We start from the raw sequence: 57,671 nt of genomic DNA, 5'->3' as shown, positions 1-57,671 counted from the left end.
CGCGGCGCTGCTGCGGCCCCGGGCCGCGCTGTTGCTGCCGGCGCGGCTGGACATGCGTCCGCTGCGCTCCCAGGCGTCCGCCGGACTGCTGCCGGCGATCTTGAGCGAGGTCGTGCGGGTCCCCGTCCGGCGGGCGCACGCGGACAGCGGGCCCGCGCTGGCCCAGCGGCTCGCGGGGCTGACCGAGGAGGAGCAGCACCGTCTGGTGCTGGAGACGGTGCGCGGTCATATCGCCGCCGTCCTGGGCCACGGCTCGCCCGAGAGCATCGAGAGTGAACGGGCCTTCCAGGAGCTGGGCTTCGACTCGCTGACCGCCGTCGAGCTGCGCAACCGGCTGGGCGCGGCGACGGGCCTCACGCTGCGGGCGACGCTGGTCTTCGACTATCCGACGGCCGAGGCGCTCGCCGCCTACCTGCGCGCCCAGTTGGCGCCCGCCCCGGCCGATGCCTCGGACTCGGTGCTGCGCGATCTCGACCGGCTGGAGGAGGCGCTGACCGCGCTGCCGCGCGCCGGTGAGGGCAGCGAGGCGGTGGGGCGGCGCCTGCGGGTCCTGATGGCGAAGTGGCACGAGGCGCGCACCACCGCGCCCGGCGGCCCGCTCCCCGAAGGCGCCGCGGCCGGGGAGCGCGCCGGGGACGGCGCGCAAGACGGCGCCGTGGGCCAGGAGAGCGTGACGGACCGGATCCGGGCGGCTTCGGCCGAAGAGGTCCTGGACTTCATCGACAAGGAGCTGAAGGGGGCCTGACATGACGGACCGAGACAAGATCGTCGAGTATCTGAAGTGGGTCACGGCCGATCTGCACGAGACCCGGCAACGGCTGGATGAGACCCGGCAGCGGCTGGTGGAGGCCGAGTCGGGGCGGCCGGAGCCGGTCGCGATCGTCGCGATGAGCTGCCGCTATCCGGGCGGGGTGCGCGGCCCGGAGGACCTGTGGCGGCTGGTGCGGGACGGCACCGACGCGGTGGCGGGCTTCCCCACGGGCCGGGGCTGGGACCTGGAGGGGCTCTACGACCCCGACCCGGAGCGGCCCGGCACCTCGTACGCCAAGGAGGGCGGATTCCTCTACGACGCGGACCGCTTCGATGCCGCGTTCTTCGGCATCAGCCCCCGCGAGGCCCTGGCCATCGACCCGCAGCAGCGGCTGCTGCTGGAGACGGCGTGGGAGGCGGTCGAACGCGCGGGCGTCGTACCGGAGTCGCTGCGCGGCAGCCGGACCGGGGTGTTCGCGGGGGTGATGTACGACGACTACGCGGCGCGCCTGTACCCGAACCCGCCGGAGGGCTTCGAGGGGTACCTGGGCAACGGGAGTGCCACGAGTGTCGCTTCGGGCCGGGTCGCCTACACGCTGGGCCTGGAGGGCCCGGCCGTCACCGTGGACACGGCGTGCTCGTCCTCGCTGGTGACGCTGCACCTGGCGGCGCACGCGCTGCGGCGCGGCGAGTGCTCGCTGGCGCTGGCGGGCGGCGTGACGGTGATGGCGACGCCCAGCGTCTTCGTCGAGTTCAGCAGGCAGCGCGGGCTGGCGCCCGACGGGCGGTGCAAGTCGTTCGCCGCGGCGGCCGACGGCACCGGCTGGGGCGAGGGCGTGGGCCTCGTGCTGCTGGAGAAGCTGTCGGACGCGCGGGCCAACGGGCACCCCGTGCTTGCCGTCATCCGGGGCAGCGCCATCAACCAGGACGGCGCCAGCAACGGGCTGACCGCGCCCAACGGGCCCTCCCAGGAGCGGCTCATCCACCAGGCCCTCGACAGCGCCGCGCTGGCGCCCGCCGACATCGACGCCGTCGAGGCGCACGGCACCGGCACCACGTTGGGCGACCCCATCGAGGCGCAGGCGCTGCTGTCCGCCTACGGTTCCCGGCGCCCGGCCGAACGGCCGCTGTGGCTGGGCTCGGTCAAGTCGAATCTGGGCCACACCCAGGCGGCGGCCGGGGTCGCGGGCGTCATCAAGATGGTGCAGGCCATGCGGTACGGCGTGCTGCCCAGGACGCTGCACGTGGACGAGCCGTCCCCGCACGTGGACTGGTCGGCCGGGCACGTCCGGCTGCTCACCGAGAACACGCCCTGGCCCGAGACGGGGCGCCCGCGCCGGGCCGGCGTCTCCTCGTTCGGCATCAGCGGCACCAACGCGCACCTGCTGCTGGAGGCGGCCCCGCAGCCGTCCCCGGCCCAGGCGCTGCCCGGTACGCCCGGGAAGGTGGGCGAGCCGGGTGAACCGGGTGCGTCGGAGGCGTCGGATGCGGCCGTGACGGTCCGGGGGCCGCTGCCGTGGCTGCTCTCGGCGCGGACCGGGCCCGCGCTGCGCGCGCAGGCCGCCCGGCTGCGCGCCCACGTGAGCGAGCGCCCCGGCACGGACGCCGCCGGGATCGCCCGTGCGCTGGCCACCACCCGCTCGCACTTCCCCCACCGCGCGGCGGTCATCGGCGCGGACACCTCCGCGCTGCTGTCCGGGCTGGACGCGCTGGCCGACGGCGCGCCCAGCGCCTCAGTCGTCCGCGACACGGCGGGCGGCGCGAGCGGACGGCTGGCGTTCCTCTTCTCCGGCCAGGGCAGCCAACGGCCGGGCATGGGGCGGGAGTTGTACGAGACGTTCCCGGTGTACGCCGAGGCGTTCGACGCGGCGTGCGCCCACCTGGACCCGCACCTGGACCAGCCGTTGCGTGAGGCCGTCTTCGCGGACAGGGGCACGCCCGGCAGCGCCGTGCTGGACCAGACCCGCTATACGCAGCCCGCGCTGTTCGCGCTGGAGACCGCGCTGTTCCGGCTGGTCACCTCCTGGGGGCTGCGGCCCGATGTGCTCGGCGGCCACTCGGTCGGCGAACTGACGGCCGCGCACGCCGCCGGAGTCCTCTCCCTGCCCGACGCCTGCACCCTGGTCGCGGCCCGCGCCCGGCTGATGCAGCGGGCCGAGGGGCCGGGCGCGATGGTGTCCGTACGCGCGAGCGAGGAGGAGATCCTGGCGTCCCTGGCGGGCGGGGACGGCCGGGTGGCCGTCGCGGCGGTCAACGGCCCGAACTCCTGTGTCCTGTCCGGTGACGAGGACGCCGTACGCGAGCTGGCCGCCGAGTGGAAGGAGCGCGGGCGCCGCACCCGGCAACTCCAGGTCAGCCACGCCTTCCACTCCCCGCACATGGACCCGGTGCTGGCGGAGTTCCGTCAGGTCGCGGCCACGCTCACCTACGAGCCGGCCCGGATCCCGCTGGTCTCCAACCTGACGGGGCGGGCGGCCACCGACGAGGAGCTGACCTCGCCCGACTACTGGACGGCGCACATCCGCCGCACCGTCCGCTTCCTCGACGGCATCCGCACCCTCCAGGGCCAGGGCGTCACCCGCTACCTGGAACTGGGCCCCGACCCCGTACTGACAGCCATGGCCCAGGAGTGCCTTGCCGAGCCCGGCGACGGCGACAGCGACCGCGAGGCCGTCGGCAAGGGGGGTGGCAAGGGGCCCGGTGGGGCGACGCTGGTGCCGCTGCTGCGCGCCCGCCGTCCCGAGGCGCGTACGGCCCTGACGGCGCTGGCCCAACTGCACGTCTCCGGGCACCCCGTGGCCTGGCCGGACTGGTTCGGCGCCTCGGTGCCGCAACCGGCCGGAGCTCCGGGGGCGGCGGGGCCGCCCCCGGAGCTTCCGGTGTACGCGTTCGAGCACAAGAGCTACTGGCTGGAGCGCACCTCGGGCTCCGCTGAATCCGGCCCCGCGGCCGGGGCCGGGGCCCCGGCGGACGCCGCGTTCTGGCAGGCCGTGGACGGCGCCGACCCGGGCGGCCTGGCCGAACTGCTCCAACTCCCCGACGAACAGCGCCAGGCGCTGGGTGCCGTACTGCCCCGCCTCAAGGCGTGGCGCCGACGCGAGACGTGGGGCTACCGCACCTCGTGGGAGCACCTGGGCGAGGCCCCGGCGCAGCCGTTGAAGGGCACCTGGCTGGTGTTCGTCCGCGAAGGGCTCGTACAGGACCGGTTCACGGAGGAGACGTCCGAGGCGCTGGAGAAGCGCGGCGCGCGAGTGCTGCGCGTCCCCGTCCCCGTTCCGGTGGACGCGGCGGCGCCTCCGGAGACGGCCGAACCGGAACCCGGGGCCGGAGCGGGAGCCGCCCGGGAGGCAGGAGCCCAGGCAGGCGCCGGGGCGAGGGCCCATCAGGCTCTGCTGGCGTCGCTGGCACGGGAGTTGGGCAGCGGCGCGAGCACAGTCGGCGGCGTGCTCTCGTTGCTGGCGCTCGGGGCCGACGGGCAGCCGGAACCCTCGGCCGAGGGCACGGACACGCTCTCCCTCACGCTGACCTCGGCGCTGCCCGCCGCGCTGGCGGCGGCCTCGGTACGGGCTCCGGTGTGGGCCGTGACGCGGGGCGCCGTGCAGACCGGGGACAGCGATCCGGTGAGCTGCCCGGCGCACGCACCGCTGTGGGGCCTGGGCCAGGTACTCGCCCGCGCCCACCCGGACACCTGGGGCGGCCTGGTGGACCTGCCGCCGGAGGTGGACCCCCGCGTCATGGAACGTACGGCCCAGCTGCTGGCCGAATCGGGCGGCGAGGACCAACTGGCCCTCCGCGCCGCGTACACAGCGGCCCGCAGGCTGGTGCGCACACCGCTGGCGGGCGCTTCGGATGACCGGCGCGGGCAGCCGCACGGCGCCGTCCTGGTGACCGGTGCGCACACCGCGACCGGCGCGCACGCGGCGCGCAGGCTGGCCCGGGAGAGCGCCCGGGTCCTGCTCCTCGCGGGCACCGCCCCGGCCGGGTCCCCCGCCGTCACCGCGCTGCGCGAGGAACTGGCCGCGCTGGGATGCCGTACCCGGTACGCGATGGCCGACCCCGCCGAGAAGGACGACCGTCCGGCGCTGGCCCGGCTGTTGGGCGAGGCAGCGGACGGGCCGCCGCCGGACCGGGCCCCCCTGGACGGGGCGCCGTTGGACCGAGCACGGGACGCGACGCCGGGCGGCGCCTCGGCGGACGCGGAGGAAGCCGGGGCGGGTGTCGCGCTGACGGGCGTCGTACACGTCGCGGCGCCGGACGAGGGCCCGGCGTACGGAGCGGAGGCGGAGACCGAAGCGGCGGCGGAAGCGCAGGCCGTGGCGCGTCAGGTCGCGGCCGTACGGGCCCTGGAAGAGCTGACCCGGGCCGCCGGGGTCACCGCGTTCGTCACGCTGGCGTGCTCGGCCGACCCCTTCGGCGGGCCCGTACCGGCTGCGCTGGAGGGCCTGGCCCGGAAGCGGCGCGCGGCGGGGCTGCCCGCGCTCGCCGTCACCTGGGGGCCGAGCGACGACGGGAGCGGGGAGCCGTACCCGGGCGGGGAGCCGCACGCGGGCGGCGAGTCCGGGGCCGCCGACGCCGGCGGCCCGCCCGCACCCGGCCGCCCCGGCGCCGAGCCGACGCTCCCCGGGGTCGGGTATACCGCGCCCGCGCTGGCCATGGGTGTGCTCGCCCGGACCGGGGCGCCGGGCGGTGACGCGGCCGTCACCGTGGCCTCCGTCGCATGGGAGCCCTTCCTCGCCGGGCTGCCCGCCGGACGGCAGCACCCCCTGTTCCGGGCGCTGCCCGAGGCACGGGCCACAGTCGAGGGCGCCCAGGGCGACTCGGCAGCCGAAGCGCGGGACGCGCGGCTGCGCGCGCTGCTGCGGGAGGCGTCCGAGGCCGAGCGGCTGCCGCTCCTCCAGGAGGCGGTGCGCGAGCACGCAGCGGCCGTCCTGGGGCTGACGGGCCCCGGGGAGGTCGAGCCCGACCGGGACTTCTTCGAGCTGGGACTGACCTCGTTCGCCGCGCTCGAACTCAGCTCCCGGCTGCGCCCCCTGGGGGTGGAACTGGCGCCGGCGGCGGTCTTCGACCACCCCAGCGCCGCGGCCCTCGCCGAGCACCTGCGCCCCGGACTCCAGCCATGACCGTGCCGCACACCGAAGGAGCCGCTTCATGAACACCCAGGTCGCCATCGCGGGGGCGGGACCCGCCGGGCTGATGCTCGCCTGCGAACTGCGCACGGCGGGCGTGCCCACCGTCGTCTTCGACCCGCTTCCCGAGCCGCGCCGCACCGCGCCGGGCGTGGCCATCAACCCGACCGTCGTCGAACTGCTAGGCCAGCGCGGGGTGATGGAGGCGCTGCGCGCGGACGGCATGGAATTCCGGCAGGCGTTCTTCGCCCACCTCGCGCTCGATCCGGGCAAGCTGCCCGAGGAGCGGGCCTACAACTTCGCCGTGCCGCAGCAGCAGGTCGAGCGGCGCCTGGAGGAGCACGCGGCCAAGCTGGGCGCCGACATCCGGCGCGGCTACCGGATCACGGACCTGGAGCAGGACGAGGAGGGCGTCACGCTCACCGTGGCGGGCCCCGACGGCGCCCGCCACACCGAGCGGTGCGGCTACCTGGCCGGGTGCGACGGGGCGGGCAGCACCGTGCGCGAGCTGCTGGATGTGGGCTTCACCGGCCAGGACTCGCCGTTCTACGGGATCATCGCCGACCTGGACATGACCGAGGAGCTGTTCCCGCACCTGGGCGCCCGCCAGTACGACGAGGGCCTGTTCACCGTGACGCCCACGGGCCCGACGACGCTGCGGGTGCTCACGGGCGAGCTGGGCCGCACACCGCCGGACCCGGAGGCCGAACCGAGCCCGGCGGAACTGCGGGAGCGCGCACGGCACATCACCGGCGCCGATCTCGCACTGGAGAGCCCGCACTGGCTCGGCCGCTGGTTCCACGTCACCCGGCTCGCGGACCGCTACCGGGTGGGCCGGGTCTTCCTGGTGGGCGAGGCGGCGCACGTGCACTTCCCGCTCGGCGGGCAGGCGTTGAGCACCACCGTCGAGGACGCGGTCAACCTGGGCTGGAAGCTGGCGGCGGCCGTCCACGGCCGGGCACCCGAGGGGCTGCTGGACACCTACCACGCCGAGCGGCACCCGGTCGGCGCCCGCGCCTGCCGCACCACGCTCGCGCAGACGGCGCTGATGCACCCCATGGACCGGATCGCGCCGGTGCGCGAACTGCTGGCCGAGCTGATCGGCTATGACGACGTCAACGCGCATCTGGTGCGGCTGGCGGGCGCCTTGGACGTCACCTACCCCGCGGGCTCCGAAGAGGGCGGCACGGCACACCCGTTGACCGGCCGACGTCCGGGGGACGTGCCGCTGGAGACGTCGGAGGGCGCGCGCGGCCTGGCCGAACTGCTGCGACCGGGGCGCGGCGTGGTGGTGGACCTGTCGGGCGGGCTGCTGGGCCTGCGGGGCACCGAGGGCTGGCGGGGCCGCGTGGATGTGGTGATGGCGGAGCCCAGTGCGCACATCGCCGCGACGGGGCTGCTGCTGCGGCCCGACGGGCGGGTGGCGTGGGCGACCGATGACAGCGACGACGAGGGCCTGCGCGCCGCGCTGGAGCGGTGGTTCGGGCAGCCCGCGGACCCGGCCCGGGACGCGGGGCGTTCCAAGGGCGGCGAAGGCCGGGTCTAGGGCGGCTTCAGAGCGCTGCCCGAATCTGGAGATCACACCCTCGGAAGGAACCGGCATGGACGAGCCCGACATCCATATCCTCTCGGTCGGCACCGCGCTGCCCGGCGCGCCCGTCGACAACGCGACCCTGGCCGACCGCTTCAACATGCCCTCGGTATGGGAGTTGTGGATCGACTCCTTCATCGGCACCCGCACCCGGCACTTCGCCCTCGACCTGGAGACGGGCACCATCCGCTATTCGCTGGCCGACCTGGGTGAGACGGCGGCGGCCAAGGCGCTCCAGGGGGCGGGGCTGCGCGCTGCGGACGTGGATGTGATGGTGCTGGGCACCGCGTCCCCCGACATGCTGATGCCCGCGACGGTCAACCTCATCGCCGACCGGCTGGGCATCGACGATGTGCCGACCTTCCAGCTCCAGTCAGGTTGCAGCGGCGCGGTGCAGGCTTTGGACGTGGCACACAAAATGCTGCTGTCGGGCCGGTACCGCAACGCGCTGGTGCTGGGCGCGGAGAACTGCGCCAAGCACATCGACCTCTCCACCGACGCCGCGTCGCTCCCCACCTCCGAGCAGGTCAACGGGGTGCTGTTCGGGGACGGCGCCGGCGCCGTGGTGCTCAGCACCGAGCCCCGGCCCGGCACGGCCGTCCTGCGGCACGTGTTCTTGCGGCTGGTGGGGCTGGGCCGGGCGCCGGGACAGACCGTGGAGTGGTTCGGGCGCGGGGACCGCGACTCGGACCGGCAGCCGATCAGTGAGGACTACAAGGCCATCGAGCAGTCGGTGCCCTCGATGGCGGCCGAGACGCTGGAGGAGATGCTGGAGGCGCTGGACTGGAAGGAGACCGACATCGACTATCTCCTGCCGCCGCAGCTCTCGGGCACCATGACCGAGAAGATCACCGAGCGGCTGGATGTGCCCAGCGCCCAGGAGATCAGCTGTGTGGTCGATATCGGCAACACCGGCAACGCGCTGCCCTTCTTCCAGCTGGAGCGGGCGCTGCCCCGGATGACCACCGGGGACCGCACGGTCGGCATCGCCATCGAGTCCAGCAAGTGGATCAAAGCGGGCTTCGCACTGGAGGTGTGCTGAGCGGCATGGCCACCACAGCATCCACCCCCGGGGCGGGCGCCGGAGCGAGCGCGGGGACGGACACCGGCGCGGGCACCGGAGCCGAGGCCGGAGCCGGGGCCGCTATCGCCCCGGTCCCGCCCGCCGCCGCGCTCCGGGCGCTTCAGGCCGCCGGGCGGCTGGCCGGGGAGTATCCGCGCGTCAAAGAGCTGCTCGCCACCGCGACCGGGCCTGAACTGAGCGCGGCCGGGCAGCTGTTGACCCGCCTGGACCCGGACGCGGTCACCGCGGCGCACCCCCGGGTGCCCGCGCTGACCGTGGCCGTCACCGGGCACGGCACCCTCTCGGGCCTGCTGCCGGCGCTCACCGGGGAGCTGGCCCGGCACGGCATCCTGCTGCGGCCCCGCGTGACGGACTTCGACAGCTACGTCTTCGAGCTGGGCGACCCGGCCAGTGAGCTGTACGCGGGCGCACCGGACCTGGTCACCTGCGTGCTCGATCCGGCTGTGGTCTTCGACGAGGTGCCGGCGCCGTGGCGCCCCGGGGATGTCGAGCGGGTCCTGGGCCAGAAGCTGGACCTGATCGAGGGCCTGGCCCGGCGCTTCGGGGAGAGCTGCGGCGGCACCCTCGTCCTCAACACCCTCCCGCTGCCCCGGCGTTACGCGGCGCAGCTGGTGGGCCTGCGGGCCCGTGCCCGGCTGGGGGCCGTCTGGCGGGAGGCGGGGGCGCGGCTGCTGCGGCTGGGCGAGACGTACCCGTCCGTGCTGGTGATCGACCTGGATCCGCTGCTCGCCGAGGAGGGCGCCGCCGCCGACACCCGGCTGAGCGTCTACGCCAAGGCACACCTGTCCCCCGGGCTGCTGGCCCGGTACGCGCGGGAGGTCGGCCACCTGGCACGGCACCTGACGGGCCGTACGAAGAAGGTGCTCGCCTTGGACCTGGACAACACGGTGTGGGGCGGAGTGCTGGGCGAGGACGGGCCCGAGGGCATCGAGGTCGAGCCGGCCGACGGCTACCGGGGGGCGGCCTTCCACGCCTTCCAGCGGGTCGCCGGACAGCTGGCCGCGCAGGGCGTGCTGCTGGTGGCGGCGAGCAAGAACGACCCCGAGCCGGTGCGCGAGGTGCTGCGCGACCACCCGGGAATGCTGCTGCGCGAGGCGGACTTCGTACGGGTGGCGGCCGGCTGGGGGCCCAAGCCCGAGGCGCTCCGGGAGACGGCGGACGCGCTCGGCCTGGGCGTGGACAGCTTCGTCTTCGTGGACGACAGCCCCTACGAGTGCGGCCTGGTGCGGCACGCGCTGCCCGAGGTGACGGTCGTCCCCGTTGACGACGAGCCGGCGCTGCATCTGGAGAAGCTGCTGCGCGACGGCTGGTTCGACGTACGGGAGGTGACCGACGACGACCGGGGCCGGGCCGTGCGCTACCGCGACGAGCTGGTGCGCAAGGACTTCCTGGACACCTTCGACTCACTGGCGGACTATCTGCGCGAGCTGCGGGTGAGTGTGCGGGTGGCTCCGGCCGGGCCCGAGGATGTGGCCCGGGTCTCCCAACTGACGCTGCGCACCAACCAGTTCAATTTGACCACGCACCGCCTCCAGCCCGCCGAGGTGCGGGAGCTGTGCGCGGGGGACGACACGCGGGTGCTCACCGTCCGCTCCGGCGACCGCTTCGGGGACAACGGGCTGGTCGGCGCGGTCTTCCTGCGCCGCGCCCAGGGCACCGTCCACATCGACAACTTCCTGCTCAGCTGCCGCGTGTTCGCCCGGGGCATCGAGCAGGCGTGCCTGGCCTCAGTGCTGCGGCGGGCCCGCGCGGAAGGCGCCGGGGAGGTGGTGGCTGCCTACCGCAAGAGTGCCAAGAACGCGAAGGTCGCGGACTTCTACGTCCGCAACGGCTTCACACCCGTCGAGGACGACGGCACCACGGCCACCTTCCGGCACCTGCTGGAGCCCGTGCCCGAACCGCCCGCGCACGTGCGGCTGACCGAAGAGTACGAGGACGGCCGAGAGCCCGGGGACGGCCCTGCGGGCGGCCCCGGAAGCGACCCAGAGAGCGATCCCGGAAGCAGTCCCGAGAGGGATCCCCACAGCGACCCCGAAAGGAACGCGCCGTGACGACATTCGAGGACTTCATGGCCCTCGTCAGGACCGAGGTGGGCCTGCCGCTCACCGACGAGGACGCGCACCTCCCCTTCGACCAGCTGCCCGAGTGGGACTCCCTGCTGCTGGTCACCCTGCTGTCCGCGCTGGAGCGCGCCACCGGGCGGCGGGTCTCGCTGCCCGACGTACTCCAGGCCGCCTGCCTGCACGACATCTACGCGCTGGTGGCGGTGCCGGCGTGAGCGGCGCCGAGCGCGCGCGGGGCGCCCCGGTGGCCCGGCAGCGACGCCACACGCTGTACTTCCTGGACGAGATCAAGGCGTTCGCGCCGGTCTTCCTCGACACGGACGTGGACATGAGCGCGGTGCGCGCCCACGGCGCGGCCACCGTGGCGGGCGGGCTGCGCGAGCGCCCGTACTCGACGGTGACGTACGTGCTGCACGCGGCGGCGCGGGTGCTGGCCCGGCATCCGGAGGCGAACGCGGCGATACGCGGCCGTCGGCGGCCCCGGGTGGCGCGCTTCGCCACCGTCGCGGGGAAGGTGACGCTGGACAAGACGCTGGAGGGGCGCCGGGTGGTGCTCTCCGCCGTCCTGCCCGGACTGGAGAGCCAGGAACTCGCCGGTATACAGCGGCAGATCGACCACTACCGGCACGGGGACCCGGACACGATGCGGGAGTTCGCCGCCGTCCGCACCCTGCACCGGCTGCCCTGGCCCCTGGGACCGCTGGCCTACCGGCTGGGCACCCGCCCGCTGGCGCGCCGCGCGGGCACCAACGGGACCTTCGCGGTGACCTCGCTGGGACACCGCGCGGTCAACGGCTTCTACTCGGTGGGCGGTACGACGCTCACCTTCGGCCTGGGCCGGGTCGCCGAGCGGCCCGTGGTGCGGGACGGAGAGCTGGCGACGGCGCCGCTGCTGCCACTGAGCATGACCTTCGACCACCGGGTCATCGACGGCGCGGAGGCGGCCGACGTGCTCGGCGAACTCAAGGAAGCGCTGGAGGACTTCACCGCCCCGACGGACGAGGACGCGGTCGAGGACGCACGCGAGGGGGCACGCTCCGGGGAGAGGCACCCGGCGCACGGGGCGGAGGCGGGAAACAGGGCGGACGCGGCGGGCAGGACCGGCGCGCGGGCCGGGGAGCGGGTGACGCCGTGAACGACCTCGCCGAACTGAAGGAATTCGTGGTCGTGCACGCGCGCGGCCAGCGGATCACCGACTACCGCGGGCTGCTGGACCGTATCCACACCGACGAGGGCGGCGGCCCCGGTTCCTGGGCGGGCGAGTGGAGCGCGGTGGGACGGCGGCTGATCGAGCGGGACATGCCGCTGGAGGCGTGCCGCTACTTCGCCATGGCGCGCTTCCCGTTCGTGGACGGGCCCGCCCGGCAGGAGGCTCAGCACGCCTGTGTGGACGCCTTCGACCAGTGGCGCTCCGCCCGCCCGGCGCTGGGGATCGAAAGCCTGGAGGCCGAGCTGCCCGAGGGCCGGATGCGCTGCTGGGCGGCGGGGCTGGACGCCGCGGCGCCCCGCCCGCTCCTGGTGATCATGGGCGGCATCGTCTCCGTCAAGGAGCTGTGGGCGCCGGTGCTCGCCTCGGTGCGGCACCTGGGGATGTCGGCGATCGTGGCCGAACTGCCCGGGATCGGGGAGAACCCGCTGCGCTACGGACCGAAGAGTTCCCGGATGCTGTCGGGGCTGCTCGACGCCGTCGCGGACCGGGCCGATGTCTCCCGTACGTACGCGCTGGCCCTCAGCTTCAGCGGGCATCTGGCGCTGGGCTGCGCGGCGGAGGACTCCCGGATCCGGGGTGTGGTGACGGCGGGCGCGCCGGTCAGCGCCTTCTTCCGGGACCGCGAGTGGCACCGCACGGTGCCCCGGGTCACGATCGATGCCCTGGCCCGGCTGCGCGGTCTCGACTCCCGCGACCGGGATGACGTGCTGGGATCCATGGGGGAGTTCGCGCTCGACGAGGCCGTACTGGAAGGGCTGCGGATCCCGGTGCGCTGTGTGGTCAGCGGCCGGGACGAGATCATTCCGGCGGCGGACCCGGCGGCGCTGCGCCGCCATGTGCGCGATGTGGGGCTGCTGGCCATCGACGATGTGCACGGCTCACCCGGCCATACGGCCGAGACCCGCATGTGGTGCCTACGGGCGCTCACGCGGATGCGTGGCCTGCGGGGGCCGAAGGCTGCCGCGGTGGGGCTGGCCTGGCGGGGAATGTGGGCGCGCCGTCGGCTGGGCGAGGCGCTGGGTACCGGCCGCTGAGGGGTCCGCCCCGGGGCGGGGCCGGTGGAGAGGGCCCGCGGGGGATGCCGCCGTGGGCGGGGGTGCCGATACCGGCCCCACGGGCGGCTGTGCGACATCTCGTCGCCTTGCTTGGCTTGCTCGGCCTACTTGCCTTGCCTACTCGCCTTGTGTTGCTGTGGCGCTGCGTTGCCGACGTGCGGTGTGCCGTGCTGCCGGCCGGGTCACCGGGGGACGGCCCGCGTGCGTCCCGTGCACGGGGCCTGCCGGTGCCGTGGTCAGATCAGGCCGGCGCGGCGTGGAAGTCCAGTCTGTCGTCCGCCGCCAGGATCGCGTGGTGCAGGTTCCGCAGGGCTCTGCACGGCTCCACGGCCAGCTCGTCGTGCAGGAGACTGCGCGCCGTCTGGTAGACGTGCAGCGCGTCGGCCTGCCGCTCCGAGCGGTACAGGGCCAGCATCAGCTGCCGGTAGAACGCCTCCCGCAGGGGGTGCTCCACCGTCAGCGAGTAGAGCCTGCCGACCATTTCGCGGTGTCGGCCCACCTCCAGGTACAGGTCGGCCAGCATCTCCAGGCACTCCAGCCGGGTCTCGGCCAGCCACGCGACGAATCCCCCGATGACCGCGCCGCTGCGCAGGTCACCGAAGACGGCGCCCCGCCACAGCGACAGGGCGGCCTCCAGGGTCTCCAGCGCTTCCTCGTGCTGCCGCTCGCGGGCCAGGGTGCGTCCCTTGTCCGCCAGGTGCAGGAAGGACTGGAAGTCGATCTCGTCGGTGCCCCGGTGCAGGAGGTAGCCGGTGGGTCGGGTGACCACCGGGTTGCCGGGGCGGTTCTCCCTGCTGAGGAACTTGCGCAGCTGGGAGATGTAGACGTGCAGTCCCGCCGTGGCGCGCCGGGGGATCTGGTCGCCCCAGACCTCGTTGATGAGCTGTTCGGAGGTGACGACCTGGTCGGCCTTGATCAGCAGGACGGCCAGTACGGTCTCGATCTTGCGGGCGCCTATGGCGGACGTGTGGTCGCCGTCGATCACGCGCAGTGGGCCCAGTGTCTCGTACTTCACGAGCTGCTCCCTTCGAACTCCCAGGCCGGGAAGGTCTGCCGGAGGGCGGCGGTGACCGTCGCGGTGACCTCCGGCCACTGTTCGCTGAGGTAGAAGTGGCCGCCGGGCAGCACCCGCAGGGCGAAGGGTCCGGTGGTGTGCTCGCGCCAGGCGTCCGCGTCGTCGGTCCCGACCTTGGGGTCGGCGTCCCCGACGAGGGCGGTGACGGGGCAGGAGAGCGCGGTCCCGGGGGTGTGCGTGTAGGTCTCGATGGCCCGGTAGTCGTTCCTGGTGGCGGTGAGGACGGCGGCCTTCAGTTCCTCGTCGTCGAGGAGCCTGCGGTCGGTGCCGCCGACCCGGAGCAGTTCGGCCAGGATGCCCTCGTCGTCGCGGCGGTGCACGTCACCGCGTACGCCCCGCGACGGAGCCGAGCGGCCCGAGGCGAACAGCCATACGGGGGCGGGTGCGCCGCCTTGCCGCTCGCACCGGCCGGCGACCTCGTAGGCGAGGACGGCGCCCATGCTGTGGCCGAAGAAGGCGTAGGGGCGGTCGGTCCAGCCGCCGAGCGCCTCGTGGACGCGGTCGGCGAGTTCGCTGATGGTCGGGATGTGCGGTTCCTGGCGGCGGTCCTGGCGGCCGGGGTATTGCACGGCGAGCACTTCCACGCCGGGTGCGAGGCCCTGCGCCATGGGGAAGTAGTAGCTCGCCGACCCGCCCGCGTGCGGAAAGCACACCAGTCTCACGTGACTCTCAGGGCAGACCCGGAATCGTCTGACCCACCTGTCCCTTTCTTCTGCGGATACCGTCATGATGTGCTCCTCCCCGTGGTGCGCTGCAATTCCCCGTGAGCGCTGAACACTATTCGGCGATCTTCGTCCGCATGGTCCACCGGAAGACGACGGGTGTGTTCCCCTCGCGCTCGGTGTCCGGTGTCACGAGTTCGAAGTGTTCGTAGCCGCCGCGATGGGCGATCTTCACTATCCCGTCATTAATGAGACCTTGACGGACTCTTGTTGTCTCCGGGATTTCGACGGGTCCTCCGGTGAGCTGTACCTCGACCGCGGACTCCTCCGAGGCTTCTCGGTGTATTCCGGTCATCGCAAACACCCTCCATCCGGGGCATTGACGCATTTCCTTCGATACTCACGTACCCCACCACGTGCGAGGAACCCGTAACCACCCCCCTATGGATCAAGTGTCCCCCTAGGGGCCCCGATTGCCGAACAGAAGCGGACCCAAAGCGTCCGCAAAGAGGGTTCCGGGATACGAGACAGTACGGCGGAGGCACCGGACAGGGCCTGATGCCGACCCCTATCCGAAGCAAACGGAACCATTGCGTCAGCACGCGCTGTGGACGGGTCCAGCACAAGAGGGCAGAATGCGATGCGCTTCGGGAGCCGGAAAGGGGAACGGCACGTGATTGCACGCCAGTTACTGCCGTCCGGCATGCCTGGTGCGGAGTGCGCGGAGGCCGGTCCCGGAGGGGGCGCGCGATCCGGTAGCGCGCGCCGTCCGGGCGCGGAAGGCTCCTTCCGCAGTGCGGGCGAGCGGCGCAGAGCGGTATCCCGGAGCGGTCAGGTGTGCGCCCGCGTGGCGCCGGACGGAGCGGACGGCCCCCCTGTGCGCCCGCTGTGCCACCAAAGGGGAGCACCCCCGTGGTCCGCGTCCTTGACCGGCAGCATCACCCACCGTCAGGACCGTCCCGCTCACGTCGCGGACGGAACCGCTGACTTCACCGCGCCCGGCCCCGGGACCTGGGTACATCCGGCACCGCCGCGGGCCGTGCCCGGCACACCGGCCGCGCGCCCAGGCCGGACCTGGTGGCCGCCCCGGCGGCGGCTGTTCGACCGCGGCCGGGTGGCGGTGCGGCTGCCCGGCGGCGAACCGGGGGGCGGCGGCTCTTCGGGCGCGGGACCCGGCCTTTTCGTCGGGCGCTGCGGGCCGCCCGACGGAGAGACCGGGGCCCGGCCCCCGCACGCGGGACCGTCGCACGCCGGGCCGCCGATTCGAAAAAGACTGGTTCCCACTGCCTCGGTCACCTTCTGGCGGATATGAGCTCAACCCACAGTTCACACCACGCGCCCAGTTCTGAAACATACTGTCAGCAATGGTGGTTGGCTGGGGGCTATCTTGGGATACATACGGTCACGTGCCATACTTACCGAAGCGGGCCAGGACTACACGGGGGTGAAGCACTGGCACTACACAGAACCGCATTCCCTTTCTGGGCGTCATGAGCCACGAATGCGCGGGACAGTTGGGCATGTTCGAACGGCCGGGTCGGGCCGGGATGCCCACCGCCTCGCCAAGGTAGCAGCAACCGGTGTGTGAACTACGCATGCCCGGATGACGACGGGGACACTTGGGAGAACGGTGGAAAGGAATACGGAGTACGAACTTTTAAGGTCGCATTTCTCGAAGTGTCTGGAAGGAAACGGCGCTGTCATTGTCGTCAGCGGTTCGGTCGCCTCGGGAAAGACAACACTGCTGCACTCCTTCGGGGAACACGCGATCGGGCAAGGTGCCGCCTTTCTCGACGCCACGGCTTCCCGGTCGGAGCAGGACCAGCCTCTCAGTGTGATCGGGCAATTGCTGCACAGTGGCACGCCCTCCCACGATGAGGCGGAACGCCACAAACGGCTTCTGGTCCACGCCGTTTCCACGGTGGAACCCCCCGCCTTCCTGCCGCCCCCGGGCAGAGGCGGCGCCGATGTACGGGCACGGCGCGAGCTGGCGAATATCTTCTTCGAGCGGGCCCAGTCGGCGCCGCTCATCATCGGTGTCGACGACGCGCATTACATGGACCAGCACTCCCTGGAGTGCCTGCTCTTTCTCATCCGGCGCCTGCGGTCCTCCCGCATTCTGCTCGTGCTCAACGAGAGCAGCCGCGTCCCGCAGGGCTACCAGTGGTTCCAGGCCGAAGTGTCCCGGCAGCCCTTCACCCGCATCATGCGGATGAATCCGCTCTCCCGGCGCGACGTCTTCCGGATGATCGCCGCCACCCTGGGCGAAGCGCACGCCGACCAGTACGCCGGGATATGGCACCACATCAGCGGCGGCAGCCCGCTGCTGATGCGCGCACTTCTGGAGGACCAGCAGGCGGCGGCCCTCGACCCGCTGCTGGAAGCGCCTCCGGGCCCCGCGTTCCACCAGGCGGTGTCCAACTGCCTGCACAGGTGCGGGGATGCCGTACTGGCCGTCGCCCAGGGCCTGGCCGTCCTCGCCGACGGCGACCCCACCTCCGCCGTGGAGGAGATCCTGGGCGAGAGCCACGCCACGGTCGCGCAGTGCGTCGATGTCCTCAACTCCGCCGGGCTGCTGGAGGGCACCGGGTTCCGGCACAAGGCGACCCGCTCCGCCGTACTGGACACCCTCTCCCCCGGCGAGCGCTCCCGACTGCACGCGGACGCCGCACGGCAGTTGCACACACTCGGCGCCAGCGCCGTGGCCCAGGCCCGCCATCTGATCGCCGGAGACCCGGTGAGCGAGCCGTGGGTGACCGAGACCCTGCTGGAGGCCGCCGACCAGGCCGTGGACGAGGGGCGGGTGTATCTGGCGGCCGACTGCCTGCGGCTCGCCCAGGAGGGGTGCACCGACGAACGGATGCTCGCCACGGTCAAGGCCGCGCTCGTGCACGTCGAGTGGCAGCTCGATCCGGCCGTGGCCGGGCGCTATCTCCCGGAGCTGACCCGCGCCGTGTGGCAGGACAAGCTGGCCGTGCCGGCCGTCTTGTCGGTGGTCTCCCAGCTGGTGTGGTCGGGCGACATCGAACAGGCCAAGGAGGTCTTCGACGCCGTCGAGCGCGGTGAGATCGGCACCCAACTGCCGGAGGCAGGCCACGAGGAGGCGCTGACGCTCACCCACGCCTGGATGTGCTGCGCGTTCCCGGAGCTGCTGGGCAGGCTGTCCCCCGCCGAGGGTGCGCGGCCCCGCAACACCACCGGCATGGCGGCGCTGGCTCTCAGCTCCGTCCTCAAGGGCGAGGCGGACGGCACCCTCGTCACCGAGGCCGAGGAGGTCCTCCAGCGCTCCCGCCTCGACGGCCGCTCCCTCGGCCCGGCGGCGGCGGCCCTGGCTGCGCTGGTCCTCAGCGGGCGGCTGCGCACGGCGGCCCACTGGTGCGACGCGCTCCTCCAGGAGGCGACCGAGCGCAACGCGCCCATGTGGCGCGCCCTCCTGCTGGCCACCAGGGCACATGTGGACATGCGCTGGGGGATGCTGGACGCGGCGGAGCGCTCGGCGCAGGTCGCGCTGGACATCGCGCCGCCGGGCGGCTGGGGGGTGCTGCTCGGGCTGCCGCTGGCGAGTCTGGTCTCGGCGATGGTCGCCAAGGGCCGGTGCCGGGAGGCGGAGAAATACCTGCGGGTGCCGGTCCCGGCCGCGATGTTCCAGACGCCCTTCGGCCTGGACTACCTCCAGGCGCGGGCCCAGTACTTCGCCGCCGTCGGGCAGACCTCGGCCGCACTGGGGGACCTGCACAGATGCGGCGAGCTGATGGACAAGTGGCACCTGGAGCTGCCCGCGCTCGTGCCGTGGCGGGTGCGCGCCGCGGAACTGTCACTGGAGATGGGCCGGGTCCAGGAATCCCGCGACCAGGCCGAGGAGCAGCTGGCGCGGCTGCGCCCCGAGGAGTACCGGGCCCGTGGCATGGCGCTGCGGGTGCTGGCCGCCACCAGCGCTCCCGAGCAACGGCTGCCGCTGCTACGGGAGTCGGCGGAGCTGCTGGTGAAATCCGGGGACTGCTATGAGCAGGCCCGGACCATGACGGCGCTCAAGCGCATGTGCCAGGAGCTGGGCTGGCTGGAGCAGGCCCGCAAGCTGGAGAGCCGGATCGCCGAACTCTCCTCGAAGTACGGCTTCGTGCCGCCGGCGGAGGCCCCCGAGCGGGAGGACCCCCTGACGGCGCCGGTCGCAGCCTCACTGCCCCCGGCCCCCTCCCTCGCGCCCTCGCACACCGACCACGAACTCGTCCGGGATCTCACCGAAGCGGAGCTGCGCGTTGCCGTACTGGCCGCCCAACGGCATACCAACACCCAGATCGCGAAGACCCTCTTCATCACCGTCAGCACGGTGGAGCAGCATCTGACACGGGTCTACCGCAAGCTGCGGGTGAGCAACAGGGCCGATCTGTCACTGGAGTTGCTGCTCCGCTCGGTCGATCACCCGTAGGGTCTCTCGTGTGGATCTTCGTGGATCGGGCCGCGGCGTCGGATGCGGTGCCTCGCAAGGCGGAGGAGCTTCCTCGTACTGGGCGTACTCGGATGCTCCGACAATGCGGCGAGGTGCCGTAGCCGTCGTCGCGGACCCGCGACGATCCAAACGAGAGACCCTGGAACGGCCCTCGCACGGGCTGGGCTCGGCCCGCGTCACGAGGCCGCGTCCGGGCGCGGGTCCGTACCGGCGAGGCGGGCGTCCACCGCTGCCCGGTCCGGCTGCCCCGCCCGTGCTCCCACCCGGGTGCAGGACAGTCCGGCGGCGACGGACCGCGCGTCGCGCCCCGGCGCACGGGTGCGGCGATGGCCGGTCCCAACCTCGGCGCAGGGCTCGGCACCCCGGCCGGTCCCGCGCTGGTGAGTCCGTGCCTCGGCCCGCTGGGCTGGTGTGCGTCATGTGATGTTCGGCGCCTCCTACGCGCTCGGCGCGGTCCTGACACTCTTCCTCAAGGTCTCCTCCCGCACGGACACCCCCGCACCGGACGGTGAACCGTCCTTGTACCGACAGCGGGCGACGGCGTCGCGGGCGGGGCCGCGCCAAGGGCCCCTCCCGGCGGATCCCTGGCCGACTAAGCTGCGGCGATGGAACGCGTAACCGATGGGCCCGAGCGCCCCACCCGGCCTGCGGACCCGGGCAGGGTGAATGACTACGACAGTTTCGCCGAGGCGTACTCGGCGGAGAACGAATGCGCTCTCGTGAACGCGTACTACGCGCGGCCCGCGATGCTCGACCTCGCCGGAGACGTGGCCGGCCGCCGGATCCTCGACGCCGGCTGCGGCTCGGGCCCCCTGTCCGCGGCACTGCGCGACCGCGGCGCCGTCGTCACCTGCCTCGACACCAGCGCCAAGATGCTGGCACTGGCAGAGCGACGGCTCGGTGACGACGCGGACATCCACCATGCCGACCTTCGCGACCGCCTGCCGTTCGGTGACGGCACGTTCGACGACGTGGTCTCCTCCCTCGTCCTGCACTATCTGGAGGACTGGGGGCCGACACTGGCCGAGTTGCGGCGTGTCCTCAGGCCCGGCGGCCGGTTGATCGCGTCGGTGGACCACCCCTTCGTGGCCTACACGATCCAGGAACCCCGACCCGACTACTTCGCGACCACCAGCTATACCTTCGACTGGTCGTTCGGCGGGCAGACCGTCCCGATGAAGTTCTGGCGCAAGCCGTTGCACGCGATGACCGATGCCTTCACAACCGCCGGCTTCCGCCTGTCCACCATCAGCGAGCCGCAGCCCGACCCGGCCGCCCGTGAACTCTTCCCCGAGGGCTTCCACGACCTGTCGGCCAAACCCTGCTTCCTGTTCTTCGTCGCCGAGGTGCCGCCTTCGGCCACCGGCTCGGACAACTGAGGAGTCGCGGATCACGAGCGGCGCCGTAGTCGAAGCGCGGCTCGGACCGGGGCGGGGCCTGAGTGAGGGCACGTCAGTCCGGCTTGCTCAGCAGGCGGGTCACCCGCTCCCCCACCGCCGTCGTGAAACTCCCCTCGCACTCCGCCCCCACGGCCGCCGCCAGGTCCCTGCCGTGCAAGTCCGCCAGGGCCTCGGCCAGTTCCGCGAACGAGGTGGCCGCGGCGCGCCCCCGGGTCATGCCCGTCGCCACCGTCGCCGCGCCCACCAGTGCCGCCGGCCACCACCAGACGGTCAGCAGCGCGTACGCCAGACCCCAGGCCGTGAGGCGGGCAGCCGCGCTCAATGCCGTGCGGGCCGTGGCCAGTTCGGTCCGGGTGGTGTCGGGGGCCAGGAGCCACAGGTGCGGCCAGGAGAGGGTCAGGTCCAGGCGGTAGGCGCGCCAGACGCGGCGGTCGGGTCCGGTGATCCTGTCGCCGGTCCAGAACGGGTGCCGGGGCGGGACGAGGGAGATCCGGTTGCGGGCGGCGTAGCGCGCTTCCGCCTCTTCGGTGCGGGCGTCGGCGTCGGCCGTACCGCCGATCCGGGCCCGGCCCGCGGCGACCAGGGCGGCGCGGTATTCGGCGTCGGCCGCCCGCCAGCGGCGCACGCGGCGCCCGGTCAGCCGGCGGGCCAGCGGCCCGTGCCCGTCCATCAGCCACACCTTCTCTACCAGCGCTCCGGCGGCCTGCGCCGCGGTACCGGCCACCGCGGCCCCGGCCAGCACGGCGACCGCCGCTACGGCGAGGGCGCCCGCGCTGTCGGCGCCGGGCGCGGTCGCGAGCGCGTCCAAGCGCGTCCGCAGCCGCCCGAAGTCGTACCAGTGGCGCTGGCCCAGGGTGACCGCCGTGGCCAAGGACACGAGGTAGACCAGGCCGGGGACCGCCAGGAGCGCCAGCCAGCGTTCGGCGAGTCTGCCGCCGAGCGCGTTGAGGAACGCGCTCACGGGCGCAGCCCGACCTCGCGCAGCGGCCCGCCGAAGACGCGGCAGACCGGCGGCTCGCCGCCCTCGGACGCCGGTGCCTCGACGCGGGAGCAGTGGCCGCGCGGGCAGGCGAGAACGTAGAGCCGGGCGCGGCCGGATCCGGGACCGGGGAAGCTCTGGTAGGCGGGCGGGGTGTCCGAACGGTAGGTGCCGAGGCCCGCGCTGTAGCCCGCGGCGAGGAGCACGTCCTCCAGTTCGTCGAAGGCGTCCTCCAGCTCGTCGGGGGAACGGCCCGCGCGCAGCTGGGAGATCAGGTGCGCGACCAGACGGTCCGCCTGGTCGCCGAGGGCCGGCATGTCCGGTGCGGAGGTGAGCCGGTGGCAGAGCGCCGCCAGCCGTTCATGACCGGGCCCGCACGCTGCCGCGCCGCTTCCGCCCTCCCCAGCGCCCTCGCCGAGTCCGCTCACCCGCCGCACCTCCGTGGATCCGCCGGCCGGCCCGCCAGTATAACGAGCCTGCCCCATGGGGTACTTGGGCGAATCGGGCTCCGCCCCCCGCTCGCCCCTACTTGGGAAGAGGCGGGCCGCTTCGGAAATGGCGGACCGCTTCGACAAGGCGGGCCGCCCGGGGGCCGGGGCGCAGGAAGGTGTCGCGGGCAGGCGTCGCGGGCACGGCCCGCCTCAGCGGACCGGGGGTCTGCCCGTGCGGCGGAAGCGGAACATGCCGTAGGCGATGGCGACCACCAGGACGATGACGCCGACGAACAAGAGATAGAGCAAGCCCTTGACGATCACGCCGAAGACACCGAGCAGGATGGCCACGAGGATCAGCAACAAGAACAGCGCCATGGTGCGGTCCCTCCGATCCGGTCAGCGGCGGGCCAGGCGCCGCTCACCACTGGCGCCCGGGGTGTAGTGCAGTTCGTAGTGGCCGAAGACGGCCGCCTCCTCCTCGGCGGGCAGCACATCGTCCGTGCCGATCGACGGGGCGCCCTTGACCTGGCTCTTGGGGAATTTGACCTTCACTCGGCCGGGCCCCACCGAGGCGCCCGCCAGCGGGACGAAGACCAGACGGTGACGGGTGGGCATGCCCACGGTCACCGTGGCGAAGGCGGGCTGGTCGGAGGCCGTGTCCACGTAGACCGACTCCAGGGAGCCGATCTTGTGTCCGTCCTCGTCGACCACGTCCTGGCCGCGCCACTCCCGGATGTCATCCGGTTCGAACATCGCTGCCTCCACGGATGGGCTTCTCCCATAGTGGCACCGTTGCCGCCGCGCCGCTCTTTCGTGTGAGCGCGGGGGCGCGCGCATCCCGGCGGGGGCGCGGGGCAGTGAAGGGAGGCCCGGCACACGGCCTGGCAGCCGGCAGGAAAGGTAGTCCTCATGCGTCTGCGTCACACCCTCGCGACCGGTCTCGGCGCCGTAGCGCTCGCCCTGTCCGCCGCGGCCCCGGCCGGGGCCGCCACCGGGGAGTTCTCGTACACGTACGACACCCCCGGGGGCCCGCGCCCGGCCCTTCTGGTGGACCCGCCCAGCCGCGAGTGCGTGACCTTGCCGGGGCTGGCGGATCCGAGGCTGCCGGCGGCCCACTCCCCCAGAAACCGCACGGACTCCACCGCCGTGGTCTTCACCGGCCCGGACTGCACCGGCGATCACTTCAGCCTGCGGCCCCGCACCGGCCACGCCTCCGAGCGGCTGAAGATGCGCTCCGTCCTCTTCTCCTGACCGACGGCGCCGGCGGCGGCCCTCCGTCGCCGGCGCTCCCCTCGCCCCTTCGGCGACCAGGACTTGCGTGACCGACCCACCGGGACTTGCGTGCCCGCCGGGCGGTCTGGCCGGGCCCGGTGCCCGCTGGTACGGTCCTGACCCGTTCGCTGTCCCACTGCCGCACGCCCCGTGTCCCCCGGAGGGCGCGTATGGAGACGAACCGGAGCGCGAACCGGAATAGGGACCGGGGCGCCGAACCCCGGCGCTCGTCGTACCGCTCGGTGCGGCGCCCCGTCCTCGCGATGGCGGCCCTGCTCGCCGTCCTCGCGCCGTCGGCCACCGCGTGCGGGGCCCTCACGCCGGGCAGCGCGGCCGACTCCGGCAGGCCCCGGACCGTGCCCCGGTCCACCGCCGTACCGGCCGGGGACATCACGCTGAAGCTCACCTTCGCGGACGCACCCGCCATGGTGGACGCGCTGATCGCCGCGTTCCACAAGAAGCACCCGAACATCACGGTCGAGCCCTCGTACACGCAGTTCGCCGACTACGTGAAGAGCGTCAAGCTCACCATGGCGTCCGACAACGCGCCCGACCTCGCCCAGTTCGCCGTCGGCATGGACGACATCGCGGCGCGCGGCGACATCCTCGATCTGGCGCCCTACCGGGACGCGTACGGCTGGCGCGCGAAGTTCCCGGCCGCGAGTCTCGACCAGCTCACCGGCTCCGGCAGGCGCGCCGCCTCGGGAGGGCACCTGTACGGGGTGCCTGCGGGGCTGTCGATGACGGGGGTCTACTACAACAAGGAGCTGGCGAAGAAGGCGGGGATCGCTCATCCGCCGCGCACGCTGCGGGAGTTCGAGGGCCAGCTCGCAGCTGTCAAGAAAGCCGGGATGACTCCGCTGGGTGTGGGCGCGCTCGACTCCGGCGGGCTCCACCTGTGGGCGGAGCTGGTCAACACCATGATGCCGCCGAAGGATTACCGCGACTGGGTCAAGGGCGCGCCGGGCGCCACGATCAAGACCGCGGGCACCCTGGCCGCCACGAAGACGCTGGCCGCCTGGAGCCGCGAGGGCTATCTCGACGAGTCGGCCAACGGCACCGCCCAGGTCGATTCCACCGGCCAGTTCACCCGGGGCGGCAGCGTCTTCCTGATCAACGGGAACTGGGCGGCGGGCCAGCTGTCCGAGGCCATGGGAAAGAAGGCCGGATTCTTCCTGATGCCCGGGGCCCGGCCGCACGCGCGCGCCGTCACCTCCGGCTTCAGCGTCTCCTACGCCATCTCCTCCCGCACCAGGCATCCGCAGGCGGCCGGTGCCTTCCTGGACTTCCTCGGCTCGCCCGAGGCCACCAGGATCGTCAGTGCGAACGGCTTCCTACCGCCCGACGAGAAGGCCGTCCCGATGCCAGGGGGACTGCTCGGCGAGGTCGCGCGGGCCCACCGGCGGGTCACGGCCGACGACGGCATGAACCACTTCCCCGACTTCACGGCACCCAACATGCTCGATCCGCTCCGCGCCGGGGTGCAGAAGCTCATCGCCGGCCGCGTCACGCCGTCGGCCTACCTCGACGCGCTCCAGAAGGTCTGGGCGCGGCAGCACACCACGCGGGAGAGGGCACGGACCGGATGAGGACACGGAGCCCAGGACACGGAGACCGGAGGGGGACGCGGATCTCTTGAATACACAGGTGCGGACCAGGCCCGGTCCCGGCACGCGGCGCGCGGGCCGCCGCGGCCGTGCCGCGTGGCGCGGCTATCTCTACGTGCTGCCGGCGCTCGCCGTCTATCTGCTGTTCGCCGTGCTGCCCGCGCTGCACTCCGCCTATCTCTCCCTCTTCGACTGGGACGGGGTGACGCTGGGCAGTTGGACGGGGCTCGACAACTACCGGGAGGTGTTCGCCGACCCGGCGCTGCGCGGCTCGGTCCTCAACGCGCTGATCCTGGTGGTGTTCTTCGCGTTCCTGCCGATCCTCGCGGGCCTGGCGATGACGGGCCTGCTCATCCTCCCGGGGACCTCGGCCGCCGGCGCGCCGCGCCGGCGGCCGGGGATGGGCGCGTTCCGGCTGCTGTTCATGCTCCCGCAGGTCGTGCCGCTGGTCGCGGTGGGCGTGACCTGGCGCTGGCTGTACGGGGACGACGGGCTGATCAACGAGACGCTGGACGGCCTCGGGCTCGGCGGCTGGTCCCGGGCCTGGCTGGGCGACTTCGACTGGGCGCTGGTCGCGGTCGGCATTGTGGGGGCCTGGGTGCTCAGCGGACTGTGCATGATGCTCTTCCTCAGCGGCGTACAGAAGATCGACCCGCAGCTGTACGAGGCGGCGCGGCTGGATGGGGCCGGGCCGGTACGGGAGTTCGTCTCGGTGACGCTGCCTCAGCTGCGCGGCGAGCTGGCGGTCGCGCTGACGGTGACCACGGTGGCGGCGCTGGCCGGCTTCGACATCGTCTACGTCACCACCGGCGGCGGCCCCGGTGAGGAGACGACCGTGCCGGGGCTGCTGGTCTACCGGCTGGCCTTCTCCGACGGCAGGGTCGGCCTCGCCTCGGCCCTGGGTGTGGTCCTCAGCCTGCTGATCCTCGTACTCGTGTATGTCATCAACCGGCTGTCGAGGCCGCAGACATGAGCGCCGTCTCCCGTACGGTGCGGGCCTCGGGCTACGCGCTGCCGGCCGTGCTGGCGGTCGCGGTGATCGTCCCGTTCCTCAGTGTTTTCCTCGCCTCCATGCAGCCCTCGGGCGAGCCCGTGGTAGGCATGACCTGGCCGGAGCACTGGGGCCTGGACAACTACCGGCAGGCGTGGTCGGTCGCCGGGTTCTCCGATCTGATGCGCTCCAGCCTGCTGATCGCCGTCGGAGTGGTGCCCGCCTCGCTGGTGCTCGCGGGCCTGGCGGGCTACGCGCTGGGGACGATGCGGCTGCCGGGCGGTGACGCGGTGGCGGCGCTGTTCGTCGCGGGGCTGACCATCCCGGTCGAACTGATCGTGGTGCCGCTCTACTTCGACCTGCGCGGGATCGGGCTCACCGACTCCTACTGGGGCGTGATCCTGGTGGAGATCGCGCTGTTCCTGCCGTTCGGGGTCTTCTGGATGCGCACCCACTTCCGTACGACGCCGCCCTCGCTGGTGGAAGCCGCGCGCATCGACGGGGCCTCGTCCTGGACGGTGCTCTTCCGGGTGCTTCTGCCGCTGGCCAGGCCCTCGTTGACGACGCTGGGGGTGCTGGTGTTCATGTGGTCGTGGAACCAGTTCCTGCTGGTGCTGGTGCTCATCCAGGACGCGACCAAGCGGACGGCGCCCGCGGGTCTCGGCTTCTTCGTGGGGCAGAACAACACGGATGTGCCGATGCTGGCGGCCGGGACCATCCTCGTGATGCTGCCCATCACCGTGCTGTACCTCCTCTTCCAGCGCAGCTTCGTCTCCGGGCTGCTCCAGGGCGCCTTCAAGGGGTAGGCCCCGGCGTCGAATTCGCGTCTGCCCTGTGGCGGGAATTCGACGCCAGGGCCTGGAATCCGGCGTGAACAGCGGTGTACGGCGCCGTACGCACACGCCTCCTCGCGGAGTTCACCCAGGGTTTACCGGGCCTGCCATGATCCCTTACATGTCGTGGGCGACGATGGAGGACACCGACGGACAGACCCGGGGCGAGCCCGCGACGTGAGGAGTTCCATGCGCCGCAGCGTGAACGCCGTGCGCGCATGTGGCTATCTCGTCGCGCTGGTACTGACCCTCCTGCTGGCCGTCGGCAACACCGGAGCACACCAGGCATGGGCCGCCGACCGGCCCGGCCCGGTCACCCAGGAGGGTGTGATCCCCCTCGCGGGACAGGGCGAGCACGGCGAGGACGACTGTCACACGCGCCGCACGCCCCATGCCACCCGCACCCTGGCCGGCCCTTCCCCCTCCGGCCCGCACCAGCGGATCCTGGACTGCCGCCGGCCGGCCGCCGGCACGGGCCCGAACACCGGGCCGCTCCCCGAGACGGGCAGCGCGGGCATGCCCTGGCGCAGATCCGTCGAGGTTTCCGTACTCAACCAGGTCTTCCGGCACTGAGGTCCCACGAGCAGCCGCGCGACACCACAACGCCGACTCCTCGTGAGGTTCACCGCATGAAAACCCTCTTTCCGTATGTCCGCGCACGTCTCGGTCCCCCGGGGGGACCGGGCACGCTGCGCGCCGACTTCACCGCCTCCCTCGTGGTCTTCCTCGTGGCGCTGCCCCTGTGCGTGGGCGTCGCCGTAGCCTCCGGCGTACCGGCCGAAGTCGGCCTGATCACCGGCATCGTGGGCGGCCTGGTCACCGGCTTCCTGCCCGGCAGCAGCCTCCAGGTCAGCGGCCCCGCCGCGGGCCTGACAGTGCTGGTCTACGAGGCCGTGAAGACCTACGGGCTCGGCGGCCTGGGCGTGCTCGTGCTCGTCGCCGGGCTCCTCCAACTCGCGATGGGCGCCCTGCGGCTGGGCCGCTGGTTCCGTGCCATCTCGGTCTCCGTCGTCCAGGGCATGCTCGCCGGCATCGGCCTGGTGCTGATCGCCGGACAGCTCTACGCGCTCACCGACGCCAAGGCGCCCAGCAGCGGCCCCGACAAGCTCCTGGGCCTCGGCGGACTCGCCGTGGACACCCTCAGCGACAGCACGGCACTCACCGCCCTCGGCATCGGCACCGCGACGGTGCTGGTGCTGGCGCTGTGGCCGAAGTGGCGTGCCGGGGCACGGGTGCTGCCCGCGCCGCTGGCCGCCGTGCTGCTGGCGACGGTGGCGACCGGCGTCTTCGGGCTGCCCGTCGCCCGTATCGAGGTGCAGGGCCTGCTCGCCTCCGTACAGCCCCCCGGGCTCGACGACTTCGGCGGGCTCGCCTCTGTCGGCATGCTCGGCACGGTGCTGGCCTTCACCCTGATCGCCTCCGCCGAGTCGCTGTTCAGCGCTGCGGCCGTCGATCGCCTGCACGAGGGCCCGCGCACCGACTACGACAAGGAGCTGATGGCCCAGGGCGCGGGCAACACCGTCTGCGGCGTGCTGGGCGCGCTGCCGATGACCGCGGTGATCGTCCGCAGCTCCGCGAACGTGTCGGCGGGCGCCCGGACGAAGGCTTCCCGCGTGCTGCACGGGGTGTGGCTGCTGATCTTCGCCGCCGCGTTCCCCGCCGCACTGGAGCTGATCCCCGTCTCGGCGCTGGCCGGTGTGCTGGTGCACGCGGGCTGGAAGCTGATCCCCCTCAAGTCGCTGGTGCCGATGTGGCGCGAGCACCGGGCCGAGGCCGTGGTGCTGGGGGTGACGGCGCTGGCGATCGTGATCACGGACATGTTCCAGGGCGTGCTGCTGGGGCTGCTGATGTCCGTGGTCAAGACCGCCTGGGAGACCTCCCACGTGCACGTGGAGACCGAGGACCCGGGCGCTGAGCTGCCGCTCCAGGTCATCGTGCTGGGCAACGCCACGTTCCTGCGGCTGCCCAAGCTCCAGGACCAGTTGGACGCCCTGCCCGCCGACCGCCGGGTGGAGCTGCGCCTGGAGGGGCTGCGGCACGTGGACCACGCCTGCGGCCTGGCACTGTCCACCTGGGAGGAGCAGCACAACAAGGCGGCGGGACGGGCCGAGGCCGCGTCCGGCGCCCGGAGCGAGGAGCGTTCCGGGGTGGCGGGCTGACGCAGTCGTCCGATCGCCCGGCCGCCTGGATGTCGGGGTGCCCCGATGCGGGGGCTGTGCGCCGCGCAGGCGCGGTGCGGGGGACGGGAACACGGAGCGCCGGGTGCTGAGCGGCGGGTGCCGATGAGCGAACGTGCGCCTGGCAGCTGACCGAACATGGCAGCTGGATGAACGAAGAGGCGGCCCGCGACCGACGCGGGCCGCCGCACCCCGTTCCGGCGTCGTCCGCCCCGGGCTCCCGCACGGGGCGGACGGGCTTCGACGCGAGGCGGCTTCAGCGCGGAGGCGCCCCCGGTGCCCTGCGTTGCCTCATCGCGTCCGGAGGCCGTCTCGCGGATACTCGGGTGATGCGCGTTGCGGTGATGACGGCGGGGTCCCGGGGTGACGTCGCCCCCTACACGGGCCTCGCCCACGGTCTGGCGCGGGCGGGGCACGAGGTCACGCTCGCCACGCACGGCTCGTTCCGTTCGGTGGTGGCGGCGCCCGGGGTGGGCTTCCACCCGCTGCCGGTCGATCCCCGGGCCGTACTGGAGTCCGAGCGCGGCCGGGGACTGCACGACAGCACCACGGGCGCGGGCAAGATCCTGCGGCTGATGAGCATCGGGCGGACCGTGGTGGCCGAGATGGCGGCCGAACTGGTGGGCGTCGCCCGGGAGAACGAGGTGCTGTTGCTGTCCAGTTCGCTGGCGCCCCTCGGGTACGCCATCGGACAGGGCCTGGGCGTCCCCAGCATGGGCGTCTACCTCCAGCCGCTCCATCCCACCGGCGCCTTCGGCCCCTCGGTGATCGGCACCCGCTCCTTCGGCCCCGCGGGCAACCGGCTGGCGGCACATGTGGTCAACGCCGGTGTGGACGGCATGTTCACCCCCACGCTGCGCACGACCGTACGGCAGTTGCTCGGCCTTCCGCGCGGTTCGGCCCGCACCGCCCGGCACGCGGCGCGGGAGCGTCGGCTGTGGCCGGTGCACCACGGATTCAGCCCGCTGGTCGTGCCCCGCCCCCGCGACTGGCGGCCGGGCCTCACGGTGAGCGGCTACTGGTGGCCCTACGATCCGCCGGACGCCGAACTCCCGGCACGCGTACGGGACTTCATCGACGCGGGCCCGCCCCCGGTCTTCGTCGGCCTCGGGAGCGCGACCGTGCCCGACCCGGCGGGTACGAGCGCCCTGGTGGTGCGGGCGCTGCGCGCGGCGGGGCTGCGCGGGGTGATCCAGCGCGGATGGGCGGGCCTGCGCGCCGACGAGGACCGCGAGAGCGGCGAAGGCGGTGCGGGGCATGCCGGGAGTCGCGGGGGCGGCGGGGAGGTGCTCACTGTCGGCGACGTGCCGCATGCTCTCCTCTTCCCGAGGATGGCGGCCGTCGTCCATCACTGCGGCGCGGGCACGACGGGTGCCGGGCTGCGCGCCGGGGTACCGGCGGTGCCGGTTCCCGTGCAGTTCGACGCGGGCTTCTGGGCGGCTCGGCTCGTCGCACTCGGCGTCTCGCCCGTGGCCGTTCCCCTGCGGCAGCTGACCGTGGACCGTCTCGCCGCCGCGCTGACGGCCGCCGTCCGCAACCCCGCCTATGCCCGCCGGGCCGCGCGGGTGGCAGGCCGGCTGCGCGCCGAGGACGGTGTCGCCCCCGTCCTCGCCACCCTCGACCGCCTGGCGACCTCGGAGCCCCCTCCCTCGGCTCCGCCATCTGCCTTGTCACCGCACTGAGTTCGCCCGGCGACGATCGACGGGGGCCGGGTGCGCCGCGCCCGCCGCCCTCTGTCCGGGCGCCCGCCGCCGCGGCCGGAGGGCGGGACCGGCGCGGGATGCGCGACCATGGGAGGGGGCCTGGAGCGAGGGGAGGCGGCGGATGGCCGAGGGACGGACACAGTGGCGCTGGTGGGTGGTGCCGCTCCTGGTGCTGATCGTGTGGGGGATGGCACGGAACGGGGACAACGACGCGAAGGGGGAGCACGCGAGCCCCTCGCCCAGTTCCTCCGACCGCTCCCCGGACCGGCCGTCCTCCGATGCGGAGCCCTCCGACAAGCCGTCCCGCACACCGGAGGACGCACCCTCCGCCGGGCCCGGCAAGGGGAGTTACGAGCCGGGGCGGTACGCCCGTCAGGTCCGAACCCACGCGCGGGAGGCGGGGATCAGCCCACGGCTGCTGATGGCGATCCTCTACAACGAGGCGTACAAGCCGCACGATCCGGAACTGGAGCGCTCCTGGCAGCGGTTCAAGCCGGACGCCGCGTTCGGCATCGCCAACATGCACCGGGCGGCCTTCGACGAGACCAAGCGGGGCAAGGACTTCGCCTCGCGCTCGTGGGAGGAACTGCCCGACGACCGCGATCTGGCCCTCAAAGCCGCCGCCTGGCACCTGCACGACCTGGCGGCGCGACTCGGCCCGGACAGCGGCGGCGGCAGCGGGGGCCTCAGCCGGGACGAGCTGCTGGCACTGGGCTACAACGCCGGGGCAGGCAACATGCTGGCCTTCGCGCGCGGGGTGAAGCCGGGCAGCATGGCCCAGTCGTATCTGGACAAGCTGCGCGGCAACTGGGCCAAGGCGGGCCGCGCCGTGGGCGACTGATCACCCCGTCCCCAGGGGCCGCCCGCACGGAGCGGGACCGCAACTTCTACACTTATGTAGAGTCACAGGCGGCGCCGCGCGAGCGGACCCGTCGCGGCGACTCACCCTGGACGACCTGAACGACGGCGGAAGGCGGACGGCCCGCGATGTTGCGTAACGGCCTGGAGCCCTGGCACCTGCTTGTGCTCGGAATTGTGGTCATTCTCGTCTTCGGCTCCAAGAAGCTGCCGGACAGCGCCCGCGCGCTCGGCAAGTCGCTGCGGATCCTCAAGAGCGAGACCCGCGCGATGCGCAAGGAGTCTCAGACGGAATCGGACTCGGACTCAGCCCCCGCCTCCGACCCGGCGGCCGTCAGCAAGCGGGCGTAACCGGCCATCGAGCGCTGGTATCGCGGCAGGTGAGGGGCGAGCGCGAGCAGGAGCAGCGAGACCCCCTCGCGGGCCCGGCCCAGGTCCGTGAGAGCGAGGGCCAAGGTGGCGCGTACGGCATCGTCGAGTTGGTCCGACCCCGCCGCCAGCTCGGCCCGCAACAAGGTGACGCTCTCCTCCGGGTGGCCGAGGTTGCGCAGTGAGCTGGCCAGCTGAATGACCGCGCGGCGCCGCCGCTCTCCCGTCAGCCCGACGCGCAGCGCCTCCCGGTAGAGGGGCACGGCACGCTCCGGATGCCCCGTCGAGTCGAACGAGGAGGCCCGCTCGAAGTCGGCGACGGCGCTTCCCCGGGGCAACTCGGCGGCCAGCTCCTCGATGACGGCACGGAAGCCGCCGCTCCCCCGCTCCTCCACGAGCGCGTCCAGCCTCGCCCACACCTCGGCGACGCGCGCCTCCCAGTCGGCCATACCGTGCTCACCCATGACCTGCTCGTCCACGCCCCGCTCGTCCATGGTCAGACCCTCACACACGGTGGCACTCTCCCGCTACGGCATCACGGCCACGCGGCACGCGGGAACGGGCAGCAGCGGCACGCGGGAAGGGGCAGCGGAAGACCGGGCCCCGCATCCGGAAAAGGGCGTGGGGCGCGAGAGCGGATCCTGTTACGGCCTGCCGCATGACGCGCGCAGCAGCATGGACGAGGACACCGGAGACCGTCCCGGCGCGCTGAACGATGTCCATCGAAGCCCCGGGGGCGAGTGCCCCGGGGCTTCGTCGTGGGCCCGGGGCCCCGCTCGCGGGGCAGCGATCGCCGTACCGAAGCGATCGCCCGCCCTGCCCTCAGCGAGGAGGCCACCACGTACGACCACCGCAGGCTCGGCCGCGAGCTGGAGCTGTTCGGCGGAGGAGGTGCTCGCCCGGATCAGCGCCCTTGTCGCCGCGCACAGCCCCGAGTTGCGGCGCGGGCAGCCCGCTCTCGCTCGGTACCTGACCGCCCTCTAGGATCACCAGCCCGGTCGCCGGCCCGGAGGCGGCGCGATCTGGACGCCCGACCCCACGCAGCAACGAGAGTTGAACGGACATCATGGCTGAGAACGATCACCTCGCAGCGGTCCAGCACTGGATCGACCTCCACAACGAAGGCGACCTCACCGCCTTCGGCCGTTGCTACACCGAAGACTGCGAAGCCGCTTTCATGAGCGCGGGCAGCGAGTCCTACCACGGCCGGGAAGCGGTCCGGGCGTGGGAGGCTCAGCTCCAGAAGCTCCTGCCCGGGAAGGCGGCCCGTCTCCTGAGCGTCATCGGGGAGGGCGAGCGCGTATCCGTTCAGGCCGTCCTGCACGGGACCCACCCCGAGACCGGCCCCTACGAAGTTCACTGGTGCTCCATACTCACCTTCACAGGCGGCATGATCTCCCACGAGCACGTCTACCTCGACCCCTCCCAGCTTCCCGTCCCGCTCCCGGCCTGACCTCCGCCTTCCGGGGGCCTGACCTCCTCCGGGAGCCTGGCCTCCTTCTTCCGGGAACCCTGCCCTCTCCTCCGGGAGGGGGCCGGTCCACGCCGAAGCGCCGGACAGCTCGGTGCGAGCCGTCCGGCGCTTCGGTGCGCGGCTAGCGCCCCTCCCGGCACCGGGAACTACCGGTCACAGGTCAAAGAACCCTTCGCGGCGCCCTCGATGAGGGCCTGGTGGGCCGCCTTGAGGCGGGCCACATCGGGCTTCACCACCTCGCGGTCGTAGGTGAGGAGCCCGTTCAACTCGCCTTCCAGGTCGGTGATCTGGGTGTAGACGGCGCCGCTGCTGCCGTCGCACGCGGCGAACCGTTCGACCTCCTTCAGCTTGGTGAGGTACTCCTCGGTGTACTTCTCCTTCTCCACGCCGACGTAGGTGTGCCGTACGGGCCAGGCGTGGCCGGGTATGGCAAGACCGAGGCCGCCGTACTCGCCGCTGACGAGCGCGCGTTTCCCGTCGGCCTTGGGCAGTTGGGCGCTGGGGTAGCCGTGTGCGTCGGAGATGTCGCCGTTGCCGCCGTCCACGGCACCGCAGCAGTTGTGGCCGCTCATGTTGTTGACGAGGCGCGAGGGGTCCAGGCCCTTGGCGTAGTCGGCGACGCGGGCTTGGTCGTACTGGCCCCAGCCCTCGTTGAAGGTGACCCACATGATCACCGACGGGTGGCTGTCGTGCTGCTGGATCATGCGCTTCATCTCGTGCTCGTACTGCGCGCGTGCGGCGTTGTCGGGGGTGCGTCCGGTGGCCATGGCGGGCATGTCCTGCCACACCAGCAGGCCCAGCTTGTCCGCGTGGTAGAACCAGCGGTCGGGCTCGACCTTGATGTGCTTGCGCACGGAGTTGAAGCCCATCTTCTTGTGCGCCTTCAGGTCGTAGGCGAGGGCCTCGTCCGTGGGCGGGGTGTGCAGGCCGTCGGGCCAGAATCCCTGGTCGAGCGTGGCCATGGAGAAGACGGGTTTGCCGTTGAGGACCATGCGCTGCTTGCCGTCGATCGTCTTGACGGCTATCTCGCGCATGCCGAAGTAGCTCTCGACGGTGTCGGCGGTGCGGCCCTTGCCGACGGTGACCTTCAGCTTGTACAGGTGCGGGTCGTCGGGCGACCACAGGTGCGGGCCGGGGACGGGCACGTCGAAGGGCTCGCTGCCGCTGCCGGTGGCGCGGCCGACCTCCTTCTTGCCGTTGTAGGCGACGGCCGTCACCGGCACGCCGTCCTCCACCCCGCGTGCGGCCGTGGTGACCTTCTCGGCGCCGATGTCGGGCGTCGTCTTCACATCGGTGGTGTGGTCGGCGGAGACAGGCTCCATCCACACGGTCTGCCAGATGCCGGAGGAGGGCGTGTACCAGATGCCCTCGGGGCTGAGGCGCTGCTTGCCCATCGGCGGGTTCTCGCCGCCCTGTGAGTCGGTCGGGTCGTACACGCCGACGACGATCTCCTGGTCACGGCCGGGCTTGAGGGCGTCGGTGACATCCGCGGTGAAGCGGTCGTAGCCGCCCTTGTGGTCGGCGACGCGCTTGCCGTTGACGTAGACGGTCGCGTGCCAGTCCACGGCGTCGAAGTTGAGGTTCAGCCGCTTGCCGGAGCCGACCCGCCAGTCCTTCGGAACGGTGAACGTGCGCTTGTACCACATGCGTTCCTCGTGCCGCTCCACGCCGGAGAGCTGGGATTCGACGGGGTAGGGCACCAGGATCTTCTCTTTGAGCTTGCGGTGCTTGCCGACCGGCGGCTGCTCGCCCTTCTCGGCCCCGGCGAACTGCCAGGTGCCGTTGAGGTTCTGCCACTGTTCGCGCTTGAGCTGCGGGCGCGGGTATTCGGGCAGCGCGTTGCCGGGGCGCACGTCCTTGGCCCAGCGGGTCTTGAGCTGGTAGGTGGAGCGGTTGTCGCCGGAGGTCCAGAAGTCGCCGACGGTCTTGCCGTCCGCACTGGTCAGGCCGCCTTCGCCGTCGTAGCGGATATCGGCGGTGCCGCCCTGGCCGACGACCGGCTCCGTCAGCGGGACCAGCAGCTTGGTGCGGTCGCGCGGGTCGAGGCGGGGCGTGCCCACGGGCCACTCGGCGCCGCCGATGACGGCCTTGAAGTGGTCGCGGAAGCGGGCGGGCGGCGGGGCGAGGCGCTGGCCGAAGCCCAGTTCCAGGGTGCGCCCGGACTTCTGGACGTGGACGGCGCCGGGGCCGTCGTAGTCGAAGTCCGCGGGCAGGGAGTACGCGGACTGCGGGATGGCGGTCTTCTTGCCGCCAGGCGGGGTCCAGCGCACGTGGATGTTGGAGCCGCCCACCTCTTCGAAGTATTCGACCTTGAAGTCGTAGGCGGTGCCGGCCTTCAGCTCGACGGGCCCCGAGTTCTGCTCCTTGTCCCAGTCGGCGACCCAGTGGTCGATGACGAGCTTGCCATCGACCCACAGGCGGAAGCCGTTGTCACCGGTGATGTGGAAGCTGTGCTGGCCGGTCTTCTGTGGGGTGAGCTTGCCGGTCCAGCGGATGCTGGAGTGGTCGGCCTGGCCCGTGCGCTCCTTGAGGCGGGGCTCCAGGTCGTTGAAGTCCAGGGAGGGGTCGAAGGCGGTGGCCTTGAGCGTGCCGAAGTCGTAGGCGCTGGGTGCCGACTGGGTCCAGTACTCGCCTTTGAGGCCGTGCGGCGCCGAGCCGTCCCGGTCGGTGGCCTTCGGGGGTGCGGCGGCCGAAACCGAGGGGCTCATACCCAGCACTGTGGCGAGGAGAGCGAAGAGGGCGAGGGCGGCGGTGATCGCCACCGTCCAGGTGGGTGCGCGTCTCACGGAGCCTCCGGATGAGGTGTGCACGAGGTGGGAGCGACTCTGCCCCTGGCGTGATCCGTCTTGTATAACGTTGGAAACCAGGGGCAGTTGGCATAACAGCATGCCTGCCGCGCCCTGTCCAGGTGCGTGACAGCGGCAGGATCACAGCGGGATCACAAGGGAAGCGGTGGCCAGGTGCGGGTGAGTCTCAAGGACGTGGCGGAACAGGCCGGAGTGTCGATCAAGACCGTCTCCAATGTCGTGAACAAGTACGAGCACGTCACACCGGCCACCCGGGAGAAGGTGCAGGCCGCCATCGACGCCCTCGGCTACCGGCCCAACCTCACCGCCCGCCACCTGCGCAAAGGCCGCACCGGCATCATCGCCCTGGCCGTGCCCGAACTGGGCAACCCCTACTTCGCCGAGCTGGCCGGCGCCGTCGTCGATACGGCCGCCGAGCACGACTACACCGTCCTCCTCGACCACACCCAGGGCCGCCGCGAGCGCGAACTCCTGGTCACCCAGGGCTTCCGCGCCCGGGTCATCGACGGTCTGATCCTCAACCCGCTGGAACTGGAGGCGGAAGACCTTGCCTCGCGCACCGACGAAGCGCCGCTCGTCCTGATCGGCGAGCGCCGCTACGACCTGCCCTACGACCACATCGCCATCGACAACATCGCGGCGGCCCGCGCCGCCGTGCGCCACCTGCTGGACATCGGCCGGCGCCGCATCGCCTTCCTCGGCGCCCGCGGTGACCGCCACAGCCATCCGGCGCACCTGCGGCTGCTGGGCTGGCAGGCGGAGTTGGCGGCCTCGGGCGTCACCGCGGACGAGGCGCTCATCGCCCGGGTCGAGGGCTGGGACCGGGCCGACGGCGCCACCGCGATGGCCGCGCTCCTGGACGCCGGGCAGCACCCGGACGCGGTGTTCGCCTACAACGACCTGATCGCCATCGGCGCGATGCGGGTGATGGCCGAGCGGGGGCTGCGGGTGCCGCAGGACGTGGCGGTCGTCGGCTTCGACGATCTGACGGAGGGCCGCTACGGTGCGGTGACGCTCACCACCGTGGCCCCGGACAAGCGGGCCATAGCCCGCATGGCGGTGGAGTCCATCGTCGGCCGCCTCACCGACGGTCCCCCCGAGGAGGCTCCGGGCGGCGGCCCGCGCCAGCTCCAGCCGGAATTCGCACTGTTGGAGCGGGAGAGCACGGTGGGGCGGAGCGCGGGCCCGCCGCTGGACTGAGCCCGGGGCCGGCTCGCGACCGCCGAGGGCGCCCGGAGCGCGGCCGGCCGGCGGCTACCAGCGCGGGATGGCGGGGGTGGTCCAGCCGGGGACCGCGAGGCGCATCGCCGCCGCGTCGTCGCGGTCCCGCATGGTGCCGTCGTCATCCAGCCAGCGCTGGTGCAGGGGGGCGAGCTTGTCGTGGTCGAGTTCGACGCCGAGTCCGGGGGTGTCGGTGACATCGAGACGGCCGTCGCGGAAGGTGAGCCGCTCGGTGATGATGTCCTCGGCCTGCCAGGGGTAGTGGCTGTCGCAGGCGTAGTCCAGGTTGGGCACGGTGGCCGCGACGTGGGTCATGGCGGCGAGGCTGATGCCCAGGTGGGTGTTGGAGTGCATGGACAGGCCGACGCCGAAGGTGCGGCACATGGCCGCCAGTTCGCGGGTGTTGCGCAGCCCGCCCCAGTAGTGGTGATCGGAGAGGACGACCTGGACGGCGTTCTTGGTGAACGCCTCGCGGATCTCGCCGAAGGTGGTCACACACATGTTGGTGGCCAGCGGTACTCCGGCGACCGCGGCGACCTCGGCCATCTGGCCGGTCCCGCTGGTCGGATCCTCCAGATACTCCAGGACCTCCCGCAGCTCCCCGGCGACATACCGCGACGTAGCCACGGACCAGGCGCCGTTGGGGTCCAGCCGCAGCGGCTGCCCGGGGAAACGTGCGGCCAGTGCGCGGATCGCGGCGATCTCCTGCTCGGGCTCGAAGACGCCGCCCTTGAGCTTGAAGGAGCTGAACCCGTAGGTGTCGGCGAAGCGTTCGGCCTGTGCGACCACCCCGGGCGGGTCGGTCGCGGCGCCCCAGTCGTCGCTCTGACCGCCCGCGCCCTGCGGGTGCCGGGCCCAGCGGTAGAAGAGGTAGGCGCTGTATTCGACTCGCTCGCGCACTTTGCCGCCCAGCAGCGCGTGCACCGGCAGGCCCGTCGCCTTGCCCCAGGCGTCCAGGCAGGCGACCTCGAAGCCGGATATCACCGAGAGCCGCAGCTTGTCCGCCGTCTGGACGCCGCGCAGCCCGCCGACGTCCACCGAGTTCTCGACCCGGGAGGCGTCCACGGCGACCTCGTGGGCCAGCGCGAAGAGCCGGTTGAGATCGGTGACGCCGGTTCCGAGGAGCTTTTCGGCGAGGGGGCGGGCCAGCTCCAGGTACTTGGTGTCGCCGTAGGTCTCCCCGATGCCGGTCACGCCGCCTTCGGTGACCACTTCGACGATCAGGCGCGGGGTGTAGGGCTGGTGGACGCCCTGGGTGTTCAGCAGCGGCGGGTCGGCCACCAGGATCGGGGTGAGACGTACTTCGGCGATGGTGAGCCTGCGGGCCTGCGGGGTGTCGGTCGGTGCTGCCGGTGTCATCGGGTGGCCCCCACGAGGTCGGGTCCGGTGTTCATGTGTGTGTCCAGGCGGGGAGACCGCCGGGGCCGGGGTCGGTGAGCGGGACGACGCGTACGCCGCCGACAGGGCGTCCCGGTAGCCGCGACGCCGTGGTGGCAGTGGCCGTGTCGGCCGTCATGGTCGCATGAATACCCGCGGCCCTTCAGCCGGGTGGGTCGGCGCCTCCCCGCCCACGCGGGCGCACTGGGAAAGGCCCTGCTGGCCGAGCGCGACGAAGGCGAACTGCCCCTGCCAAAAGGCCCGCTGGAGCGACTGACCCCCACACCCGCCCCGACCGCGCCGCACTGGCGGCGGACCTGGCGCGGACGCGGGAGCGGGGATACGCGGTGGACCGGGAGGAAGGCGTACCGGGCATCGCGGGCTTCGGCCTCCCCCTGCGCTACGACACCCCCGCGATGGACGCGATCAGCTGTTCGGTGCCCACAGCCCGGCTGGCCGAGGGCCGGGAGCAGCGGATCGTCGCCGTACTGCGGGAGATCCGGGACAGGATCGAGGCGGCGGCCCCCCGGGCGGGCGGCGCGGCCCCACAGTGGCGCTGAGGGCCCCCGATGGAGGGCGGTCGCACTCTCGCTGCGGGCCGTCCGCTCGCGTGCGGGGACGTCGCCAGGCATCCCGGGCCGTCGGCGGGCGGGCCCCGCCGACCCGGCGCCGTCGCTGACGACACTGCGGGGAGCGACCAACTCCGCGCGTGTCCGCACAAGTTGCCGTACAGAGTATTTACACGCGCCGTTCCAACGATGTAAAAACCCCACCATGAAGCCGCTCGCAAGACGCCTCACAGCGACAACAGCGCTCCTCACCACTCTCGCTCTCTCCCTCGGCTGTGCCAAGTCCGAGGACGACAACAACAAGTCCACCGCCTCCGGCGGGGGCAAGGACAGCGGTCAGGTGGCGGCCGAGCCCACTCAGGGCGCCAAGACCTGCACCCTGGACACGTACGGCGGCAAGAAGTCCGGCCTCAAGAGCGCCACCGTCGGCTTCTCGCAGTCGGAGAAGGAAGCCAACCCCTTCCGCATCGCGGAGACCGCCTCCATCAAGGCGGAGGCCAAGAAGCGCGGGGTCAAGCTGCTGACGGCCAACGCGCAGTCGCAGTTCTCCAAGCAGATCAGCGATGTGCAGGACCTCATCTCCAAGGGCGCGGACCTGCTGGTCATCGCGCCGCTGAACTCCGACGGCTGGGAGCCGGTCCTCAAGCAGGCGGCGGCCAAGAAGATCCCGATCGTCACCGTGGACCGGAAGATCAACGCCAAGGCGTGCGAGGACTACGTCAGCTTCATCGGCTCCGACTTCGTCCAGCAGGGCCGCCGCGCCGCCGATCAGATGATCAAGGCGACCGGCGGCAAGGGCGAGGTCGCCATCCTCCTCGGCGCGCCCGGCAACAACGTCACCACCGAGCGCACCAAGGGCTTCTCGGAGCGCATCAAGCAGAAGGCGCCGGGCCTCAAGGTGGTCTTCAAGCAGACGGGCGAGTTCGCGCGGGAGAAGGGCCAGCAGGTCACCGAGCAGCTCATCCAGTCCAAGCCCGGCATCGACGGAATCTACGCCGAGAACGACGAGATGGGCCTCGGCGCCGTCAACGCGCTCAAGGGCGCGGGCAAGAAGGCGGGCGACGTCAAAATCGTGACCGTGGACGGCACCCGCAACGCCGTCCAGGGCATCGTGGACAAGTGGATCTACGGAGTCGTGGAGTCCAACCCCCGCTTCGGTCCGCTGGCATTCCAGACGCTGGATGAGTTCACCCGGGGGAAGAAGGTCGGCCAGGACATCGTCATCAAGGACAGCGCCTACACCCCCGCCAACGCGGAGCGGGACTTGAGCAAGGCGTTTTGATGCACGCGCTCTCGGTGCACGGCCTCACCAAACGCTTCCCCGGCGTACTGGCCCTCGACAGCGTGGACTTCGGCGTGGCGCCCGGCGAGGTGCACGCGCTGATCGGCGAGAACGGCGCGGGAAAGTCGACCCTGATCAAGGTGCTGACCGGGGTCCACGGCCCGGACGAGGGCGAGGTGCGGTACGGCGGGGAGCGCGTGGAGTTCGCCACCCCGCTGGCCGCCCAGCGCGCCGGGATCTCCACGATCTACCAGGAGGTCAACCTCGTCCCGCTGATGAGCGTGGCCCGCAATCTCCACCTGGGCCGCGAGCCGCGCTCCCGCCTCGGCCTCATCGACTTCTCCCGGATGCACCGCGAGGCCACCGAGACCCTCCGGGAGTACGGCGTGCGCGCCGATGTCCGCCGCCCGCTGGGCGAACTCGGCGTCGGTGCCCAGCAGATGGTGGCGCTGGCCCGCGCGGTCTCCGTGGAAGCACGGGTGGTGATCATGGATGAGCCGACCTCGTCACTGGAGCCGCGCGAGGTGGAGACCCTCTTCGGCGTCATCCGGCGGCTGCGGGAACAGGGCGTGGCCGTCGTCTATGTCAGCCACCGGCTGGATGAGCTGTACGCCGTGTGCGACGCGGTCACCGTGCTGCGCGACGGCCGCCGGGTGCACACCGGGCCGCTGGCCGAACTGGAGCGGCTGCGGCTGGTGTCGCTGATGCTGGGCCGGGAGATCGGCGAGGTGCGGGCCGAGGGGACCACGAAGTTCGGCGGCGAGCACGCGGCGGCGGCCGTGGAGCCGGTGTTGCGGGCCGAAGGGCTCAGTGTGCCGCACCAGTTGCACGGCGTCTCCTTCGAGGTGCGCCCCGGCGAGGTCGTCGGCCTCGGCGGGCTGCTGGGCTCGGGCCGTACCGAGACGGTCAAGGCGGTCTCGGGCGCGCTCGCGCTCAGCGAGGGCCGCGTCACGGTGGCGGGCGCCCCGCTGCGCTCGGGCTCACCGCCCGCCGCCATCCGCGCGGGTGTCTCGCTGCTGCCCGAGGACCGCAAGACCGAGGGCATCGTGCCGGGCCTCTCGGTGCGGGAGAACATCGCGCTGGCGGTGCTCCCCCGGCTCTCCCGGGGCGGGCTGGTCTCCGAGGCGCGGATCGACGCGCTGGTGGAGACGTTCATGAAACGGCTGCGCATCAAGGCGTCCTCGCCCCGGCAGAAGGCGGGCGAACTGTCCGGCGGCAACCAGCAGAAGGTGCTGCTGGCCCGCTGGCTGGCCACCGAGCCCAAGGTGCTGCTGCTGGACGAGCCGACCCGGGGTATCGACGTGGGCGCCAAGGCCGAGGTGCAAAAGCTCATCGACGAACTGGCGGACAACGGGCTGGGCGTGCTGCTGATCTCCTCCGATCTGGAAGAGCTGATCGAGGGCTCGGACCGGGTGGTCGTGCTCAGGGACGGGGCTGTCGTCGGCGAGCTGTCCGGCGACGAGGTCACCGAGGATCGTCTGATGGAGGCGATCGCCGCGGCGGCGGAGGACCCGGCCGGCGCGGAGAGCCCGGCGGACGCGGAGAGCCCGGCAGACGCGGAGAGCCCGGCAGACGCGGAGGCGGACCCACCCGCGCACGCGGGGGCGGACGTACCGGGGGACGCGGGGGCGGACGTGCCGGGGGACGCGGCACAGGACGGTCCACGGGACGGGGCACCGGACACACCGCAGGACGCGGCACCCGGCACACCCCGGAGCGCCGCACAGGGCACACCGCCGGGCAGCGCACCCCGCACGTCGCAGAAGAGCGGGCAGGAGCCGTCCGCGCGCGCGGCCGAGGAGGCACCGCATGGCTGAGATCGCTGTCCGCCGTACGGGGCCCGACAAGGCCGCCGTCACCGCCTGGCTCCAGGCGTACGGCGTCTACGCGGGCGTCGCCGTACTGCTGCTGTTCAACGTCGCCTTCACCGAACACTTCCTGTCCGCCGAGAACTTCCGCACCCAGGCCGTCCAGGTCGCGCCCATCCTGATCGTCGCGCTCGGCATGGCGCTGGCCATCGGATCCGAGGGCATCGACTTGTCCGTCGGCTCGGTGATGGCCCTCTCCACCTCGCTGGTGGCCCTCTACCTGGGCTACGGGCCGTGGGTCGCGCTGTTGACGGCGGTGCTCGGCGGGGTGGTGGTCGGCCTGGTCAACGGGTCGCTGATCGCCTTCGTCGGAGTGCAGCCGATCGTGGCGACACTGGCGCTGATGGTCGGCGGCCGGGGCCTGGCGCTGGTGCTGCTGCCGCAGTTGAAGGACGTACGCGACCCCGGCATGCGCTCGCTGGGCTCCGGCGACCTGCTGGGAGTGCCGTATCCGGCACTGATCGCGCTGCTGCTGGTGGTACTGGTGGGCTTCACGGTGCGGCGTACGACGTTCGGGCGGCAGCTGCTGGCCATCGGCGACAGCCGCCCGGCCGCGCGGCTGTCCGGGCTGCCGGTGCGGCGCGTGCTGATCTGCGTGTACGTCGCCTCCGGGGTGCTCGCGGCCATCGCCGGCTACCTGGCCACCGCCCGCCTCCAGGCCAGCGACCCGACCTCGCTGGGCACGCTGATGGAGCTGTCCGCGATCACCGCCGTCGTCGTGGGCGGCACGCCGCTGAGCGGCGGGCGGGTGCGCATCGGCGGGACCGTGGCGGGCGCGGTGCTGATCCAACTGCTGACGGCCACGCTCATCAAACACGACCTGCCGCCCTCCTGGACGCAGCTCGCGCAGGCCGTGGTCATCGTGCTCGCGGTCTACGCGGCACGCGAGAGGGGGAAGCGGTGAGCGCCACGAACACCCGAGAACGCGCGGACGGCGGGCCCGGACCGCACCCGCCGGGCAACGGCCCCGCCGCCCCCGCGCCGGGCGGCCGGCACGGCACGGGCCCCGGCGGTGCCCAGGGCGGCGGCCGGGGAGGGTCCGGCGAAGGCCGGGGACGGTTCGGCGGCGGCGCCCGCGCCGAGCGGCTGAGTGCCCTCGCGCAACGGCACGGCGCACTGGTGGCGCTGGTGCTGACGGCGCTGATCGCCTCGGTCTCGTTCGACTCGTTCGCCACCGCGGGGAACCTGGAGAACGTCGCCGTCTCGGCCGCGTTCCTGGCGATCGTCGCGCTCGGCATGACGTTCGTGATCGTCTCCGGCGGCATCGACCTGTCCGTCGGCTCCGTGTTCGTCCTCGGCGGCGTACTGGCCGCCTGGGGCTCGCGCCACGGCCCGGTGGTCGCACTGCTGCTGCCGCTGGTGGTGTGCGGGGCGATCGGGCTGGTCAACGGGGTGCTGATCGCCCGGGTGCGGCTGGCACCGTTCATCGTCACGCTCGCCGCGATGCTGGGCGCGCGCGGCATCATGCTGAACATCACCGACGAGGGCGCCGACACCTTCCTGGTGGCCAAGGACTCCCTCTTCGCTGACCTGGGCCGGGGCAGACTGCTCGGGCTCGGCGTCCCGGTGTGGATCACGCTGGCGCTGTTCCTGCTGGGCGGGCTGGTGCTGCGGCGCACCCGCTTCGGCCAGAACGTCTACGCGGTGGGCGGCAACGAGGACGCCGCCTCCTTGATGGGCACCTCCGTCGTCCGCACGAAGGTGTCCGTCTACGTCCTGTCGGGGCTGCTCGCCGGGCTGGCCGGGGCGCTGAACGCGGCATGGCTCGCCTCGGGCGTCACCATTCTGGGGCAGGGCATGGAGCTGGAGGCGATCTCCGCCGTCGTCATCGGCGGCACGCTGCTGACCGGCGGCATGGGCTTCGTGAGCGGTTCGCTGGTCGGCGTGCTGCTGCTGAAGGTCATCCAGAACGTCATCAACCAGATCGGCTCCCTGGACTCCGCCTACCAGCAGGTCGTCAGCGGTGCCTTCCTCGTCCTCGTCGTGGTCGTACAGACCTGGCTGGGACGACGGCGCAAGGCGCGGCTCTCCTCGCCGCACTGAGTGACCCCGCGCCCGACGGGTGCGGGCCCGGCGCCGGTCCGTGGGGCCGGGCGCCGGGCGGCACCGGGCCCCGCTCCCGCTCCCTACACGCGGACGCCGCGATCGCGCAGCCAGCGCACCGGTTCGACGCCCGAGCCCATGCCGGGCGTCACCCGCGCCTCGAAGTGCAGGTGCGGGCCGGTGGAATTGCCGGTGTTGCCCGACAGGCCGATCAGTTCCCCCGCCGCCACCTTCTGGCCCGCCCGCACATGGATACGCGACAGGTGCGCGTACTGCGTGCAGTAGCCGTCGGAGTGGCGGATGACGATCTGGTTCCCGAAAGCGTCGCCGCAGTTCGTGGACACGACCTTCCCCGCGCCCACGGCGTGTACGGGAGTACCGGCCGGCACCGCGAAGTCCTGGCCGGTGTGGTGGTGCGCCCAGCGCTCACCCGAGGAGGCGAAGCCCGCGGAGAGCACGTAGTCGGAGACCGGGGCCGTCCACTTCCCGCCCCTGGCCCGCGTGACGCCCTTGGCCCGGCGGCCCGAATCCGGCGGCGCGTACGCACAGCCGTCCCCCTCGGCGACGGGGAGCGCCTGCGCGGCCCGCGTCACCGGACCCACCGCGCGCGCGTCCCGGGCCGCGCGCGCCCGGTGCAGCTGCCGCTCGGCCTGCGCCAGCCGCGCCTCCACGGTGTGCTTGGCATGCGCCTCCCGCGCCTCGTTCCTCTTCAGCCTGCGCAGGACGGCCCGGCCGCGCGCCCGGTTGCGCTCAAGACGGTGCTGCGTCGTCCTGGTCGCGTGCAGCAACCGTACGAACGCGTGGTCGCCCTGCCGCTGGGCGCGGAGCTGTTCGAGCAGGCTCTCGGGCGAACGGGTCATCATCAACTGGGCACCCGGGGTCCAGCCGCCCTGCTGGTACTGGCTGCGGGCAACCTTGCCGAGCTGCAGGTGCTGGCGGCGCAGCCGCTTCTTGCCGCGGCTGACGGCCCGCTGCGTCCTGGTGACCACCGCCCGCTGCCGGTCCGCCTTGCGGTGCGCGCGCTCGAACCGCGCCGAGGCGGCGGAGGCTTCGCGGTAGAGCACGGCGATCCGCTCGGGCACCTGCGCCGCCGGCTCGGCGGGCCCGGGGCGGGAGCGCGCCGTCGCCCCCGGCTGCGGCAGCCCGCCGGCCAGCACCACGGCGCACAGCAGCGCGGCTGTGCGGGCCGCGATCCGTCTACTTCGTACGACCTGAGTCATGGCACGCATCGTCCTGCCCCCGAGCGCGGGGGCGCAGCGGCGCGCTGACACCTTGCGCCAATCGCCGGATCGGCCTATCCCCGGGACGGGCGGCACGGGACGGGTCCGGGCCTGCCCCACCGACACGGGGCCGCTGTTCGCCCGCGACAGCGCGCGGTCGGCGCGCGAGTCGGCGCGCGCCGGTCCGCACCCCGCCGAGACCCCGCGCTCCCCTTTGGTGAGCAGGAGGTGCCCTGTTCGTGCTCTGCCGAGTGCGGGCGCGTTCGCGCTGGGCACGCGGTTCCCCGCGCCCTTTTGCGGCACCCCGATCCGCCGGGCACCCGGACTCCGCGCTCAGCGGCCGAAGTCGGGGCCCGAGTAGTCGGGTGCCGTGAAGTCGGGGCTGGAGTAGCGGCGGGGCGGGGGCGGCTTCGCGGGCGCGGACGAGCCGTCCGTCTCGGGGCCGCCCGTTCCCCACTGCGCCAGCAGGTGCTGGACGAAGGGCAGCATGCCGCGCTCCAGCAGCGCGGACTGCCAGTCTTTTCTGGCCTGTTCGAGTTCCCCGGCCCGGCCGTGGCTGCGCTTGGCCGCGGCCCGGTTGCGCAGCGCGGCCAGCAGGACGCCCGCCATACCGGCTGCCAGCGCGAGGGCGGCGAGCGCGGCACCGGCCCAGCCGGTGCGCACCAGGGACCCGGCCAGCTCTTGGTGCGTACCGGTGAGCCGCATGCCGTAGCCGAGTAACAGGAAGATCGCGGCGGCAGTGCCGGAGATGGCCGGGGTCAGCACGGCGAGCGCGGCGGGCAGGCCCTGTCCATGTGCTCCCGAGGGCCGGGTCAGCCGGGCGGCCCGCTTGTCGGCACCGGTCCGCAGCCGAAGGTACGCGGCGTACTCCTCGCGCGACGCCGAGACGATGCTGTCCGCGTCGTCCCGGGCCCGCGCCCGGAGTTCCACGGCAGCCGCCGCCCCCGACGAGGAGGCACGCAGCGCCTGCTGAACGTGGTCACTCTGCAGGGCTTGGTGCAGTACGCGCTCGAAGTCGGGTCTGTCGCGCTTGTGGAGGCGGAGGGGGTCGGTGCGGCTGGTCACGATGGGTTCCCCAAGGGTGTCTCAACTGCGGTCGGACGGAGGCGGAGCCGGCGGACAGGAGGGGGATGGAGGTACGGCCTGGAAGTACGGCGCCGGAACGATGCCGTACCTCCAGTCCGTACGGGCCGTACGCCGCGCCGCCCACGCCGAAGCGGCAGGCGGCAGACGGCAGACGGCAGACGGCAGACGGCAGACGGCAGACGGCACCGGCACGCGGCGTCATCGGTGCGCCCGATGTCCGCTCTCCGGCGCCCCGGCGCGCCCAGCACCGCGTGGCGCCACCCGCGCTGCCCGCCCCTCAGACGTTGACGCCGAAGTCCTGTGCGATGCCCGCGAGTCCGGAGGCGTAGCCCTGTCCGACCGCGCGGAACTTCCACTCGCCGCCGTGCCGGTACAGCTCGCCGAAGACCATGGCGGTCTCGGTGGCGGCGTCCTCGGTGAGGTCGTAGCGGGCCAGTTCGGTGCCGCCGGACTGGTTGACGACGCGGATGAAAGCGTTGCTGACCTGTCCGAAGTTCTGGCCGCGCCGTTCGGCGTCGTGGATGGAGACGGGGAAGACGATCTTGTCCACCTCGCCGGGCACGGCCGCGAGGTTGACCTTCAGCGACTCGTCATCGCCCTCACCCTCGCCCGTGAGGTTGTCGCCCGTGTGCTCGACCGAACCGTCGGGGCTGGTGAGGTTGTTGTAGAAGACGAAGTGCTGGTCGGAGAGGACCTTGCCGGAGGCATTGCACAGCAGGGCGCTGGCGTCCAGGTCGTAGTCGCTGCCCGTGGTCGTGCGGACGTCCCAGCCCAGCCCGACAAGGACCGCGGTCAGGCCCGGTGCCTCCTTGCTCAGCGAGACGTTGCCGCCCTTGGCCAGTGAAACTCCCACGGTGTCCTCCCGGGATCGGTGTGTCGGTTGACCGGCACCTTTGAATCTACAGGACTGTAGAGTCAAGCGGACGGTCGGCCCCGCCACCCCCGTCGCCCCGGTCACTTCCGGCCCCCGCATCCCTCGCGGCGCCGCCCTCGGGCGCCTGCCCTTCGGCCCGCAGCAGCACCCACGCCTGCCCCGTCGCGAACACCAGCAGGGCCGCGCCGACGATCCCGGTGAGCTGTATGCCTCCGGCGAACGCGTCCCGCGCGGCATCGGCCAGCGACCGGCCGGCCGCGCCACCCGTCTCCTGGGCCCGGCTCAGCGCGTTGGCGAACGTCTCGCGCGCACCTGCCATCGCCTTGGCGGGCACGCCCTCCACCGGGTCCAGACCCATGCGGTACGCGGACGAGAGCACGCTGCCCAGCACCGCGACACCGAGCGCGCCGCCCAGTTCGAGACCGGTCTCGGCCACCGCGGAGGCGACACCCGCGCGTTCGGGCGGCACGGTGGAGAGCACGATGCTGTCGGTCAGCGTCATCACCGTGCCCACGCCCAGGCTGATGAGGCAGAAGGCGACGGTGACCACGAGGGCCCCGTGCCCGAGCGGCAGCGCCGTCATCACGGCGTAGCCGACTGCCGCCGTGGCCAGGCCCCCGGTGACCAGGCGGCGCAGCCCGGCCCGTTGGGCCGCGGCGGCGGCGAAGAAGCCGGAGGCCACCGAGAGTGCCGCGCCCGGCAGCAGCAGGAGCCCGCCGCGCAGCGGGGAGAGCCCCTCGGAGAGCTGGAGGAACTGCGGGATGAAGAAGAGCGATCCGGCCATCACGAAGACCACCAGCACGTTGGTGGCGATCGCGGCCGAGAAGACACGGATCCTGAACAGCGAGACGTCGATGAGCGGATCGGGCAGCGAACGCTGGCGCCGCACGAACACATACCCGAAGAGCAGGCCGACGGCGAGGAACGGCAGCGCCTTCAACTCGTCGCCGTGCGCGAAGGTCTTGATGGCGTAGACGACGGGCAGCACGGTCAGCAAGGTGAGCGCGGCGCTCAGCAGGTCGAAGCGGCCGGGCGCCGGATCGCGCGTCTCGGGCACCAGCAGCGGCAGCCCGATGAGGGCGAGCACCACGATCGGCACGTTGATCAGAAAGACCGAGCCCCACCAGAAGTGCTCCAGCAGCACCCCTCCTATGACGGGCCCGAGCGCGGAGCCCGCACTGAACGCCGACCCCCAGGCGGCGACGGCCACCAGCCGCTGCCGCTCGTCGCGGAACATGTTGCGCAGCAGGGAGAGCGTCGAGGGCATCAGCGTGGCTCCGGCGACGCCGAGCACGACGCGCGCGGAGATCAGGCCGGTGGCGCTTGGCGCGTAGGCGGCGAGTACGGAGGCGGCGCCGAAGCCGGCACAGCCGATCATGAGCAGCTTGCGGCGGCCGATCCGGTCACCGAGCGTCCCCATGGTCACCAGCAGCCCGGCGAGCACGAACGAGTAGATGTCCACGAGCCACAGCAGTTGAGTGCTCGACGGGGCGAGGTCCGCGCTGAGCGCGGGGATCGCGAAGCCGAGGACGGTGAGGTCCACCGCGATCAGGAGCACCGGCAGCGTGAGGACCACCAGGCCGGCCCACTCGCGCGGGCCGGCCTTCGCGGTCGCGTTGTGCGCCATCTCGCAGCGCCTCCCCTCTGCCGGGTGCGGTTTTCCCGCACCGACGTTTGTGTACGCTCGTACATAAATCTGTGTACTAGGGTACACAAAAAAGCGCGCCGGGACCGCGCTTCCTCATCTTCCCGGCGCCCGGAGAGACCGCCCGGAGAGACGGAGTACCGATGGCAGCCAAGCGCGGACCGGCCGACCCCGAGCGCCGGGAGCGGATCATGGCCGCCACCGAGCGGCTGCTGCTGGAGCACGGCATCGCGGGCGTCAGCCACCGCGCGGTCGCCCGCGAGGCGCGCGTGCCGCTCGGCTCGACGACGTACTACTTCGCCACCCTCGACGACCTGCTGGACGCCGCCACCCGGCAGCTGAGCGAGCGCTACGCGCACTGGCTGCGCTCCTGGGGCGAAAAGCTGGGCGAGGTGTCCCCCGCCGGCCTCGTCGAAGCGCTCGCCGACCTGGTCGAGGACCAGCTGAACCATTCGCGCGAGGAGTTGATCGCCTCCTACGAGCTGCTGACGGCCGCGATGCGACGGCCCGAGCTGCGCGCCTCGGCCCTGCTGTACGCGGAGGCCGAGTACGCGGTGCTGGCGCGGCACACGGACGAGCGGACCGCCACGGCGCTCGTCCAGGTGCTCGACGGGCTGCTCGTCCAGTCCCTCGTCGCGACGAGTCCGCCCAGCCGCGCGGACATCACGGTCCCGCTCGCCGCGCTGCTCACCCCGCACGACTGAGCGTCCGCTTCCTGAACCCTGTCCCCGGTACCGCCACTCCGTCGCTCCCGTCGCTCCCGTCGCTCCCGTCGCTCCCGGTCGGCTCAGAGATTCGCCAGCCACCCCACGAGGAGGCGGTTGACCTCCTCCGGCCGCTCCTGCTGCACCCAGTGCCCGCACCCGGGCAGGAGGTGCGAGCCCCGCAGGTCCGGCACGGTCCGGGGAAACGCCTCGATCGCCGGAGCCAGCCAGGCCGCCGAGGCATCCAGTTCGCCGCCGACGAAGAGGGAGGGCACGCGCAGCGGCGCCCCGTCCCAGGCGGCCAGATCCGCCCAGTCGCGATCGACGTTGCGGTAGCGGTTGAGCGCGCCCGTCAGCCCCGTACGCTCGAACTCCCCCGCGATCGCGTCCAGTTCGCTCTCGCTCAGCCAGCCGGGCAGCGTCCCGACGACGAACCGGTCGGCCATCCGGCCCCCCTCCGGCACGAAGTACGGGCCACCGCCACCGTTTCGGGCAGCACCCGGTCGGTGGCGGGAGCCGGGACCGGACGCAGAACCCCGCTCGGGGCCGGGGTCGGTCTCCGGACCTGCCATGGTGTCGGCCGAGAGACTGGCGTAGAAGCCCGCGAGCCAGCCACGCACATCGGCCTCGATCTCCGCCTCGGCCCGCCCCGGCCGCTGGAAGTAGCCGACGTAGAACTCCTCGGCACCGCCGAGTGCGCCGAACACCTCGGTGGGCGGCGTTCCCTCACGCGGCGTGTACGGAACGCCGAGCAGGGCCGCAGCGGTGAAGACGTCGGGGCGCAGCAGGGCACTGTGCGCGGCGATGGTGGCGCCCCAGTCGTGCCCCACGACGGTCGCGGTGCGCTCCCCCAGCGCGTGGACGACACCCGCGTTGTCGGCGACATGGGCCAGCATCCGGTAGTCGGCGACAGCGCCCGGCTTGGAGGAGCGCCCGTAGCCGCGTACGTCCACGGCGACGGCGCGGTAACCGGCCGCCGCGAGAGCGGGCAGCTGGTGGCGCCAGGAGTACCAGCCCTCCGGGAACCCGTGCACGAGCAGCACAAGCGGCCCCGTCCCCTGCTCCACCAGGTGGATCCGGCCGCCACCCGGCACCGCGGCCATCCGGTGCCGGGCACCCGGCGGAGCGGCGAGCGGACCGTTGGTGGGAACGGAGTGGGCGGAGAGAGATGAGAGGGCGGAGTGGGCGGGGGACTGCGACATGACGTACTCCTGGGTGCTCAGGCGGACCGGCGTGCCGGACCCGCCTCGGGGCCGGTACGGCAGACACCCCGTCAGCGCCCGGCATCTGCCCGGCATCTGCCCGAGCCTCCGTCAGTCCGGAACCAGCGGCCAAGAACACTTGCCGGACCGGCAAACGGCGCACCCGGATGCCGTTCCCGCGCCTGCCGGGGCCGTGCGCGGGGAGTCAGCACGGCACATCAAAGGCACCGGCCGGTCGCCCGGCCCCTCACAGGGGACGGGTGGCGAAGTAGGGCCTGCACTGGCCCTGGACCATGTCCGTCGCCGCTTCCAGCACGTGGCCGCCATCGGCGGACGGAACCAGACTGGAGCTGTAGTTGGGGCAGGGACCCAGCTCGGACGTCTTGACCGCGACCGGCGCGGCGACCTTCCGCCACGGCCCACGGCCGCCGTCGCTGTTGGTCCAGATCACCCGGCCGCTGTCCGGAGCCCGGCTCCCGTCCGCTCGGTACATCGCCTGGCCGACCAGCAGCAGCTTGCCCCGCGAGTTCCCCTTCCCGGGGGCCCAGGCCAGCGTGGGCGCGTGCTTGAAGTACTCACCGTCCGCTGTCTCGGGCCGGATCCCCAGACCGGCGGGATCGCCCCAGTCCCACCCGTCGGGAGACGTACGGTAGTGCGCCACACAGTCGAACTGCCCACGTGACGAGCAGATTTCGTACGTCATCACGTACTTCCCGTCCGGCAGACGGCGCACCACCGCCATTCCGGGCCGGTCCGTGCCCAGGGAACTGGCCACGGTATCGCGCGGCGGGCTCCACGAGACGCCGTCCCCGCTGCGGGCGGCGACCAGTTTCTGGCTGTGTGCCGGATCGGTCTCATCGGAGTAGTGGCAGACCAGCTTCCCGTCGGCGTCCACGGAGAACTCCGGTTCCCACAGCCCGCCGTCGGCCCGAGCCGTGGCCACCGTGGAAAGATAGGACCAACTGCGGGCCAGATCAGTGCTCTTGAAGACCCGGATGGTCATACGCCGGTTCTTCTCCTCCTGCCCGGCCGAAGCCGCCCACAGCAGCGTGCCGGCCGGCATGTCCCCCACGCGCCGCGGCAGCTCGTACAACACCCCGCAGCACAGGCCACGCCCTTTCGCCGCCTTCGGATCAGCCACGGTGCCCGCCCGGTGGAAGCTGGCGCCGTCGTCGGTGCTCTCCTGGAACCGAGCGAAACCGTCACCCCCTGAATGGGTGACGGTCGAGACGAGCACCCGGCCGTTGGCCCGCCCGTTGTGCGCGAGCCGAATCGCCCGCGGGTACATGCCGCTCCCCTGCTGAAGCAGGGTCGGCTCGGTCTTCGGCTCAGGCCGCGGCTTGTCGCCCGGTTTCGGCGTGTGCTCCGGTTTCGGCGTGTGCCCGGGACCGGGCCGCTGCCCCGCCCCGTCGTCCTTCTTCCGCGAGGCACCCCCGTCCCCGTCACCGGAGAACCCCCCATTCGTAGCGAGAACGATGAGCAGAGCCACCACGGCAAGCACAGCCACCACCCCTGGCACCACGATCACGGGCCTGCGCAGCTGCGGGGAGAACGAGAAACGCCCGAACATGGTTCTTCCTGATCTGTGAGCGGTGTGGGCCCCCTCCACCCTGCAATAACGCCCAGCGGCACTCACCGGCGGGTCCTCCAGAGGGCAGCCGAACTACCTGGAACAGGGAGAAGCCACAGACCTACACCCTCCGCATACGTCTCACCCTATGAAGAGGCCAGCGCCTTACGCTTCTCCGTCTCATATACCTCGATCGCGACGGGATGCGATCGGAGGAGGCTTCCCAAAAGCCCGCCCGACTCCACGGTCGGAACGGAGCGCCTCCAAGGGGGCCCGCAGAGCTTTCCTGGCCAAACGAAACTTCAGTGACAAATCGACAATTCACCACTTGACGCCTCTTTCGGATATCCCCCCCACGAGCCCTGGGCCGTGATACCCAGCCAGGATTACCAGGAGATTCACCCGTCGAATGTCTCACACGGTCACTTCGCGATTCTGCTGATCCCGCCGTTCCATGGGAGTTCATCCTCGAAATCACAGGCAGCTACAGCCGGCGTCTCACTCTCCCAGAAATAAATCAACATAGCCCGAACTCCCTCCAGATAGTCATCCCACCGCGTAGCCCCCGGTTTCTCGACTTCGATTATCACAGGCCACGCAACGAAGTCCTCTTGAAGCCCCTTATCTGGATTGGAAAGGACATCAATGACCATATGAGGGAGGTCCATCGTACGCCGCTCAAAGGAGCCGCCGGTCAGCGCGGACACCATGTCCATCACCGCGATGGTCGAGTCCTTCTTGATGAAAATCTTGCAGTAGTCATCGAAGTCTTTGTCTTCCATTGCTATGGCACCTTAATAAAGGGAGGATTATCGAATGGACCTCCCCGGCGTATCACGGAAATGTCAACATCCATGCCGAGGTGTTTCTCAAGAGCCTTCCTCAGAGATCTGAGGCCGGCTTCACCAGATTGAATCTTACCCGTCTCCACGGCCCAGTTCATTGTTCGCTCCTTGGCACTTTCAGGGTTAGGCTTCCCGAAGCGTTCAGAAATCAGTTCGTCAAATTTCTGAGGAGAAACTCTAATTGCCAAGTCGATGTCAGATTCAAGCCTCGCCGTCCCGGCCGCTCTGCTTCCCTGGACGACTATATCGTCTCCGAGATGACCCGCTCTTTCGCGCACCATCTGGCTCATCTCGTCGAATTTTTCCTGCGTGATCCCCTGGGGCGGCCCGTCGCGATAGTCGTCAGGAGTCAGCCCGAACGGATCCGAAACCACGTGTGGATTATGGACGTAACTTCTCGGATTCGGGGCAGGTTGTAGGCCGAGGGAGTCTGCCGTCACATAGCAAGCCACTTCAGGGTCATAGTGGCGAAAGTAGTTGTAATGGAGGCCGGTTTCGGGGTCGTAGTACTGGCCGGGGAAACGCAGCGGAGTATACGCAGCGCTCTCCGCGTGCCAGGCGGTGGTACCCCAGAGGGTGGACCGGGCGTGCCAGGAAATCTCGCCTTCTTCCGAGACGAGTTCTGTAGGGGCGCCAACCAGGTCGGTGACTATCGCGTAGAAGCGCGAGTCCACTTCCTGCTGGGTCATCTCGTTTATGAGTCGTTCGGTCTGCGCCAGGGGGGTGAAGCCCTTGTAGTCCCAAGTGAGGGTTACCGGATGAGTGAAGTTGGGGGCCGTAGTGGTCTGTTCGATCAGCGTGGGACCGTCCCAGGTGAAGGTAACAGTTTCCACAGGCTTATCGCCGGCCATACGGTGCTTGGCAGTTCTACGTCCAAGCGGGTCGTATTCGTAGCGCCAGACTGTGCCATCCGGGGTGACGGCCCGGACAAGGCGGTCCTCTACATCCCAGTTGTAGCGCCAGGTGTCGGGCTTCTTCGACAGGAAATTCTTCTGACGGAGCGCGACGCGACCTGCCGCGTCATGCTCGTAACGAACCCGGCCCGCCGTCTTGACGGTAGTGCCCTCGTAGGTTCGAGCACCTGTCGCTTCCGGGACCGCATGCGTTGTCGGCCAAGAGGCATGTGTCTGGTTTCCTGCCCCGTCGTAGGCGTAGGACTCTTTCCAGCCTCGGGCATTCACGGCTGTCACGCGGCCCACCGCGTCCAGCTCGAATTCGCTGCGACCCGACAGAAGGTCATCGATACTGGTCAGACAGCCGTCCGCCCGGTAGGTGTATTCCCGGTGCTGGACCGTTTCCTGAACAGCCAGAGACTGGCGGTGCAAGCGGCCGGCCGGATCCCACACCTGCGTCAGCCTGAGCCCCTCATTCCCTATGCGGCGCCCAGTCTCGCGTCCTCTTACATCGTGCGTGAAATCCAGCCTATGGCCCGATGCGATCAACGAAGTGCGGTTGCCCCGCTGGTCATACGTGCTCACCGAGACTGCACCCGTCGGGGTCACTCGGCGAGTACAGCGCCCCAAGGCGTCGTATACATACGTCAGTACCCGCCCGTTGACCATCTCGGTCTTCACGCGCCCTAGCTTGTCCCGCTGGTAGCGGACCTCTGCGTCTGGTCCGGACGCCTCCAGCAGGCGACTCGCCGCGTCATACCTGTATGTCGTCACCGCACCCGCAGCGTTCTTGCGCACGGTATGGCCGAGTGCGTTCCGTTCGTAGGTGATCTCCTCTCCCAGCGACGTGATCCTTCTGATCAGCTGACCTGCCGCGTCCAGCTCGTAGCGCTGCGTCCGGTTGTCGAAGTCTGTCTCAGCAATCAGGCGGCCGGCGGGGTCGTAGGTGTAGTCCCAGGTCAGGCAGTGGGGGTTGGTGACCTGGGTGAGGCGCAGTGCCGCGTCGTAGGCGAATTCGTAGCGCACCCCGTCCGGGCCGGTGCGGGCCGCGAGCATGTCGAAGTGGGTGTACTCGTAACGGGTCTCGCCGCCTGCGGCGTCCACGTGGCGGATGCAGTTGCCTTCGCCGTCCCACTCCCAGCGTTCGGTTGCGCCGTCCGGCCCGATGCGGCGGGTCAGACGACCTTCGACCGTCCAGGACAGTTCCGTCGACGCACCGAGCGGGTCTGTTACGCGTACTGGGCGGCCGAACGCATCTCGTTCGTAACGCGTGGTGCCGCCTAGTGGGTCGGTGATCTCCACTGGGAGCCCAGCCGGATCACAGCGCAGGCGAGTCGTGGCGCCCAGCGCGTCCGAAACGAGAGTCAAGGCACCTTGACCGTCGTAGGCGAAGTGCGTGGTGTGTCCCGCTGGGTCGGTCAGGGAGATTCGGTTGCCTCTCTCATCCCACTCGTTGCGCCACACCCCGCCATCAGGGTCGGTGATCGCAAGCGGAAGTCCCAACTCGTTGCGTACGGTTGTGATCTTCGAGCCCTCATGACGAACGACTGCTACCAGGCAGCCCTCTTCGTCGTAGGTGAACCGCGTCGTGCGGCCCAGCGCGTCCGTGCGGGACAGAGGGCGGTTGAACGCGTCCCGTTCGATGCTGATGCGGTGGCCCAGCGCATCGATCTCGCCGACGGCCTGGCCGTGTTCGTTGAAGAGGGTGCGGGTGACGTGTCCGGCCGCGCTCGTGAGGGTGGTGACCTTGTGGCCCGTCGCTTCGTCGTGGCCGTCGTAGTCGATACGCACCTGCATGTGCCCGGCGGTGCCGCCCTCGGCGATGACGCGGTGCACGTTGTCGTAGACGTAGTCGTAGCGGCGCTCATTGGTATCCGTCCACGACACCACCCGCGCCTCGTCGTCGTACTCGAACCGCAACGGCAGGCCCGAGGAGTTGACCACCTCCGTCAGGTGACCGTCGGTGTAGCCGTAGCGCATGACCGCCGTTACGCCGTCCCCGTCCACCAGGCTCAACGCCGTGACGCGCCCGTCCTCGACGGTCAGTCTCACCTCGTAGCCGCCACTGTGGACCAGACGGCTCGGGGCTCCCGTCCCCTCCTCGTACTCGAAGACGATGAAGTGGCCGTTACGGTCGGTGATCTGCTCCAGACGGCAGACCCCGTCAGCCACGCCGTACTCGGGCGCGTCCGCCGCACCCCTCGGCGGGGCGAAGTGGCGCACCCATCCCGTCTCCGGCTCCGTCAACAGGTACCCGCCGTCCTCCGTACGTTCCAGCGGCATCCGGGAGGCGCCCGCCGACGGATACGTAGGCAGCCCAGGCGCCGGATGCGGGAAGTGCAGCAGGCGGCCGTCCTCCGCGACGAAGACGACCCCTTCGGGGTCGGTCTCCAGGCGCTGGTCCACCGTGGAAGCCCAGGACGGGCCGAACCAGCGGCCGAGCCGGTAGCCCGATTCCACGCGTCGGCTGAACGTCAGCGGGAGCGTCCCGGGGAGGGTCAGGTCGGTCTGCGGCAGATACATCAGTCCTGTGGCCAGGTCCACCGGGTCGGTGCGGCCCGAAGGGGTCTCCTCGCCCCTGCGGGCCGCCTGCCCTGGCCCCTTCTTCTCCAACGCCCTGCGCCCACTGGCCAGTTCCTTGGCCAGTTTCCCCGCCCGTCCCGCCTTGGTCGCCAGCCCCACACCCTTGGTGCCCAGCAACTCGGGAATGAGGCGGCCCACACCCTCGGACGGGTCTTTCTTGAACGTCTCCCACATCTGCTTACCGGTGCCGACCGGATCATTCGCCACCCGCGCGATACCCGTCACCGTCGAATTCAGATTGGTGACGTACTCCGCCGGATGCGTCAAGTTGTACGGATCAACCGGATTCACACTCCGCACGAAATTGTTCAGCCCGGCGACGCCCTTGATCACACCGCCCGTCAAGTGTGTGGCATCCAGTTGCAGACCCGTCAGCCCGTCGCTCGCCTGCTCCGCATAAGACGGCTTGGGCGGGGCCGCGTCCCGCGCCGCCCGCACCGCCGTGCGCGCCCGCCCCGCCGCCTCGTCACGCTGGGATCGCGCCTCGTCCAACTGCTCCTGGGCGGCCTTCTTCTTGTCGTCCTTGTACTTGGCCACGGCCTCCCGCGCCTGGCCCTGCGCCCACTCCACCGTGCCCGCGAAATCCTCCAGCGCACCGGCAGCCTTCTCGCACGCGTCCGCCGCCTTCACCCACTTGACCGGCTCCAGCCCCACCTTCTCCCAGAAGGCGTCCGCAGCCCGCCCCTTCAACGCCCCCTTCCCCACACCCCGCAAACCCCTGG

46 protein-coding genes and 1 pseudogene (1 of these 47 running past the window's edge) are annotated in these 57,671 nt (G+C 71.8%); 29 read left to right on the top strand and 18 right to left on the bottom strand.

Annotated elements, in window-relative coordinates; all coding sequences use genetic code 11:
• The 8 genes in view from ABD339_RS30780 to ABD339_RS30745 are tightly spaced (at most 55 nt apart) and all read left to right on the top strand, a layout consistent with a single transcriptional unit that may run on beyond the window.
• Positions 1 to 745 carry the 3' portion of an SDR family NAD(P)-dependent oxidoreductase gene (locus tag ABD339_RS30780; RefSeq protein ID WP_344570451.1) on the top strand. Its footprint begins 8,933 nt before the window's first position, so only the last 745 of its 9,678 coding nucleotides appear in the window; the start codon falls outside the window, past its left edge; its stop codon occupies positions 743 to 745.
• 1 nt (position 746) lies between these two features.
• The gene (locus tag ABD339_RS30775; protein ID WP_344570450.1) at positions 747 to 5,870 is read left to right on the top strand and encodes a beta-ketoacyl synthase N-terminal-like domain-containing protein; all 5,124 of its coding nucleotides are present in this window, start codon (positions 747 to 749) and stop codon (positions 5,868 to 5,870) included.
• 28 nt (positions 5,871 to 5,898) lie between these two features.
• Complete coding sequence (locus tag ABD339_RS30770; RefSeq protein ID WP_344570449.1) at positions 5,899 to 7,422, top strand: FAD-dependent monooxygenase; 1,524 nt, start codon at positions 5,899 to 5,901, stop codon at positions 7,420 to 7,422.
• Between the two features lie 55 nt (positions 7,423 to 7,477).
• Positions 7,478 to 8,509, top strand: coding sequence for a 3-oxoacyl-ACP synthase III family protein (locus ABD339_RS30765; RefSeq protein WP_344570448.1), 1,032 nt, complete (start codon positions 7,478 to 7,480; stop codon positions 8,507 to 8,509).
• Positions 8,510 to 8,514: 5 nt separating this feature from the next.
• A complete protein-coding gene (locus ABD339_RS30760) occupies positions 8,515 to 10,602 on the top strand; it encodes an HAD-IIIC family phosphatase (protein ID WP_344570447.1) in 2,088 nt (695 codons plus the stop codon).
• Positions 10,599 to 10,829 carry a phosphopantetheine-binding protein gene (locus tag ABD339_RS30755; protein ID WP_344570446.1) on the top strand — a complete coding sequence of 77 codons (231 nt, stop codon included), beginning with the start codon at positions 10,599 to 10,601 and terminating at the stop codon, positions 10,827 to 10,829. Before ABD339_RS30760 ends, ABD339_RS30755 begins: the two co-directional genes overlap by 4 nt.
• Positions 10,826 to 11,749, top strand: a complete 924-nt coding sequence (locus ABD339_RS30750) for a 2-oxo acid dehydrogenase subunit E2 (RefSeq protein ID WP_344570445.1) — start codon at positions 10,826 to 10,828, stop codon at positions 11,747 to 11,749. Before ABD339_RS30755 ends, ABD339_RS30750 begins: the two co-directional genes overlap by 4 nt.
• Positions 11,746 to 12,858 (top strand): alpha/beta fold hydrolase, encoded by a 1,113-nt coding sequence (locus tag ABD339_RS30745; protein ID WP_344570444.1) that lies wholly within the window; start codon positions 11,746 to 11,748, stop codon positions 12,856 to 12,858. Before ABD339_RS30750 ends, ABD339_RS30745 begins: the two co-directional genes overlap by 4 nt.
• 262 nt (positions 12,859 to 13,120) lie before the next feature.
• Here the strand turns inward: ABD339_RS30745 and ABD339_RS30740 are convergent, their stop codons facing one another.
• Genes ABD339_RS30740 through ABD339_RS30730 form a run of 3 tightly spaced genes read right to left on the bottom strand, consistent with a single transcriptional unit; the run spans position 13,121 to position 14,971 of the window.
• The gene (locus tag ABD339_RS30740) at positions 13,121 to 13,894 is read right to left on the bottom strand and encodes an AfsR/SARP family transcriptional regulator (RefSeq protein ID WP_344570443.1); all 774 of its coding nucleotides are present in this window, start codon (positions 13,892 to 13,894) and stop codon (positions 13,121 to 13,123) included.
• Positions 13,891 to 14,682: a thioesterase II family protein gene (locus ABD339_RS30735; protein WP_344570442.1), complete on the bottom strand. Its 792-nt coding sequence runs from the start codon at positions 14,680 to 14,682 to the stop codon at positions 13,891 to 13,893. The genes ABD339_RS30740 and ABD339_RS30735 overlap by 4 nt, the downstream gene beginning before the upstream one ends.
• Before the next feature lie 49 nt (positions 14,683 to 14,731).
• Positions 14,732 to 14,971 (bottom strand): DUF5988 family protein, encoded by a 240-nt coding sequence (locus ABD339_RS30730; RefSeq protein ID WP_344570441.1) that lies wholly within the window; start codon positions 14,969 to 14,971, stop codon positions 14,732 to 14,734.
• A 285-nt stretch (positions 14,972 to 15,256) separates the two neighbouring features.
• Here ABD339_RS30730 and ABD339_RS33915 point away from each other — a divergent pair, with 285 nt between their 5' ends.
• The 3 genes from ABD339_RS33915 (at position 15,257) to ABD339_RS30720 (ending at position 20,442) form a co-directional block, all read left to right on the top strand.
• Positions 15,257 to 15,928, top strand: a complete 672-nt coding sequence (locus tag ABD339_RS33915) for a hypothetical protein (RefSeq protein WP_425576152.1) — start codon at positions 15,257 to 15,259, stop codon at positions 15,926 to 15,928.
• A 318-nt stretch (positions 15,929 to 16,246) separates the two neighbouring features.
• A complete protein-coding gene (locus ABD339_RS30725) occupies positions 16,247 to 19,042 on the top strand; it encodes an ATP-binding protein (protein WP_344570440.1) in 2,796 nt (931 codons plus the stop codon).
• A gap of 626 nt (positions 19,043 to 19,668) precedes the next feature.
• Positions 19,669 to 20,442, top strand: a complete 774-nt coding sequence (locus tag ABD339_RS30720; protein WP_344570439.1) for a class I SAM-dependent methyltransferase — start codon at positions 19,669 to 19,671, stop codon at positions 20,440 to 20,442.
• Positions 20,443 to 20,515: 73 nt separating this feature from the next.
• On the opposite strand, the gene ABD339_RS30715 is transcribed toward ABD339_RS30720, so the two are convergent.
• The 4 genes from ABD339_RS30715 to ABD339_RS30700 all read right to left on the bottom strand — a co-directional run bounded on the left by ABD339_RS30715 (position 20,516) and on the right by ABD339_RS30700 (position 22,629).
• On the bottom strand, positions 20,516 to 21,424 hold the full coding sequence (locus ABD339_RS30715) for a hypothetical protein (RefSeq protein WP_344570438.1): 909 nt from the start codon (positions 21,422 to 21,424) through the stop codon (positions 20,516 to 20,518).
• Positions 21,421 to 21,870, bottom strand: a complete 450-nt coding sequence (locus tag ABD339_RS30710; protein ID WP_344570437.1) for a hypothetical protein — start codon at positions 21,868 to 21,870, stop codon at positions 21,421 to 21,423. The genes ABD339_RS30715 and ABD339_RS30710 overlap by 4 nt, the downstream gene beginning before the upstream one ends.
• 213 nt (positions 21,871 to 22,083) lie before the next feature.
• Entirely contained in the window at positions 22,084 to 22,251 is a 168-nt protein-coding gene (locus ABD339_RS30705) for a hypothetical protein (RefSeq protein WP_344570436.1), read from the bottom strand.
• 21 nt (positions 22,252 to 22,272) lie between these two features.
• A complete protein-coding gene (locus ABD339_RS30700) occupies positions 22,273 to 22,629 on the bottom strand; it encodes a PRC-barrel domain-containing protein (RefSeq protein WP_344570435.1) in 357 nt (118 codons plus the stop codon).
• A gap of 156 nt (positions 22,630 to 22,785) precedes the next feature.
• Here ABD339_RS30700 and ABD339_RS30695 point away from each other — a divergent pair, with 156 nt between their 5' ends.
• From ABD339_RS30695 to tatA, 9 genes are all read left to right on the top strand, one after another.
• A complete protein-coding gene (locus ABD339_RS30695) occupies positions 22,786 to 23,127 on the top strand; it encodes a hypothetical protein (protein WP_344570434.1) in 342 nt (113 codons plus the stop codon).
• 191 nt (positions 23,128 to 23,318) lie between these two features.
• Positions 23,319 to 24,737 carry an ABC transporter substrate-binding protein gene (locus tag ABD339_RS30690; protein WP_344570433.1) on the top strand — a complete coding sequence of 473 codons (1,419 nt, stop codon included), beginning with the start codon at positions 23,319 to 23,321 and terminating at the stop codon, positions 24,735 to 24,737.
• Between the two features lie 58 nt (positions 24,738 to 24,795).
• Positions 24,796 to 25,728, top strand: a complete 933-nt coding sequence (locus tag ABD339_RS30685; protein WP_344570432.1) for a carbohydrate ABC transporter permease — start codon at positions 24,796 to 24,798, stop codon at positions 25,726 to 25,728.
• Entirely contained in the window at positions 25,725 to 26,552 is an 828-nt protein-coding gene (locus ABD339_RS30680; RefSeq protein ID WP_344570431.1) for a carbohydrate ABC transporter permease, read from the top strand. The genes ABD339_RS30685 and ABD339_RS30680 overlap by 4 nt, the downstream gene beginning before the upstream one ends.
• A 216-nt stretch (positions 26,553 to 26,768) precedes the next feature.
• The gene (locus ABD339_RS30675) at positions 26,769 to 27,152 is read left to right on the top strand and encodes a hypothetical protein (RefSeq protein WP_344570430.1); all 384 of its coding nucleotides are present in this window, start codon (positions 26,769 to 26,771) and stop codon (positions 27,150 to 27,152) included.
• Positions 27,153 to 27,208: 56 nt separating this feature from the next.
• Positions 27,209 to 28,738, top strand: coding sequence for a SulP family inorganic anion transporter (locus tag ABD339_RS30670; protein ID WP_344570429.1), 1,530 nt, complete (start codon positions 27,209 to 27,211; stop codon positions 28,736 to 28,738).
• A 347-nt stretch (positions 28,739 to 29,085) separates the two neighbouring features.
• Entirely contained in the window at positions 29,086 to 30,438 is a 1,353-nt protein-coding gene (locus ABD339_RS30665) for a glycosyltransferase (RefSeq protein ID WP_344570428.1), read from the top strand.
• Positions 30,439 to 30,580: 142 nt separating this feature from the next.
• Complete coding sequence (locus ABD339_RS30660) at positions 30,581 to 31,300, top strand: lytic transglycosylase domain-containing protein (protein WP_344570427.1); 720 nt, start codon at positions 30,581 to 30,583, stop codon at positions 31,298 to 31,300.
• Between the two features lie 146 nt (positions 31,301 to 31,446).
• On the top strand, positions 31,447 to 31,668 hold the full coding sequence (gene tatA, locus ABD339_RS30655) for a Sec-independent protein translocase subunit TatA (protein ID WP_425576150.1): 222 nt from the start codon (positions 31,447 to 31,449) through the stop codon (positions 31,666 to 31,668).
• On the opposite strand, the gene ABD339_RS30650 is transcribed toward tatA, so the two are convergent.
• Complete coding sequence (locus ABD339_RS30650) at positions 31,602 to 32,150, bottom strand: tetratricopeptide repeat protein (RefSeq protein ID WP_344570453.1); 549 nt, start codon at positions 32,148 to 32,150, stop codon at positions 31,602 to 31,604. The two genes, tatA and ABD339_RS30650, sit on opposite strands and share 67 nt — an antisense overlap.
• Before the next feature lie 49 nt (positions 32,151 to 32,199).
• On the opposite strand from ABD339_RS30650, the gene ABD339_RS30645 reads away from it, so the two are divergent.
• Both ABD339_RS30645 and ABD339_RS30640 read left to right on the top strand, forming a co-directional pair.
• Positions 32,200 to 32,670, top strand: coding sequence for a hypothetical protein (locus tag ABD339_RS30645; protein ID WP_344570426.1), 471 nt, complete (start codon positions 32,200 to 32,202; stop codon positions 32,668 to 32,670).
• 82 nt (positions 32,671 to 32,752) lie between these two features.
• A complete protein-coding gene (locus ABD339_RS30640) occupies positions 32,753 to 33,139 on the top strand; it encodes a nuclear transport factor 2 family protein (RefSeq protein WP_344570425.1) in 387 nt (128 codons plus the stop codon).
• Positions 33,140 to 33,306: 167 nt separating this feature from the next.
• On the opposite strand, the gene ABD339_RS30635 is transcribed toward ABD339_RS30640, so the two are convergent.
• Positions 33,307 to 35,946: a PA14 domain-containing protein gene (locus ABD339_RS30635; RefSeq protein WP_344570424.1), complete on the bottom strand. Its 2,640-nt coding sequence runs from the start codon at positions 35,944 to 35,946 to the stop codon at positions 33,307 to 33,309.
• Positions 35,947 to 36,120: 174 nt separating this feature from the next.
• On the opposite strand from ABD339_RS30635, the gene ABD339_RS30630 reads away from it, so the two are divergent.
• Positions 36,121 to 37,167, top strand: coding sequence for a LacI family DNA-binding transcriptional regulator (locus tag ABD339_RS30630; RefSeq protein ID WP_344570423.1), 1,047 nt, complete (start codon positions 36,121 to 36,123; stop codon positions 37,165 to 37,167).
• A gap of 54 nt (positions 37,168 to 37,221) precedes the next feature.
• On the opposite strand, the gene ABD339_RS30625 is transcribed toward ABD339_RS30630, so the two are convergent.
• A complete protein-coding gene (locus tag ABD339_RS30625; protein WP_344570422.1) occupies positions 37,222 to 38,547 on the bottom strand; it encodes a glucarate dehydratase family protein in 1,326 nt (441 codons plus the stop codon).
• Positions 38,548 to 38,706: 159 nt separating this feature from the next.
• On the opposite strand from ABD339_RS30625, the pseudogene ABD339_RS30620 reads away from it, so the two are divergent.
• The 5 genes and pseudogenes from ABD339_RS30620 to ABD339_RS30600 all read left to right on the top strand — a co-directional run.
• Positions 38,707 to 39,125 (top strand): annotated as a pseudogene (locus tag ABD339_RS30620) (IclR family transcriptional regulator domain-containing protein); the annotation flags it as partial.
• A gap of 214 nt (positions 39,126 to 39,339) precedes the next feature.
• A complete protein-coding gene (locus ABD339_RS30615; protein ID WP_344570421.1) occupies positions 39,340 to 40,416 on the top strand; it encodes an ABC transporter substrate-binding protein in 1,077 nt (358 codons plus the stop codon).
• Positions 40,416 to 42,233, top strand: coding sequence for an ATP-binding cassette domain-containing protein (locus ABD339_RS30610; RefSeq protein WP_344570420.1), 1,818 nt, complete (start codon positions 40,416 to 40,418; stop codon positions 42,231 to 42,233). Before ABD339_RS30615 ends, ABD339_RS30610 begins: the two co-directional genes overlap by 1 nt.
• Entirely contained in the window at positions 42,226 to 43,188 is a 963-nt protein-coding gene (locus ABD339_RS30605) for an ABC transporter permease (protein ID WP_344570419.1), read from the top strand. The genes ABD339_RS30610 and ABD339_RS30605 overlap by 8 nt, the downstream gene beginning before the upstream one ends.
• A 182-nt stretch (positions 43,189 to 43,370) precedes the next feature.
• Positions 43,371 to 44,327 (top strand): ABC transporter permease, encoded by a 957-nt coding sequence (locus tag ABD339_RS30600; RefSeq protein ID WP_344570452.1) that lies wholly within the window; start codon positions 43,371 to 43,373, stop codon positions 44,325 to 44,327.
• A gap of 83 nt (positions 44,328 to 44,410) precedes the next feature.
• On the opposite strand, the gene ABD339_RS30595 is transcribed toward ABD339_RS30600, so the two are convergent.
• The 4 genes from ABD339_RS30595 to ABD339_RS30580 all read right to left on the bottom strand — a co-directional run bounded on the left by ABD339_RS30595 (position 44,411) and on the right by ABD339_RS30580 (position 49,134).
• Positions 44,411 to 45,547 carry a M23 family metallopeptidase gene (locus tag ABD339_RS30595; protein ID WP_344570418.1) on the bottom strand — a complete coding sequence of 379 codons (1,137 nt, stop codon included), beginning with the start codon at positions 45,545 to 45,547 and terminating at the stop codon, positions 44,411 to 44,413.
• Between the two features lie 333 nt (positions 45,548 to 45,880).
• A complete protein-coding gene (locus ABD339_RS30590) occupies positions 45,881 to 46,612 on the bottom strand; it encodes a hypothetical protein (protein ID WP_344570417.1) in 732 nt (243 codons plus the stop codon).
• A gap of 298 nt (positions 46,613 to 46,910) precedes the next feature.
• Entirely contained in the window at positions 46,911 to 47,486 is a 576-nt protein-coding gene (locus ABD339_RS30585) for a TerD family protein (protein ID WP_344570416.1), read from the bottom strand.
• Between the two features lie 46 nt (positions 47,487 to 47,532).
• Complete coding sequence (locus ABD339_RS30580) at positions 47,533 to 49,134, bottom strand: MFS transporter (RefSeq protein ID WP_344570415.1); 1,602 nt, start codon at positions 49,132 to 49,134, stop codon at positions 47,533 to 47,535.
• A gap of 161 nt (positions 49,135 to 49,295) precedes the next feature.
• Between ABD339_RS30580 and ABD339_RS30575 the strand changes: the two genes are divergently transcribed.
• Positions 49,296 to 49,856 (top strand): TetR/AcrR family transcriptional regulator, encoded by a 561-nt coding sequence (locus ABD339_RS30575; RefSeq protein ID WP_344570414.1) that lies wholly within the window; start codon positions 49,296 to 49,298, stop codon positions 49,854 to 49,856.
• An 83-nt stretch (positions 49,857 to 49,939) separates the two neighbouring features.
• On the opposite strand, the gene ABD339_RS30570 is transcribed toward ABD339_RS30575, so the two are convergent.
• The 4 genes from ABD339_RS30570 to ABD339_RS30555 form a co-directional block, all read right to left on the bottom strand.
• Positions 49,940 to 51,058, bottom strand: a complete 1,119-nt coding sequence (locus ABD339_RS30570; RefSeq protein WP_344570413.1) for an alpha/beta fold hydrolase — start codon at positions 51,056 to 51,058, stop codon at positions 49,940 to 49,942.
• 247 nt (positions 51,059 to 51,305) lie between these two features.
• Positions 51,306 to 52,628, bottom strand: a complete 1,323-nt coding sequence (locus tag ABD339_RS30565) for an exo-alpha-sialidase (protein ID WP_344570412.1) — start codon at positions 52,626 to 52,628, stop codon at positions 51,306 to 51,308.
• 422 nt (positions 52,629 to 53,050) lie between these two features.
• The gene (locus ABD339_RS30560) at positions 53,051 to 53,410 is read right to left on the bottom strand and encodes a hypothetical protein (RefSeq protein ID WP_344570411.1); all 360 of its coding nucleotides are present in this window, start codon (positions 53,408 to 53,410) and stop codon (positions 53,051 to 53,053) included.
• A 2-nt stretch (positions 53,411 to 53,412) separates the two neighbouring features.
• Positions 53,413 to 57,671 (bottom strand): putative T7SS-secreted protein (locus ABD339_RS30555; RefSeq protein WP_425576149.1); only part of this gene is annotated, 4,259 nt, incomplete at its 5' end.

The organism is Streptomyces axinellae (assembly GCF_039532135.1).
GTDB lineage: Bacteria > Actinomycetota > Actinomycetes > Streptomycetales > Streptomycetaceae > Streptomyces > Streptomyces axinellae.
The sequence above is the reverse complement of the archived record's forward strand: the minus strand, read 5'-3'. Positions and strand labels throughout refer to the sequence as shown.

What these genes read in the sequence shown, in the direction of transcription:
- ABD339_RS30775 (WP_344570450.1), top strand. Translation starts at nt 747, where the DNA reads ATGACGGACCGAGACAAGATCGTCGAGTATCTGAAGTGGGTCACGGCC.
- ABD339_RS30770 (WP_344570449.1), top strand. Translation starts at nt 5,899, where the DNA reads ATGAACACCCAGGTCGCCATCGCGGGGGCGGGACCCGCCGGGCTGATG.
- ABD339_RS30765 (WP_344570448.1), top strand. Translation starts at nt 7,478, where the DNA reads ATGGACGAGCCCGACATCCATATCCTCTCGGTCGGCACCGCGCTGCCC.
- ABD339_RS30760 (WP_344570447.1), top strand. Translation starts at nt 8,515, where the DNA reads ATGGCCACCACAGCATCCACCCCCGGGGCGGGCGCCGGAGCGAGCGCG.
- ABD339_RS30735 (WP_344570442.1), bottom strand. Translation starts at nt 14,682, where the DNA reads ATGACGGTATCCGCAGAAGAAAGGGACAGGTGGGTCAGACGATTCCGG.
- ABD339_RS30730 (WP_344570441.1), bottom strand. Translation starts at nt 14,971, where the DNA reads ATGACCGGAATACACCGAGAAGCCTCGGAGGAGTCCGCGGTCGAGGTA.
- ABD339_RS33915 (WP_425576152.1), top strand. Translation starts at nt 15,257, where the DNA reads ATGCGCTTCGGGAGCCGGAAAGGGGAACGGCACGTGATTGCACGCCAG.
- ABD339_RS30720 (WP_344570439.1), top strand. Translation starts at nt 19,669, where the DNA reads ATGGAACGCGTAACCGATGGGCCCGAGCGCCCCACCCGGCCTGCGGAC.
- ABD339_RS30705 (WP_344570436.1), bottom strand. Translation starts at nt 22,251, where the DNA reads ATGGCGCTGTTCTTGTTGCTGATCCTCGTGGCCATCCTGCTCGGTGTC.
- ABD339_RS30700 (WP_344570435.1), bottom strand. Translation starts at nt 22,629, where the DNA reads ATGTTCGAACCGGATGACATCCGGGAGTGGCGCGGCCAGGACGTGGTC.
- ABD339_RS30695 (WP_344570434.1), top strand. Translation starts at nt 22,786, where the DNA reads ATGCGTCTGCGTCACACCCTCGCGACCGGTCTCGGCGCCGTAGCGCTC.
- ABD339_RS30690 (WP_344570433.1), top strand. Translation starts at nt 23,319, where the DNA reads ATGGAGACGAACCGGAGCGCGAACCGGAATAGGGACCGGGGCGCCGAA.
- ABD339_RS30680 (WP_344570431.1), top strand. Translation starts at nt 25,725, where the DNA reads ATGAGCGCCGTCTCCCGTACGGTGCGGGCCTCGGGCTACGCGCTGCCG.
- ABD339_RS30675 (WP_344570430.1), top strand. Translation starts at nt 26,769, where the DNA reads ATGCGCCGCAGCGTGAACGCCGTGCGCGCATGTGGCTATCTCGTCGCG.
- ABD339_RS30670 (WP_344570429.1), top strand. Translation starts at nt 27,209, where the DNA reads ATGAAAACCCTCTTTCCGTATGTCCGCGCACGTCTCGGTCCCCCGGGG.
- ABD339_RS30665 (WP_344570428.1), top strand. Translation starts at nt 29,086, where the DNA reads ATGCGCGTTGCGGTGATGACGGCGGGGTCCCGGGGTGACGTCGCCCCC.
- ABD339_RS30660 (WP_344570427.1), top strand. Translation starts at nt 30,581, where the DNA reads ATGGCCGAGGGACGGACACAGTGGCGCTGGTGGGTGGTGCCGCTCCTG.
- tatA (WP_425576150.1), top strand. Translation starts at nt 31,447, where the DNA reads ATGTTGCGTAACGGCCTGGAGCCCTGGCACCTGCTTGTGCTCGGAATT.
- ABD339_RS30650 (WP_344570453.1), bottom strand. Translation starts at nt 32,150, where the DNA reads ATGGGTGAGCACGGTATGGCCGACTGGGAGGCGCGCGTCGCCGAGGTG.
- ABD339_RS30640 (WP_344570425.1), top strand. Translation starts at nt 32,753, where the DNA reads ATGGCTGAGAACGATCACCTCGCAGCGGTCCAGCACTGGATCGACCTC.
- ABD339_RS30625 (WP_344570422.1), bottom strand. Translation starts at nt 38,547, where the DNA reads ATGACACCGGCAGCACCGACCGACACCCCGCAGGCCCGCAGGCTCACC.
- ABD339_RS30615 (WP_344570421.1), top strand. Translation starts at nt 39,340, where the DNA reads ATGAAGCCGCTCGCAAGACGCCTCACAGCGACAACAGCGCTCCTCACC.
- ABD339_RS30610 (WP_344570420.1), top strand. Translation starts at nt 40,416, where the DNA reads ATGCACGCGCTCTCGGTGCACGGCCTCACCAAACGCTTCCCCGGCGTA.
- ABD339_RS30605 (WP_344570419.1), top strand. Translation starts at nt 42,226, where the DNA reads ATGGCTGAGATCGCTGTCCGCCGTACGGGGCCCGACAAGGCCGCCGTC.
- ABD339_RS30595 (WP_344570418.1), bottom strand. Translation starts at nt 45,547, where the DNA reads ATGACTCAGGTCGTACGAAGTAGACGGATCGCGGCCCGCACAGCCGCG.
- ABD339_RS30580 (WP_344570415.1), bottom strand. Translation starts at nt 49,134, where the DNA reads ATGGCGCACAACGCGACCGCGAAGGCCGGCCCGCGCGAGTGGGCCGGC.
- ABD339_RS30575 (WP_344570414.1), top strand. Translation starts at nt 49,296, where the DNA reads ATGGCAGCCAAGCGCGGACCGGCCGACCCCGAGCGCCGGGAGCGGATC.
- ABD339_RS30570 (WP_344570413.1), bottom strand. Translation starts at nt 51,058, where the DNA reads ATGTCGCAGTCCCCCGCCCACTCCGCCCTCTCATCTCTCTCCGCCCAC.
- ABD339_RS30565 (WP_344570412.1), bottom strand. Translation starts at nt 52,628, where the DNA reads ATGTTCGGGCGTTTCTCGTTCTCCCCGCAGCTGCGCAGGCCCGTGATC.
- ABD339_RS30560 (WP_344570411.1), bottom strand. Translation starts at nt 53,410, where the DNA reads ATGGAAGACAAAGACTTCGATGACTACTGCAAGATTTTCATCAAGAAG.